Annotated in this window: 55 protein-coding genes, 1 tRNA gene and 1 pseudogene (2 of these 57 running past the window's edge); 31 read left to right on the top strand and 26 right to left on the bottom strand. The window is 61.2% G+C overall.

Translation table 11 applies throughout. The features are described from left to right. Nucleotides 1-931 carry the 3' portion of a putative bifunctional diguanylate cyclase/phosphodiesterase gene (locus OLZ32_RS07410; RefSeq protein ID WP_003542667.1) on the top strand. Its footprint begins 641 nt before the window's first position, so the window shows 931 of its 1572 coding nt (coding positions 642-1572); the start codon falls outside the window, past its left edge; its stop codon occupies nt 929-931. Nucleotides 932-1001: 70 nt separating this feature from the next. Here the strand turns inward: OLZ32_RS07410 and OLZ32_RS07405 are convergent. Further along, a pseudogene (locus OLZ32_RS07405) lies at nt 1002-1453 on the bottom strand (inorganic phosphate transporter); the annotation flags it as partial. Nucleotides 1454-1635: 182 nt separating this feature from the next. Between OLZ32_RS07405 and OLZ32_RS07400 the strand changes: the two are divergent. The 3 genes from OLZ32_RS07400 (at nt 1636) to OLZ32_RS07390 (ending at nt 5628) form a co-directional block, all read left to right on the top strand. Then, nucleotides 1636-2814, top strand: a complete 1179-nt coding sequence (locus OLZ32_RS07400; RefSeq protein ID WP_017989328.1) for an acetate/propionate family kinase — start codon at nt 1636-1638, stop codon at nt 2812-2814. Nucleotides 2815-2885: 71 nt separating this feature from the next. After that, nucleotides 2886-5270, top strand: a complete 2385-nt coding sequence (locus tag OLZ32_RS07395; RefSeq protein ID WP_017989329.1) for a phosphoketolase family protein — start codon at nt 2886-2888, stop codon at nt 5268-5270. Between the two features lie 49 nt (nt 5271-5319). Next, on the top strand, nt 5320-5628 hold the full coding sequence (locus OLZ32_RS07390; RefSeq protein ID WP_017989330.1) for a hypothetical protein: 309 nt from the start codon (nt 5320-5322) through the stop codon (nt 5626-5628). 22 nt (nt 5629-5650) lie between these two features. Here OLZ32_RS07390 and OLZ32_RS07385 read toward each other — a convergent pair whose 3' ends face one another. Further along, nucleotides 5651-6541: a helix-turn-helix domain-containing protein gene (locus OLZ32_RS07385; RefSeq protein ID WP_264420381.1), complete on the bottom strand. Its 891-nt coding sequence runs from the start codon at nt 6539-6541 to the stop codon at nt 5651-5653. Between the two features lie 117 nt (nt 6542-6658). On the opposite strand from OLZ32_RS07385, the gene pobA reads away from it, so the two are divergent. The 7 genes from pobA to OLZ32_RS07350 all read left to right on the top strand — a co-directional run bounded on the left by pobA (nt 6659) and on the right by OLZ32_RS07350 (nt 13855). Next, nucleotides 6659-7831, top strand: coding sequence for a 4-hydroxybenzoate 3-monooxygenase (gene pobA, locus OLZ32_RS07380; RefSeq protein ID WP_264420379.1), 1173 nt, complete (start codon nt 6659-6661; stop codon nt 7829-7831). A 209-nt stretch (nt 7832-8040) separates the two neighbouring features. Continuing rightward, nucleotides 8041-9213 (top strand): ABC transporter substrate-binding protein, encoded by a 1173-nt coding sequence (locus OLZ32_RS07375; RefSeq protein ID WP_003542677.1) that lies wholly within the window; start codon nt 8041-8043, stop codon nt 9211-9213. Between the two features lie 75 nt (nt 9214-9288). After that, on the top strand, nt 9289-10152 hold the full coding sequence (locus OLZ32_RS07370) for a branched-chain amino acid ABC transporter permease (protein WP_264420377.1): 864 nt from the start codon (nt 9289-9291) through the stop codon (nt 10150-10152). Between the two features lies 1 nt (nt 10153). Next, entirely contained in the window at nt 10154-11155 is a 1002-nt protein-coding gene (locus OLZ32_RS07365; protein WP_264420375.1) for a branched-chain amino acid ABC transporter permease, read from the top strand. Then, the gene (locus OLZ32_RS07360) at nt 11155-11919 is read left to right on the top strand and encodes an ABC transporter ATP-binding protein (RefSeq protein ID WP_017989336.1); all 765 of its coding nucleotides are present in this window, start codon (nt 11155-11157) and stop codon (nt 11917-11919) included. The genes OLZ32_RS07365 and OLZ32_RS07360 overlap by 1 nt, the downstream gene beginning before the upstream one ends. After that, nucleotides 11900-12616 carry an ABC transporter ATP-binding protein gene (locus tag OLZ32_RS07355; RefSeq protein WP_264398391.1) on the top strand — a complete coding sequence of 239 codons (717 nt, stop codon included), beginning with the start codon at nt 11900-11902 and terminating at the stop codon, nt 12614-12616. Before OLZ32_RS07360 ends, OLZ32_RS07355 begins: the two co-directional genes overlap by 20 nt. Before the next feature lie 408 nt (nt 12617-13024). Beyond that, a complete protein-coding gene (locus tag OLZ32_RS07350) occupies nt 13025-13855 on the top strand; it encodes a VCBS domain-containing protein (RefSeq protein WP_406647668.1) in 831 nt (276 codons plus the stop codon). A 447-nt stretch (nt 13856-14302) separates the two neighbouring features. Here the strand turns inward: OLZ32_RS07350 and OLZ32_RS07345 are convergent. The 3 genes from OLZ32_RS07345 to OLZ32_RS07335 form a co-directional block, all read right to left on the bottom strand. After that, nucleotides 14303-14379: transfer RNA gene (locus OLZ32_RS07345), tRNA-Met, on the bottom strand. 135 nt (nt 14380-14514) lie between these two features. Beyond that, nucleotides 14515-15714, bottom strand: a complete 1200-nt coding sequence (mnmA, locus tag OLZ32_RS07340) for a tRNA 2-thiouridine(34) synthase MnmA (protein ID WP_003542692.1) — start codon at nt 15712-15714, stop codon at nt 14515-14517. A gap of 446 nt (nt 15715-16160) precedes the next feature. Beyond that, complete coding sequence (locus tag OLZ32_RS07335) at nt 16161-18314, bottom strand: putative bifunctional diguanylate cyclase/phosphodiesterase (protein WP_264420369.1); 2154 nt, start codon at nt 18312-18314, stop codon at nt 16161-16163. A gap of 163 nt (nt 18315-18477) precedes the next feature. Here OLZ32_RS07335 and OLZ32_RS07330 point away from each other — a divergent pair, with 163 nt between their 5' ends. After that, a complete protein-coding gene (locus tag OLZ32_RS07330) occupies nt 18478-18744 on the top strand; it encodes a hypothetical protein (RefSeq protein ID WP_011653392.1) in 267 nt (88 codons plus the stop codon). 157 nt (nt 18745-18901) lie between these two features. Here the strand turns inward: OLZ32_RS07330 and serA are convergent, their stop codons facing one another. The 15 genes from serA to ybgC form a co-directional block, all read right to left on the bottom strand. Then, nucleotides 18902-20497 (bottom strand): phosphoglycerate dehydrogenase, encoded by a 1596-nt coding sequence (serA, locus tag OLZ32_RS07325; protein ID WP_003542699.1) that lies wholly within the window; start codon nt 20495-20497, stop codon nt 18902-18904. A gap of 81 nt (nt 20498-20578) precedes the next feature. Further along, a complete protein-coding gene (locus OLZ32_RS07320) occupies nt 20579-21757 on the bottom strand; it encodes a phosphoserine transaminase (RefSeq protein WP_264420367.1) in 1179 nt (392 codons plus the stop codon). A gap of 188 nt (nt 21758-21945) precedes the next feature. Beyond that, complete coding sequence (locus OLZ32_RS07315) at nt 21946-22782, bottom strand: outer membrane protein (RefSeq protein ID WP_003542702.1); 837 nt, start codon at nt 22780-22782, stop codon at nt 21946-21948. Nucleotides 22783-23077: 295 nt separating this feature from the next. Beyond that, complete coding sequence (locus OLZ32_RS07310; protein ID WP_062945198.1) at nt 23078-23317, bottom strand: hypothetical protein; 240 nt, start codon at nt 23315-23317, stop codon at nt 23078-23080. A gap of 307 nt (nt 23318-23624) precedes the next feature. Continuing rightward, nucleotides 23625-24977 carry a phosphoglucosamine mutase gene (glmM, locus tag OLZ32_RS07305; RefSeq protein WP_003542705.1) on the bottom strand — a complete coding sequence of 451 codons (1353 nt, stop codon included), beginning with the start codon at nt 24975-24977 and terminating at the stop codon, nt 23625-23627. Between the two features lie 241 nt (nt 24978-25218). Then, complete coding sequence (ftsH, locus tag OLZ32_RS07300; protein WP_017989342.1) at nt 25219-27150, bottom strand: ATP-dependent zinc metalloprotease FtsH; 1932 nt, start codon at nt 27148-27150, stop codon at nt 25219-25221. A 96-nt stretch (nt 27151-27246) separates the two neighbouring features. Beyond that, on the bottom strand, nt 27247-28698 hold the full coding sequence (gene tilS, locus OLZ32_RS07295) for a tRNA lysidine(34) synthetase TilS (protein ID WP_264420364.1): 1452 nt from the start codon (nt 28696-28698) through the stop codon (nt 27247-27249). An 11-nt stretch (nt 28699-28709) separates the two neighbouring features. Further along, a complete protein-coding gene (gene ybgF / locus OLZ32_RS07290) occupies nt 28710-29696 on the bottom strand; it encodes a tol-pal system protein YbgF (RefSeq protein ID WP_003542712.1) in 987 nt (328 codons plus the stop codon). A gap of 161 nt (nt 29697-29857) precedes the next feature. Next, nucleotides 29858-30391, bottom strand: a complete 534-nt coding sequence (gene pal / locus OLZ32_RS07285; protein ID WP_003542713.1) for a peptidoglycan-associated lipoprotein Pal — start codon at nt 30389-30391, stop codon at nt 29858-29860. A gap of 149 nt (nt 30392-30540) precedes the next feature. Continuing rightward, nucleotides 30541-31851, bottom strand: a complete 1311-nt coding sequence (gene tolB, locus OLZ32_RS07280) for a Tol-Pal system beta propeller repeat protein TolB (RefSeq protein WP_264420362.1) — start codon at nt 31849-31851, stop codon at nt 30541-30543. Between the two features lie 22 nt (nt 31852-31873). Beyond that, nucleotides 31874-32320, bottom strand: a complete 447-nt coding sequence (locus OLZ32_RS07275; protein ID WP_264420360.1) for a TonB C-terminal domain-containing protein — start codon at nt 32318-32320, stop codon at nt 31874-31876. Then, complete coding sequence (locus OLZ32_RS07270; protein WP_264420358.1) at nt 32321-33463, bottom strand: hypothetical protein; 1143 nt, start codon at nt 33461-33463, stop codon at nt 32321-32323. A gap of 8 nt (nt 33464-33471) precedes the next feature. Then, complete coding sequence (tolR, locus tag OLZ32_RS07265) at nt 33472-33927, bottom strand: protein TolR (RefSeq protein ID WP_003542730.1); 456 nt, start codon at nt 33925-33927, stop codon at nt 33472-33474. Between the two features lie 18 nt (nt 33928-33945). Beyond that, nucleotides 33946-34665: a protein TolQ gene (tolQ, locus tag OLZ32_RS07260; RefSeq protein ID WP_003542733.1), complete on the bottom strand. Its 720-nt coding sequence runs from the start codon at nt 34663-34665 to the stop codon at nt 33946-33948. Between the two features lie 375 nt (nt 34666-35040). Further along, nucleotides 35041-35496: a tol-pal system-associated acyl-CoA thioesterase gene (gene ybgC, locus OLZ32_RS07255; RefSeq protein WP_028742193.1), complete on the bottom strand. Its 456-nt coding sequence runs from the start codon at nt 35494-35496 to the stop codon at nt 35041-35043. Nucleotides 35497-35615: 119 nt separating this feature from the next. On the opposite strand from ybgC, the gene OLZ32_RS07250 reads away from it, so the two are divergent. The 7 genes from OLZ32_RS07250 to OLZ32_RS07220 all read left to right on the top strand — a co-directional run bounded on the left by OLZ32_RS07250 (nt 35616) and on the right by OLZ32_RS07220 (nt 41897). Next, nucleotides 35616-36836, top strand: coding sequence for an NAD-dependent epimerase/dehydratase family protein (locus OLZ32_RS07250; RefSeq protein WP_264420355.1), 1221 nt, complete (start codon nt 35616-35618; stop codon nt 36834-36836). 10 nt (nt 36837-36846) lie between these two features. After that, complete coding sequence (locus tag OLZ32_RS07245) at nt 36847-37683, top strand: glycosyltransferase (protein WP_264420353.1); 837 nt, start codon at nt 36847-36849, stop codon at nt 37681-37683. Continuing rightward, on the top strand, nt 37680-38597 hold the full coding sequence (locus OLZ32_RS07240) for an NAD-dependent epimerase/dehydratase family protein (protein ID WP_264420351.1): 918 nt from the start codon (nt 37680-37682) through the stop codon (nt 38595-38597). Before OLZ32_RS07245 ends, OLZ32_RS07240 begins: the two co-directional genes overlap by 4 nt. A 60-nt stretch (nt 38598-38657) precedes the next feature. Next, a complete protein-coding gene (locus OLZ32_RS07235; protein WP_264420349.1) occupies nt 38658-39353 on the top strand; it encodes a hypothetical protein in 696 nt (231 codons plus the stop codon). Between the two features lie 117 nt (nt 39354-39470). Further along, on the top strand, nt 39471-40058 hold the full coding sequence (locus OLZ32_RS07230) for a 5-formyltetrahydrofolate cyclo-ligase (RefSeq protein ID WP_003542741.1): 588 nt from the start codon (nt 39471-39473) through the stop codon (nt 40056-40058). A gap of 3 nt (nt 40059-40061) precedes the next feature. Continuing rightward, entirely contained in the window at nt 40062-40886 is an 825-nt protein-coding gene (locus OLZ32_RS07225) for a TIGR00282 family metallophosphoesterase (RefSeq protein ID WP_003542742.1), read from the top strand. 165 nt (nt 40887-41051) lie between these two features. After that, a complete protein-coding gene (locus OLZ32_RS07220) occupies nt 41052-41897 on the top strand; it encodes an MBL fold metallo-hydrolase (protein ID WP_003542743.1) in 846 nt (281 codons plus the stop codon). A gap of 138 nt (nt 41898-42035) precedes the next feature. Here the strand turns inward: OLZ32_RS07220 and OLZ32_RS07215 are convergent, their stop codons facing one another. Continuing rightward, entirely contained in the window at nt 42036-42539 is a 504-nt protein-coding gene (locus tag OLZ32_RS07215; RefSeq protein ID WP_003542744.1) for a pyridoxamine 5'-phosphate oxidase family protein, read from the bottom strand. A gap of 141 nt (nt 42540-42680) precedes the next feature. Here OLZ32_RS07215 and OLZ32_RS07210 point away from each other — a divergent pair, with 141 nt between their 5' ends. Beyond that, the gene (locus tag OLZ32_RS07210) at nt 42681-43427 is read left to right on the top strand and encodes a YebC/PmpR family DNA-binding transcriptional regulator (protein ID WP_003542745.1); all 747 of its coding nucleotides are present in this window, start codon (nt 42681-42683) and stop codon (nt 43425-43427) included. Between the two features lie 95 nt (nt 43428-43522). On the opposite strand, the gene OLZ32_RS07205 is transcribed toward OLZ32_RS07210, so the two are convergent. Both OLZ32_RS07205 and OLZ32_RS07200 read right to left on the bottom strand, forming a co-directional pair. Beyond that, nucleotides 43523-44524, bottom strand: a complete 1002-nt coding sequence (locus tag OLZ32_RS07205; RefSeq protein ID WP_003542746.1) for an LLM class flavin-dependent oxidoreductase — start codon at nt 44522-44524, stop codon at nt 43523-43525. Between the two features lie 125 nt (nt 44525-44649). After that, entirely contained in the window at nt 44650-46965 is a 2316-nt protein-coding gene (locus OLZ32_RS07200) for a methyl-accepting chemotaxis protein (protein WP_264420346.1), read from the bottom strand. Nucleotides 46966-47209: 244 nt separating this feature from the next. On the opposite strand from OLZ32_RS07200, the gene ruvC reads away from it, so the two are divergent. The 10 genes from ruvC to OLZ32_RS07150 are packed head-to-tail and all read left to right on the top strand — an operon-like array spanning nt 47210 to nt 52836. Continuing rightward, a complete protein-coding gene (ruvC, locus tag OLZ32_RS07195) occupies nt 47210-47719 on the top strand; it encodes a crossover junction endodeoxyribonuclease RuvC (protein ID WP_003542749.1) in 510 nt (169 codons plus the stop codon). A gap of 54 nt (nt 47720-47773) precedes the next feature. Continuing rightward, nucleotides 47774-48037, top strand: coding sequence for an AbrB/MazE/SpoVT family DNA-binding domain-containing protein (locus OLZ32_RS07190; RefSeq protein ID WP_003542750.1), 264 nt, complete (start codon nt 47774-47776; stop codon nt 48035-48037). Beyond that, nucleotides 48015-48434, top strand: coding sequence for a type II toxin-antitoxin system VapC family toxin (locus OLZ32_RS07185; RefSeq protein WP_003542752.1), 420 nt, complete (start codon nt 48015-48017; stop codon nt 48432-48434). The genes OLZ32_RS07190 and OLZ32_RS07185 overlap by 23 nt, the downstream gene beginning before the upstream one ends. 13 nt (nt 48435-48447) lie before the next feature. Beyond that, entirely contained in the window at nt 48448-49062 is a 615-nt protein-coding gene (gene ruvA / locus OLZ32_RS07180; RefSeq protein WP_003542753.1) for a Holliday junction branch migration protein RuvA, read from the top strand. 54 nt (nt 49063-49116) lie between these two features. Then, nucleotides 49117-49377, top strand: coding sequence for an AbrB/MazE/SpoVT family DNA-binding domain-containing protein (locus tag OLZ32_RS07175; RefSeq protein ID WP_003542754.1), 261 nt, complete (start codon nt 49117-49119; stop codon nt 49375-49377). Then, the gene (locus OLZ32_RS07170; protein ID WP_264398402.1) at nt 49374-49772 is read left to right on the top strand and encodes a PIN domain-containing protein; all 399 of its coding nucleotides are present in this window, start codon (nt 49374-49376) and stop codon (nt 49770-49772) included. Before OLZ32_RS07175 ends, OLZ32_RS07170 begins: the two co-directional genes overlap by 4 nt. Beyond that, nucleotides 49769-50809: a Holliday junction branch migration DNA helicase RuvB gene (gene ruvB, locus OLZ32_RS07165; RefSeq protein ID WP_017968121.1), complete on the top strand. Its 1041-nt coding sequence runs from the start codon at nt 49769-49771 to the stop codon at nt 50807-50809. The genes OLZ32_RS07170 and ruvB overlap by 4 nt, the downstream gene beginning before the upstream one ends. Continuing rightward, nucleotides 50810-51712, top strand: coding sequence for a metallophosphoesterase (locus OLZ32_RS07160; protein ID WP_264398403.1), 903 nt, complete (start codon nt 50810-50812; stop codon nt 51710-51712). Nucleotides 51713-51719: 7 nt separating this feature from the next. Beyond that, nucleotides 51720-52232: an NUDIX hydrolase gene (locus OLZ32_RS07155; protein WP_003542759.1), complete on the top strand. Its 513-nt coding sequence runs from the start codon at nt 51720-51722 to the stop codon at nt 52230-52232. Between the two features lie 40 nt (nt 52233-52272). Further along, nucleotides 52273-52836 (top strand): DinB family protein, encoded by a 564-nt coding sequence (locus OLZ32_RS07150; RefSeq protein WP_264398404.1) that lies wholly within the window; start codon nt 52273-52275, stop codon nt 52834-52836. A gap of 25 nt (nt 52837-52861) precedes the next feature. Here the strand turns inward: OLZ32_RS07150 and OLZ32_RS07145 are convergent, their stop codons facing one another. Together OLZ32_RS07145 and mprF are read right to left on the bottom strand one after the other, a co-directional pair. Continuing rightward, on the bottom strand, nt 52862-54244 hold the full coding sequence (locus OLZ32_RS07145) for a virulence factor family protein (protein ID WP_264420344.1): 1383 nt from the start codon (nt 54242-54244) through the stop codon (nt 52862-52864). Further along, on the bottom strand, nt 54241-56844 hold the full coding sequence (gene mprF / locus OLZ32_RS07140) for a bifunctional lysylphosphatidylglycerol flippase/synthetase MprF (RefSeq protein WP_003542766.1): 2604 nt from the start codon (nt 56842-56844) through the stop codon (nt 54241-54243). Before mprF ends, OLZ32_RS07145 begins: the two co-directional genes overlap by 4 nt. 237 nt (nt 56845-57081) lie before the next feature. Here mprF and OLZ32_RS07135 point away from each other — a divergent pair, with 237 nt between their 5' ends. Beyond that, the gene (locus OLZ32_RS07135; protein ID WP_003542769.1) at nt 57082-57459 is read left to right on the top strand and encodes a DoxX family protein; all 378 of its coding nucleotides are present in this window, start codon (nt 57082-57084) and stop codon (nt 57457-57459) included. Between the two features lie 6 nt (nt 57460-57465). On the opposite strand, the gene OLZ32_RS07130 is transcribed toward OLZ32_RS07135, so the two are convergent. Further along, nucleotides 57466-57472, bottom strand: partial view of a mechanosensitive ion channel family protein gene (locus tag OLZ32_RS07130; protein ID WP_264420342.1) — the 3' portion only. Its footprint extends 2105 nt past the window's final position; 7 of the gene's 2112 nt are visible here — the last part of the coding sequence; its start codon lies beyond the right edge, outside the window; its stop codon occupies nt 57466-57468.

Raw genomic sequence — 57472 nt, 5'->3', positions numbered from 1 at the left:
CGGCGCCAGCGTCGGCTATGACCGCTGGGCCGAGGGAGCCGAGCCGCTGGAAGATGCCGCCCACCGTGCCGACCTCGCCATGTACGAGGCGAAATCGCGCGGACCCAACCACTATTTCGTCTTCGAACCTTCGATGCAGAATAAGGTAACGGAACGCGCCGCGCTGGAAACCAGGCTGCGCGCCGCGATCTCCAACAAGGCGATCAAGCCCTTCTATCAGCCGCTCATCGACCTGAAGACCGGCCAGCTCTGCGGATTCGAGGCGCTGGCGCGTTGGATCGGCGACGACGGCGTCAATATTCCGCCGCCGGTCTTCATCGATATCGCCGAGGAAACCGGCATGATCACCGCATTGTTCGAGGACCTTCTCACCCAGGCCTGCAGCGACGCCCTCACATGGCCGGAGCATGTGATGTTGTCCTTCAACGTTTCGCCGGTGCAGATGGAAGACAAATTGTTGACGTCGCGCATTCTCAAGGTCCTTTCGGCAAGCCGGCTGCCGCCGCAGCGCCTGGAAGTGGAGATCACCGAAAACGCGCTGATTCAGGATCCCGCTGTCGCAGCAGCCATTCTCGACGAGCTGCACGCCGCCGGCATCCAGATCGCGCTCGATGATTTCGGCACAGGCTATTCGAGCCTCGCCCAGCTCGCCCGCTATCGTTTCGATAAGATCAAGATCGACAAAAGCTTCATCGCCACCTATCGCGACGACGAGCGCCAAGAAAAGATCGTCCGCGCCATGCTCGGCCTCGGCAGGAGCCTCAACATCAAGACGACGGCCGAAGGCATCGAGGAGCACGGCCAGCTCGCCTTCCTGCTGCAGCTTGGCTGCGACATCGGCCAGGGCTATCTCTTCGGCAAGGCGATGCCCGCCGCCGAGGCGGGCATCTTCATCAGCGATCGCAATGCCAGTCTGGCCTCCACGGCCTGACGGAATGCACTAACCTTTTGTTTTGACGCAATTCCAGGACAACCGCTTCGCGCTTTGCCGGGAGTTTTCTCTAAAAAACCTGGCGCATGATCACGAACAGCACGAAGGCGATCGCAATCGAGGCCGGCAGCGTAAGCACCCAGGCCATCAGCATGTTGCGCACGGTCGACCATTGCAGGCCGCAACCGTTCGCCGCCATGGTGCCGGCAACGCCTGATGACAGCACATGCGTGGTCGAGACCGACAGACCGAGATGATCTGCCGAAGCGATGGTGACCATCGCCACGACTTCGGCTGCCGCGCCCGGACCATAGATCAGATGCTATAGAGCGCCTTGTAGCGCACCAGGAGCTTCATGACCAGCAGGGGAACAACGGACAGGCCGAAGCCGATCAGCGGAGAGATCAAAAGCGACAGGCCGATATTGGTCGCCTGCGACCAGTCGACGCCGCTGGTCGCAGTGCCTGCCGGCGCCAGGAACTGATTGGCGAGGCCGACGCCGATGGTCGAGCCGACCAAAGATATTAACCGTTGCAAGCTGCCCGTCTCGGCATATTCATGAAGGACGCTGTGTCACAATGCCGGCCGGACAAGATGATAGGCTGGGCAGTGACAAAACGCACGGGCGGGTGAATAAATGCCTTTCCGTCAGGAGCCGCGGCACTAAGTTCGGCTATCGTCACGCGCGCGGAGTCTTAGAAAACATGGCATCGACCGACCTGCTACTGACCTTCAATGCCGGCTCCTCCACGGTCAAGATCGGCATCTTCGCGACTGAAGGAACCGAGGCGAGGCGTATCGGCAAGGGCGTCATCGATTTCCGCGCCGAACCACTGTCGCTCAACCTGACGAAAGGACCGCAGATAATCGAGATGCCGTTGAAGGCCGAGGTGACGGAAGATCTGCACGGCGTCATCGATGAGACCTTAGCGCTTCTTGCCGATCATTTCGACATGACCGCCACGCGCGCTGCCGGCCACCGTGTCGTCCATGGCGGCGACCGCTTCACGAGAGCGATCACCCTCGACGCCGCCGCTACCGATGCCGTCGATGCGCTGACCCCGCTTGCGCCCCTGCACCAGCCGCAGGCGCTGCGTTTCATCCGCGCGCTCAAGCATCTGAAGCCGCATCTTGCCCAGACGGCCTCCTTCGACACCGCCTTCCATGCCACGCAGGACGATCTCGTTCGCCGCTTCGCCATTCCCCGCATGCTGCATGACGAAGGCATCAAGCGCTACGGCTTCCACGGCCTGTCCTATAAATTCATCGCCGGCGAGCTTCGCCGCAAGGCGTCGCGCGCGGCAAAAGTGGTTGTCGCCCATCTCGGCAGCGGTGCCAGCCTCTGTGCACTGGATGAGGGCATCAGCCGCGACTGCAGCATGGGCTTTTCGACGCTCGACGGAATCCCGATGGCGACGCGCCCGGGCTGGCTCGATCCAGGCGTCATCCTGCATCTGGCCGGTGAGAGGAAACAGTCCTTCGAGGAGATCGAGGACCTGCTCTATCATCGCTGCGGCCTGCTCGGCGTCTCCGGCATCAGCGCCGATACACGCGACCTGTTGAAGGATGGACGGCTGGAGGCGCGCCAGGCGATCAACCTCTTCACACTGCGCATTGCCGGCGAAATCAGCCGCATGGCGGCGACGTTGAATGGCCTTGACGCCATCGTCTTCACCGCCGGCATCGGCGAGCATCAGCCGGAGATCCGCGCAGGCGTGGCCAGGCGACTGTCCTGGCTTGGCCTCGAAATCGACGAAAAGGCCAATGCCGCCAATGATTTCACGATCAGCATGCGGGAAAGCCGCATCCTCGTTCATGTCGTTGCGACCGATGAAGAGCAGGTTATCGCCGAGGAGGCGCTGTCCCTTCTTGGCAGTGGCTGATCCAGATCAACAACAGGCCGACGCCGTCCGGTAGAATTGACGTTGAACAAGTTTTCGAACGGGAGAAATCCATGGAAAAGCATGTCTCGACCGCCGCCCTGACCGATGCCGAACTCACCCTCATCGACCGCTATTGGCGCGCCGCCAACTATCTCTCCATCGGCCAGATCTATCTGCTGGCCAATCCACTGCTGCGCGAGCCACTGAAACCAGAGCACATCAAGCCTCGCCTGCTCGGCCATTGGGGCACGACACCCGGCCTCAACTTCATTTATGCGCATCTGAACCGTCTCATTCGCGCCCGCGACCTCGATATCATCTACATGTGCGGCCCCGGCCATGGCGGGCCGGGCATGGTCGCCAACACCTATCTCGAAGGCATCTACAGCGAGATCTATCCCGATATTTCCGAGGACGCAGAGGGCATGCGCAAGCTCTTCCGGCAGTTCTCCTTCCCCGGCGGCATTCCGAGCCACGCGGCACCCGAAACGCCCGGCTCGATCCATGAGGGCGGCGAACTCGGTTACGCCCTCGTCCATGCCTATGGCGCCGCCTTCGATAATCCCGATCTGATCGTTGCCTGCGTCATCGGCGACGGGGAAGCCGAAACCGGGCCGCTGGCTGCGAGCTGGCATTCCAACAAATTCCTCAATCCCGCCCGTGACGGTGCCGTGCTGCCGATCCTGCATCTGAACGGCTACAAGATCGCCAATCCGACCATTCTTGGCCGCGCCAGTCATGAGGATTTGCAGAGCCTCTTCGAAGGCTACGGCTACGAACCTTTCTTCGTCGAGGGCCACGAGCCGCGCGACATGCACCAGCAGATGGCCACGACCTTCGACAGGGTCTTCGACCGCATTCGCGAAATCCAAGACGAAGGCCGCAATGGCAAGGCGCCCGATATCTGCCCACGCTGGCCGATGATCGTGCTGCGCAGCCCGAAAGGCTGGACAGGACCGAAGGAAGTCGACGGCAAGAAGGTCGAAGGTTTCTGGCGCGCCCATCAGGTGCCGGTCTCCAATTGCCGCGAGAACGAAGGGCATCGCAGGATCCTCGAGGACTGGATGCGGGGCTATGATCCGGAGGACCTGTTCAGTGCCGACGGCCGGCTGAAACCCGAACTGCGGGCGCTAGCCCCAGTCGGCGAGCGCCGCATGGGCGCCAATCCGCATGCCAATGGCGGCTTGCTGCGCAGGGAACTCGATGTTCCCGATATCCGCGATTATGCGGTCGATATCGGCAAGCGCGGCAGCGCCATGGTGCAGTCGACGGAAATCCTCGGCCATTACCTCCGTGACACGATGAAGCGCAACGCGAAGGCCGCCAATTTCCGTATCTTCGGCCCCGACGAGACGGAATCGAACCGCCTCGGCAGCGTCTTCGAAGTCACCGACCGTGTCTGGATGGAGGGTATCGAGCCTTACGATGTCCACCTCTCCCGCGACGGCCGTGTCATGGAGGTGCTGAGCGAACATCTCTGCCAGGGCTGGCTGGAAGGCTATCTGCTGACCGGCCGGCACGGCCTGTTCTCCTGCTACGAGGCCTTCATCCACATCATCGATTCCATGTTCAACCAGCACGCCAAGTGGCTGAAGGTGACGCGGGAACTCGAGTGGAGAAAGCCGATCTCGTCGTTGAACTACCTGTTGACCTCGCATGTCTGGCGTCAGGACCACAACGGCTTCAGCCATCAGGATCCCGGCTTCGTCGACCTCGTCGCCAACAAGAAGGCCGATATCGTCCGCATCTACCTGCCGCCGGATGCCAATACCCTGCTCTGGGTCGGCGACCATTGCCTGCGCACCTATGACCGCATCAACGTCATCGTCGCCGGCAAGCAGCCGGAGCCGCAATGGCTGTCGATGGACGAGGCAGTGAAACATTGCGAGGCCGGCATCGGCATCTGGCACTGGGCGAGCAACGAGGACGACACCATCCAGCCCGATCTCGTCATGGCCTGCGCCGGCGACGTGCCGACCATGGAGACGCTTGCCGCCGTCGGTCTGCTGCGCAAGGCCATTCCGGAACTGAAGATCCGCACCGTCAACGTCGTCGATCTCCTGGCACTGCAATCCAGGGATCAGCATCCGCACGGCCTGACCGACCAGGCCTTCGACGCGATCTTCACCACCGACAAGCCTGTCATTTTCGCCTATCACGGCTATCCCTATCTCATTCACCGCCTGACCTATAAACGCACCAACCACCGCAACATCCACGTCCGCGGCTTCATCGAGGAAGGCACGACGACGACCCCCTTCGACATGACCGTCCTCAACGAACTCGACCGTTTCCACCTCGCCATCGAAGCGATCGAGCGTGTGCCGGGCCTGAAGGAAAAAGCTGGCGAAGCGCTCGCCGCCTTCCGCGGCAAGCTTGCGGAGCATCACGACTATGTGCGTGAATATGGCGAGGACATGCCGGAGGTGCGAAACTGGAAATGGCCGACGGCGTGAAGCGAAAACCAAACGGAATCGCACGGAACTGGTCGGCGGAGATCATCCGGTGGAAACAATCGTCAAGCAAAGTCTAAAGTTGGTGAAAACCATCGGCGCACTGTTCCTGGAAGACCGCATCGTAGGCTATGTGTCTCAAGCAAGCTTCAAGGCCGTCGACCGAGGAAACGACATGAAAAGTTTCGCTGCCACGCTTACCGCCGCCCGGCTGGAAAAGGCGCTCGCCTTCTACATGACGCCCGAAGCCCAGCGCGATGGCTCAGACGATACCGTCAAGTCAGCTGAGCAACGAGATGCATACGAGACCCGCGCCGGCGAACGCGCCCGCAACACGGAAGAGGGCGTCGAAGCCTGGTAAACCGGGCAACCTTGCGGATGACCTATACACCTTCAAGTCGAACCTTCTCGTTCATGCGCCAGACCCGCGGCGTTTCTCCGGTGTATTTAACGAAGAAGCGCGAGAAATAGGCGGGATCGGCAAAGCCGAGCCGAAATCCGATCTCCTGAACGCTGCCCAGCGTAAAAACCAGCTGGCGTTTCGCCTCTTCGACGAGTTTGCCGGCGATCAATTCATGCGGCGTGTTGCCGGTCATCGACCGGACGATACGGGTGAGATGTGTCGGGGAAAGCCCAAGCTCCCTGGCGTAGAAGGACGCGGGTTTGTGTGATCGGAAATGTTGCTGGATAAGCTCGCTCAGCATTTCCATCCGCCGCTCGTTCTCGTTTGACGCAAGCTCGTGCGCATTCCCCTCATGGGAGATCCTCGCCGTCAGCCGCAGCGCCAAGGCGACATAGGCGGCCAAGGCCTCGTTGCGGCCGCTGCGGCGGTTTTCGAATTCGTCGCCCAGCCGCTTCAACGTCTGCATGACATAGGCTGCCTCGGCATTATCGGGATCGAGCGGCGTCAGATGCGGCGTAGCAAACCATTCGCCGAGGTGGCTTCGCTCGCCGGGCGGATGGCTGAGGTGCGATCTCAACAGGGTGATCACCAGGCCGTCGATATCGCGTGAAAAACGAAAGCCGTGATTGAGCCCAGGCGGCACAGTGATGATAGCCGGCGGACGGATGGCATGGCTCTTTTCGCCGAAGATCGCGTCGCCCGAACCGCCTTCAATGTATAATATCTGAAAGAAACTCTCGTGACGGTGCGGGCGAATCTCCCATTGATGCAAGCTGCTGCGGGAGCGAATTGTTTCGCAATGCAACCAAAAATCGGGCTTTCGCCCGGTATTCTCACCGTAGAGTTCGTAGGTAGGGACATGTCTGCTCATAGGGCTCCTCCCGCACCAATGTTCGATTAGTGCAATTTTTCGGTCGGGATGTCCATTGCTGCGGCAAGCGCGACACGGCAGAATCTGGCAAAACGCAAAAATGCAGGGAGGAAGCATTTGCGAACTCAGATCGCCATCATCGGTTCGGGACCCTCCGGCCTGCTGCTCGGCCAGCTTCTGACCGAAGCCGGCATCGACAATGTCATTATCGATCGTGTGAACAAGGATTACATCCTCGGCCGGGTTCGTGCCGGCGTTCTGGAGGAAGGCACCGTCGGGCTGCTGGATCAGGCAAAAGCCGGGACGCGGCTGCATGCCGAGGGCCTGCCGCATGACGGTTTCTCATTGGCCTTCGACGGACGCGACCATCGCATCGACCTCCACGAATTGACCGGCGGCAGACGCGTGACGGTTTATGGACAGACCGAAGTGACGCGCGATCTCATGGAGCGGCGTGAAGCGAGCGGCTCCCTGTCGATCTACGATGCCGTCGATGTCGCGCCGCATGATTTCGACGGCCACTCTCCCTTCGTCACCTATGTGAAAGATGGTGTTGCCAAGCGCATCGATTGCGACTTCATCGCCGGCTGCGACGGGTTTCACGGCGTCAGCCGCAAGGCCGTCGCGGAACGGGCGATCAGGAGTTTCGAGAAGGTCTATCCCTTCGGCTGGCTGGGGGTCCTTGCCGACGTGGCGCCTGTCAGTCATGAACTGATCTACGCCAACCATCCAAGGGGCTTTGCGCTCTGTTCGATGCGCTCGACGACCCGCAGCCGCTACTACATCCAATGCGCGCTCGACGAGAAGATCGAGGAGTGGAGCGACGATCGCTTCTGGGACGAGTTGAGACGGCGTCTGCCGGTGCATCACGCCGAGGCCTTGGCGACCGCGCCGTCCTTCGAGAAATCGATCGCGCCGCTGCGCTCCTTCGTCGCCGAACCGATGCGTTTCGGCCGGCTTTTCCTGGTCGGCGACGCCGCCCATATCGTCCCGCCGACCGGCGCCAAGGGACTGAACCTTGCCGCCAGCGACGTTCATTATCTTTTCTCCGGGCTGATCGAGCATTACCGCGAGGGATCGGATGGCGGCATCGACGCCTATTCGCAAAAAGCGCTCGCCCGCGTATGGAAAGCCGTGCGGTTTTCCTGGTGGATGACGACGATGATGCATCGTTTTCCGGATAGCGGGGATTTCGACCAGAAGATCCAGGAAGCAGAACTCGACTATCTCACCCATTCCCGCGCCGCCTCGACGGCGCTTGCGGAGAACTATGTGGGACTGCCATTCTGATAGGAGTGTCTGAGGTGGGCCATCGACCAGAATTCGACCGTAGAACCGGCCGCCGATAGTTCCGCTCTTCGAGCCAAAATCATAATTGTACAGTTATGGATTACGGTATTTATTTCATTTTACATCACCATTTCGCATGAGAGGTTAGCGCTAAATTTCCAGCGGCTAGCGAATACGGCGCCGGAGTGCGCCAAAAAGGGAGAGAGAGAATGAAGAAACTATTTCTGGCCGCCATTGCGGCAGTCGCCATGGGCACGAGCGCCTATGCCGACACCATCAAAGTCGGGGTCATCGGGCCGTTCTCCGGTCCGTTCGCGCTGCAGGGCAAGAACTTCAAGGCCGGCATCGATGCCTATATGGCGGTCAACGGCAACACGGTCGGCAGCGATACGGTCGAGATCGTCTATCGCGACGTGCCGCAGGCCGATCCCGCCCAATCCAAGGCGCTGGCGCAGGAACTGATCGTCAAGGAGAAGGTCCAGTATCTGGCCGGCTTCTACTTTACGCCCGATGCCATGGCGGTGACGCCGATCCTGAAGCAGGGCAATGTGCCGATGGTCATCATGAACGCCGCCACCTCGGCGATCGTCACCAAGAGCCCGCTCGTCGTCCGCACCTCGTTTACCACCTGGCAGACCTCGACGCCGATCGCCAAGGTCGCCTTCGACGCCGGCGTCAAGAAGGTGATTTCCGTTGTCAGCGATTACGGCCCCGGCATCGACGCCGAGAACGCTTTCAAGGCCGGCTTCGAAAAGGCCGGCGGCCAGGTGGTCGAGGCGATCCGCATGCCGCTTGCGACCAACGATTTCAGCCCGATCATGCAGCGCATCAAGGATTCCGGCGCTGAGGGCGTGTTCGCCTTCCTGCCGTCCGGTCCGACGACGCTCGGCTTCGTCAAGGCTTACAACGACAATGGCCTGAAGGCTGCCGGCATCAAGTTCTTCGCGCCGGGTGACCTCACGCAGGAATCCGATCTGCCGGCGCTCGGCGATGCCGCACTCGGCATTCAGACGACCTTCCACTACGCCGTGTCGCACGATTCTCCCGAGAACAAGGCTTTTGTCGAGGCGGCAACCAAAGCGATCGGCAACAAGGCCGAACTCTCCTTCCCCTCAGTCAGCGCCTATGACGGCATGCATGTCATCTACAAGATGATCGAGGCGACGGGCGGCAAGCAGGATGCTGAGAAGGCCGTCGATGCGGTCAAGGGCCTTGCCTGGACGAGCCCGCGCGGCCCGGTTTCGATCGATCCGGAAAGTCGTCACATCACGCAGAACATCTATCTGCGCGAAGTGACGAAAGCCGATGACGGGACCTACATCAACAAGGAGGTCCAGACTTTCGAGAAGCAGGGCGATCCGGGTCTGGCCGCCGTCAAGTAACATCGAGCGTCAAGACAGGTGACGGGCTTGGCCTGCGATCAGGCCGAGCCCGTCGCTTGGAAGCAAGGTATTCCCATGCAGACAGTCTTCAGCATAGCCGTCGACGCCCTTGCCTATGGCATGGTGCTGTTCGTGATATCGATCGGCCTTTCGGTGACCATGGGGCTGATGCGTGTCGTCAACCTGGCCCATGGCGCCTTCGCAATGATCGGCGGCTATATCGCCTCCTATGTCGCACGCGATCTCGGCCTTGGTTATGCCGCGGCGGTCATCGCCGCCGTTGCCATCACGATCATCGTCGCCATTCCGATCGAGCGTTTTCTCTACCGCCGGATCTATGGCGCCCCGGAACTGACCCAGGTGCTGATGACCATCGGCATCACCTTCTGCGTCATCGGCATCGCCAATTATGTCATGGGGCCGACGCTGAAGACCATACCGCTTGCCGGTGCGCTGCAGGGGTCAGCCGATCTCGGCTTCCGAACCATTCCCGTTCACCGGCTTTTCGTCATCCTCTGCGGCCTCGCCGTGGCGCTCGCCCTCTGGTTTACGATCGACAGGACGAGCTTCGGCGTCAAGCTGCGCGCCTCCGTCGATGATGCGGCAATGGCTGCGGCACTCGGCGTGCGCACCGAGATCATCTATGCGGTGAGCTTTGCCGTTGCCGTCGGACTTGCCGCCTTCGGCGGCGTGGTCGGCGCCGAACTCCTGCCCGTCGAACCCTATTACGCGCTACGCTACATGGTGACCTTCCTGGTCGTCGTCTCCGTCGGCGGCGCGGGCTCCATTCCGGGTGCACTGATCGCCTGCCTGCTGCTGGGTGCGATCGATACGACAGGGCGGTATCTGATGCCGGAATTCGGCGAATTCTTCTTCTATCTCGCCGTGATCACAATCATCTGCGTCTTCCCGCGCGGCCTTGCCGGAAGGGCAAAATAAGATGGCGCTTGTCATGAACGACGAAACCGAAGGTCTCCAGCATCGTCGCGGCTTTATCGGCCGCGATCTTATCGGACTAGCGGTCATCATAGCCATTGCCGCGATCGGCTATTTCGCCTTCCCCGATAATCTCGCCCTTCTTACCCGGATGATCACGATCGCGTTGCTCGTCCTGTCGCTCGATCTCGTGACCGGTTATTGCGGCGTCGCAACGCTCGGCCATGCAGCACTTTTCGGCTCCGGCGCCTATGCCGCCGGGATCCTGTCGGCGCATTACGGCATCAATGACCCGCTGCTGATGATGCTGGCCGGCGTTGCCGGCGGCGCGGTTGCCGGGCTGCTCTGCGGCGCCATCATCCTGCGTGCGCATGGGCTGCCGCAGCTGGTGCTGTCGATTGCGCTGATCAACCTCTTCCATGAATTCGCCAACAAGGCCTCGTCCTGGACAGGCGGCAGCGACGGACTTTCCGGCATTGCGCCGGACCCGGTCTTCGGCCTCTTCGAATTCGATCTCTACGGTCACACCGCCTTCTTCTTCGGAATGGCGCTGCTGCTGATCGTCTTCGTGCTGCTGAGGGTTCTGGTCCGCTCGCCCTTCGGCATGCTCTGCCGCGCCATCAAGCAGGACCCGCTGCGCATCCGCGCCATGGGCGCTTCGCCGAAGGCAGCTCTCATCAGGATGTACGCGATCTCCGGCGCCGTTGCCGGTGTCGGCGGCGCCTTGAACGCGATTTCGACACAGGTCGTCGGCCTCGACAGTCTGTCTTTCACGCAGTCGGCCGAAGCGCTGGTCATGCTGGTCCTCGGCGGCACCGGTTCTCTCTTCGGAGCGCTTTCCGGCACTGTCATCTTCATGCTCTTCGAGGACTATGTCTCCGCCGCCAATCCCTTCCATTGGCTGACCATGGTCGGTGCGCTGCTGATAGCCGTCGTACTCTTTGCGCCGAAAGGTCTCTATGGCACGGCCGCAGCCTTCGTTAGCCGCCGCAGGGAGCAGCGCTGATGAGCCGGGTCTTCGAAGTCGCCAATCTCAAGAAAGCCTTCGGCGGCCTGGCCGTCACCAATAATGTCTCGCTCACCATGTCGCCTGGCGATCGGATCGCGCTGATCGGCCCGAACGGCGCCGGCAAGACCACCTTCGTCAACCTCGTGACCGGCAATCTATCGCCCGATTCCGGCGAGGTTCGTCTCGGCGGCGAGGTGGTGACGAAGGTCGATGCGATCGGCAGGGTCAGACGCGGTCTTGTCCGCTCCTTTCAGGTGACGCGGCTCTTCCAGGACATGACGCCGGCCGAACATGTGGGACTTGCCGTCCTTCAGCGCGATGGAAAGACCGGGCACATGTTCGGCAATTTCCTGCGTATGCCCGATGTCATGGCGGAGGTCGAGGATCTCCTTGGAAAACTCGGACTGGCTTTCCTGATGCATCGCAAGGTCAGCGAAATCGCCTATGGCCAGCAGCGGCTTCTCGAGATCGCCGTGGCGCTGGCGCTGAAGCCGAAAGTGCTGCTGCTCGACGAGCCGGCAGCCGGGGTGCCGCAGAGCGATACCGGCCGCATCGAGCAGGCGCTGGCCGATCTGCCCGCCGATCTCGCCGTGCTGATGATCGAACACGACATGGATCTCGTCTTCCGTTTTGCCAGACGCGTCATCGTTCTTGCCGCCGGCGCGATCATCTTCGATGGCCTGCCGGAAGACGTCACCAAGGATGCGCGCGTGCGCGAGGCCTATCTCGGGAGCTATGCCAATGCCAGCCCTGTCGCTTGAGGTCGAGAACCTGTCGGCCGGATATGGGCCGACGAGAGTGCTCGAAGGCATTTCCTTCTCCGTGCCGGCAGGCGCCCGGCTTGCCGTGCTCGGCCGCAATGGCATGGGCAAGACCACGCTGCTCGCGACGCTTGCCGGGCAGACCAGGCGATACGAGGGCAGCATCCGCCTCGGCGGTTCGGATGTCACGACGGCACCGAGCGCTGCACGCGCGCACAAGGGCCTCGGATATGTGCCGCAGGCACGCTGCGTCTTCCCGACGCTGACGGTCGAAGAAAACCTCTTCGTCGGCTTGAAGGCGCGACCGAAGACGGCGCTGGAGGAAGCCTATGCGATGTTCCCGCGCCTAAAGGAGCGCCGCCTCAACCTCGGCAGCCAGCTTTCCGGCGGCGAGCAGCAGATGCTCTCCACCGCCCGCACCATTCTCGGCCGCCCCTCCGTCCTGCTGCTCGACGAACCGCTGGAGGGCCTTGCGCCCGTTATCTGCGAGGAACTGATGGCCGCCTTTACCGACCTCGCCAAGACGGGAGACATGACCATTCTGCTGGTCGAACAGCGCATCCAGAGCGCGCTCGATTTTGCCGATCAGGTCGTCATTCTCGAACGAGGACGACTGGCCTGGACCGGAACGCCGGAAAATCTCACCAGGGATCACGAGGCTGTCGAAAGCCTGCTCGGGGTTGGCGGCCTGCATTGATTGATGGTCGGCAGACGTTTGGGCTCTGCCGATCGGCCCCATTCCGCCTTCAAGGTTGCTCCTGGCACGCCGAGCGATTCATGCAGTATATCGTCATGACGACGTCATCATTGGCCTGTCATTATTATCCTGCTTGAAAGTTTTCCGCTGGACGAGCTGATGGATCGCCTGAAAACGCGAGAAACACCATGATCGATGAAGCGGCAGCAGCGTAAGACAAGACGTAAAATCCTGGCTTCATAAACAGGATCGGCATTCGAGCCGCTCTCTTTACTTGAATGCCTGAGGTGTAACCGATCGAAATCTGTTGGATTGACGGGTGGAATTGCTCTGGCGCTCCATCAATTGCGGTTGCCAGATACCCGATAAGGTTGCACAGTCGAATTGAACATCACACGGGAGGCAGAAATGGCAAACCACAAGCCGGTCGCAGGTGACGTATACTTGCCTGTTTTCGATATCAACGACCCGATCAGCGGCGACATTCTCGAAAATACCAGTTCCACCGATGTCGACGGAGATGCGGTACGCCTCAATTTCGTGAATGGACAACGCATTCCGCAGCCGGCCAATGGATCCCCGGCCACAAGCACGACGATCGAAGGAGAGTATGGTACGCTCACCGTTTACTCCGACGGCAGCTACACCTATGCGGTCGATCACTCCAACCCGGTGGTCGTAGCGCTCGGACCGGGAGATGAGCTGGTCGAAAAATTCACCTTCAAGATATCAGACGGCAAAGGCGCCACCGATGTCGGCGCGTTCAGTATTGCAATAGATCTGCCGGAACGCGGCGATGTGTTCGCCAACTTCGAGGATGTTGGCCAAAGTGACTTCCCAACTGGCTACAAAGGCTTCGATTGGGGCGCCTGGCGGGACGGAGACGATGCAACGGTGCAGGAGGGCGCCGACGGCAATCACCATCTTTCGGGCGGCGTATTTTGGACGCCGATCTATTCGGCCGATGGCGGACCCTTTCAGATCGAGCAATTCGAGGTTGCCAACGGCACGTCCGACTATGACAACGTTCTGACGATCGAAGGCCAGTTGAACGGCAATATCGTCTTCTCGACCACGGTCACCGTGACCGCCGACAGCATGGAAGCCCCCCAACTGATCGATCTCAGCGCCTATGGCGACATCGACTATCTCCTGCTCGACACCAACCCGATCATCACGGAAACGAGCGGACCGGATTATTATGGTGCGAAATACGACAACTTTCATTTCCTCGTTTGACGGGGAATGAAAGGGCGTCGCATCGCCGAAATCTTGCAGTTTTCCGAGCGCGCTCTGCAGTGCCGATCTCATAGCAATTTCTTGCGATAGCTGACGGGCCTGCGTCTTGCTAGCATGAAATTCGTCTGAGGAGGCACCGTGATGCTGGGATGGAGGAAATGATGCAGCCAGTCGGGATGAGGTTAGCGGCGGTCATGTTTTCGCTTGCCGTATGGGCTATTATTATCGCCGTCGCATCCCACCTTTGGGCGACGAAGATGCCTGTATTGCTTTTGACGCTCTACAGATAGGCCTGTCCTCGGCATTGGTGGAAATGATGCAGATCAGGGGCCAAATTGGTTTTGCCCCCTCGCCGCCACGTTTGGCGCTGCTACCAATCTGCTAGCAGAGACTTCGGAACCGGCTCAAAATCGAGCCGCAAAAATCGCTAATTCTGCAATAACGAGATGGTAGCGGAGGAGGGATTTGAACCCCCGACACAAGGATTATGATTCCTCTGCTCTGACCTACTGAGCTACTCCGCCACTGGTCAACGATACCCGCTCGCGAAGCGATGCCGGTTCGTGGGATGAGCGGCTTATAAGGTGCGCTTCGGCTTTGTGTCAAGCGCATGATCGAGAAAAACGGTGGGCTTTGCCGCCTCCCGTTTCCGATGGGTTTCAGGCGGCGACGGGGCTGGCCAGAAGGGCCTTCAGGCAGGCTTCCGCCGAAGGTTCGCGCTCGGAGCGCTCGATGAAGCCGCCACCGAAGACGCGGGCGTTGTCGCCGGGCGCCGAATAAAGCGCGCAGGCCTGGCCGGGCGCGATGCCCGCCTCGCCGACCGTCAGGTCGACATAGGTACCGGTTGCATCGACATGCAGCACGGCGGGCGCCGGCGCCCTCGTCGAGCGGACCTTGGCGTAGCAGGCAAAGCCCTTGCCGGCGGCTGCTTCCGAAAGTGTCTCGTCGCCCAGCCAGTTGACGTCGCGCAGGTAGACGCGGTGCGTTTCCAGCGCCTCTTTCGGCCCGACGATGACGCGGCGCGAGCGGGCGTCGAGAAAGACGACGTAGAGCGGCTCGCCGGTGGCGATGCCGATGCCGCGGCGCTGGCCGATCGTGAAGTGCAGGATGCCCTCATGGCTGCCGAGCACGCGGCCATCGAGATGGACGATTTCGCCGGCGAGCGCCGCATTCGGCTTCAGCTTGGTGATGACGTCGGAATATTTGCCCTGCGGCACGAAGCAGATGTCCTGGCTGTCGGCCTTCTTGGCAACGACGAGGCCCATCTCTTCGGCGAGCCTGCGGGTTTCGGCCTTCGGCAGGCCGCCTAGGGGGAAGCGGAGATAATCGATCTGTTCCTGCGTCGTCGCGAAGAGGAAATAGCTCTGGTCGCGGTCGGCATCGGCCGGGCGGAAAAGCGCGCGGCGGCCCGGATTCTCCGGCGAAGGGTTCAATCCCGAGCGGATATAGTGACCGGTCGCCAGCGCATCGGCGCCAAGCTCCTTGGCGGTCGCCAGAAGATCGGCGAATTTGACGGTCTGGTTGCAGGAAACGCAAGGGATCGGCGTTTCGCCCGCCACATAGCTTTCGGCGAAGGGGTTGATCACCGTCTCACGAAAGCGCTTTTCGTAATCGAGCACGTAATGCGGAATGCCGAGCGTTTCGCAGACGCGACGCGCATCGTCGATATCCTGGCCGGCGCAGCAAGAGCCGGCCCGGTGAACGGCGGCGCCATGATCGTAAAGCTGCAGCGTGATGCCGAGCACATCGTAACCCTGCTGTTTGAGAAGGCCGGCGACGACGGATGAATCGACGCCGCCCGACATGGCGACGACGACGCGGGTCTCTTCCGGCTTCTTGTCAAAATCCAGTGTGTTCAACGATGGTGCCAATTCTGCGCGGTCACGATCCGCCCTTGCGCTGCAATTGCGGCGGATTGCTGATCTCCGGCGGGATCGGCCGCCGTCTCTCGATGAGGCACCGATATAGAAAGGATTGTCCTTGGGCGCAAGGGGCAGCCTTCAGGCACCGATATTTCGCATTCCCCGTGAAGAGAAGGCGCAGCCGAAGCCGCGCCCTCGAGTGGGGGTGCGGCTCAGGTGCCGATCAGCTTGTTGCAGGCGAATGCGATGCCCGGATTGGCGATGATGGCGGTTACGAGCGCCAGTCCGATCGTCGAGAATGAAAAGCGTTTCATAGACATTCTCCTTTCTAGCCCGCGACGATTATGCCGCTTCTGCCGCCCTTCTCAAAATGACGAATGCTTGATGGCATCAAGCGGCATGCCTCTGCCGGACGGCTGATCCCAGCTGCCGCGCAAGCACGTCTATCTGCGAGATGAAGCGGCCTTCAGCGCGCGGCCGTGGATCAGCGCCTCCGCCTCGTGCTGCGGCATCGGCCGGCCGAGCAGATAGCCCTGCACCTCGCTGAAGCCTTCTGCGCGCAGCTTCTGCAACTGCTCTTCCGTCTCGATCCCTTCGGCCAGCGTCGTCGCGTTAAAGCCGGAGCCTATGCCGACGACGGCGCGCACGATGGCGAGATTGCCCGCATCCGTCTCGATGCCCGAAACGAAGCTGCGGTCGAGCTTGATCTTGTCGAAGGGGAAGGACCGGAGATAGCTCAGCGACGAATAGCCGGTGCCGAAATCGTCGATGGCGATGCGGAGGCCGAGTTCCTTCAATGCGCGTAGCCGCGGCAGGCTTTGGTCGGCATCGGTCAGGAATACGGACTCGGTAATTTCGATTTCAAGCCGGTCGGCACTGAGGCCGGTCTCGTCGAGCGCCGCGACCACTGTCGAAAGCAGGCTCGCATGCCGAAACTGGCTGACGGAGAGATTGACGGCGATCCTCAGATGGGCGGGCCAGCCGGCGGCCGTACGGCAGGCTTCCCGGATCACCCAGTCGCCGATCGGCACGATGAGCCCGGTTTCCTCGGCGAGCGGAATGAATTCCATCGGCGCCACCAGCCCGCGCTTGGGATGGCGCCAGCGGATCAGCGCCTCGAAGCCGCCGATGCCGTCATTGTCGAGCTGCACGATCGGCTGGTAGTGCAGCTCGAACTGGCGCTTCTCCAGCGCCTCCCACAGCTCGGCGGTCATCACGTGGCGGCGCTCGGCGGCAAGCCGCATCTCCGTCTCGTAGAAACGATAGGTCGAGCGTCCGCTCTCCTTTGCGGCATAGAGCGCCAGATCCGCCTGCCGCATCAGCACATCCGCGTCGCCGGCATGATCGGGCGCCAAGGCGATGCCGATACTGCAGGTGACATGCTCCCGGGCGCCGTCGAGATCGAAGGCATGGCTCAGCGCCGTGAGCAGCCGCTGCGCAAAACGCCCGGCCCGCTTCGGTTCGTCGAGCTCCAGGACGACGGCGAATTCGTCGCCGCCGAGACGGGCGACGAGATCGTCCTCCTCCGCCAGCTGCAGCAGCCGCTCCGACACTTGGCAAAGCAGCGCGTCGCCGGCGGCATGTCCCTTGCTGTCGTTGATATGCTTGAAGTGATCGACGTCGATATAAAGCAGCGCGATCGCGCTGTCGGCGGTCGCTTCGACCGCCCGCTGGTTGATATGGTTTGAAAATGCCGCCCGGTTCGGCAGGCCGGTGAGCGAATCGTGCATGGCGAGATGGGCAAGCTTTGCCTCGACGGTGCGCTCCTCCGTCACGTCCTGCGAGATGCCGAGCAGATAACGCGGTGCATGGCCCTCCGGCGTCGGCAGCGCGCGTTTGACGGTGCGCAGGATGCGCGGCATGCCATCGGCGCGCAGCATCGTCTCCTCGAAGCTGATTGCCATATTGGCTTCGAAGGCCCGGCGATCCTGCTCGCGAAAGGCGTCTGTCTGACTGGGAGGAAACAGCGCCCGGTCGGTTTGGCCGACCACGTGCTCCGCCTTCATGCCGACGATATCGCCGCAGGCCTCGTTGAAGAGAACGTAGAGCCCGTCCGCTTCCATGTCCTTGACGAAGACGCCGACCGGCAGGTTGTCGACGATGCTATCGAGAAGCGAGCGCGTATCGCTCATCTGGCGTCTGGCGGCGTTGACCTCGCTGCGGTCCTGCACGATCGCCAGGATTGCGGCCCGGCCCTCGAAACGCACTTCTCGGCCATAGGTCAGCACTTCGAAGGTCTCGCCACTCGCCTTGAGGTGAACCCAGCGTTCCGCCTTTTCCATGTCGGTACGGCCGCTGACGGCGTCGCTCATCCGTTCCCGCTCATGCTCAGGGCGGATATCCAGAACCGTCATGCGCCGGTACTCGTCCGCCCCATAGCCGTAAAGTGCTGCCGCCGCCTCGTTGACGATGAGAAAGCGCAGCGATATCGGATCATAGACCCACATCGGCGACGGATGCGTTGCAAACAATGACCGGAAGTCGTCATTCGGTGCTTCGGTCTGCTCGGTCTTCTGCAAGGGGGCCATGGAAATTCGCGTGCGGTTGATGCCGATGACAGGGATATACTGGGAAAAGTTAAATAAAATCAGAATCATACTCAGGGTTAAACTTTAGGCTTTCGCCTTCAGAATGTGCAAAAGCGGCGGTTTGCCATCGCGATCTCGGTCCTCGATAAATATTTGAGGCACCACGGAACAATTCCCTCGATCGTCCGTTCTTGGGCATCGAAGTCGCAATCGAATTGCTGAGGAGGGTTTCATGGGCAGGTTCGGCACGACGACGGATTACAGCAGGATCAGACACTGGATCGAGGAGCGCGGCGGCCATCCCGCCCGGATCAAGAACGCACCGGACAGCGAAACCGTCCGCGTCGATTTTTCCTCTGAAACGCAGGAAGAGATTTCCTGGGACGAATTCTTCCAGGGTCTCGACGGTAGCAGGCTCGCCTTCCTTCACCGCACGAAGGCTGAAGACGATGTCGCCCGTTTCGGCAAAATCCTCCGCCGGAAACGACGGCACCACTAATGCATGTCGCCCAAAAGTGTGCAGCGGTTTTGGGACCACGACATGCATGAAATAAAGACTTAAAGCGCGACGCGCTGTGAGATTCACTTGCTCCTGACGCAGCAAAACCCGGCGCCGTTTCCAGCGCCGGGTTTTTCATTTCCTCGGGAGGAAAAACTCAGTCGATATTGAAGGTCAGCGGCTTTGCCTGGCGAACCGCCTGGTGGGCCGTCAACTCAGCCAGCACGGCGTCATCAACCTTGCCGTCGACATAGAGCAGCGCGATAGCGTCGCCGCCCTGTTTGTCACGGCCGAGCTGGAAGTTGGCGATGTTGACGCCGGCAGCACCAAGCGTCGTGCCGATGAAGCCGATCATGCCAGGGACGTCGGTGTTGGTGATATAGATCATGTGCGAGCCGACATCGGCATCGAGGTTGATGCCCTTGATCTGGATGAAGCGCGGCTTGCCGTCCGAAAACACCGTGCCGGCGACCGAGCGTGTCATGCTTTCGGTGGTCACCGTCAGCTTGATATAGCCGTCGAAGACGCCTGTCTTGTCGCGCTTGACCTCGGAAAGCACGATGCCCTTTTCCTTGATCATGATCGGCGCCGAAACCATGTTGACGTCGGCGACCTGCGGGCGGATGAGGCCGGCGAGCACTGCGCTCGTCAGTGCCCGCGTGTTCATGTTGGCGGTGATGCCGTCATAGAGGATTTCGATTTCCTTGATCGGCTCTTCGGTGACCTGGCCGACGAAGGCGCCGAGAACGTCGGCAAGGCGAATGAAGGGCTTCAGGATCGGCGCTTCCTCAGCCGTGATCGACGGCATGTTGATGGCGTTGGAGACCGCACCATTGACGAGGTAATCCGCCATCTGTTCGGCCACCTGCAAAGCGACGTTCTCCTGCGCCTCGGTCGTCGAGGCGCCGAGATGCGGCGTGCAGACGACGTTCGGCAGGCCGAAGAGCGGGCTTTCCTTGGCGGGCTCGACCTCGAACACGTCGAAGGCGGCACCCGCGACATGGCCCGACTTGATCGCTTCGGCAAGCGCTGCTTCATCGACCAGGCCGCCGCGGGCGCAGTTGATGATGCGCACGCCTGGCTTGGTCTTTGCCAGCGCTTCCTTGTTGAGGATGCCGCGCGTCTTGTCGGTCATCGGCACATGCAGCGTGATGAAATCGGCCCGGGCGAAAAGCTCTTCGAGTTCGACCTTGGTGACGCCCATCTCCTCGGCGCGCTCCTTGGAGAGGAACGGATCGTAGGCGACGACGTGCATTTTGAGGCCGATGGCCCGGGCGCAGACGATCGAGCCGATATTGCCGGCGCCGATGACGCCGAGCGTCTTGCCGGTGATCTCGACGCCCATGAACTTCGACTTCTCCCACTTGCCGGCCTGCGTCGAGGTATCGGCTGCCGGAAGCTGGCGGGCGACGGCGAACATCAGCGCGATCGCGTGTTCGGCCGTCGTGATCGAGTTGCCGAAGGGCGTGTTCATCACGATGATGCCGCGGCGCGAGGCGGCCGGGATATCGACATTGTCGACGCCGATGCCGGCACGGCCGACGACCTTGAGGTTCGTCGCCCCCTCGATGATCTTTTCCGTCACCTTGGTGGCGGAGCGGATGGCCAGGCCATCATACTTGCCGATGACTTCGAGCAGACGGTCTTTATCCTTGCCGAGCTGCGGTTCGAAATCGACTTCGACGCCGCGGTCGCGAAAAATCTGGACGGCGGTTTCCGACAATTCGTCGGATACGAGAACGCGAGGTGCCATGAGGGCCTCCTTCAAAAGTGTTCGGCGATGAATGAATCAGGAATGCTGCTCCGCTCTATGGCGGAGCCGAATGCGATCATCTCAGGCGGCGGCCTGATTAAGCTGCGCCTTCTGTGTTTCGAAGGCCCAGGAAAGCCAGGGCATCAGCTTCTGCATGTCGGATGCCTCGATCGTGGCGCCGGCCCAGATGCGCAGGCCCGACGGCGCGTCGCGGTAGTGGCCGACGTCATAGGCGACACCTTCCTTTTCCAAGAGACCGACCAGGCCCTTGGCGAAATTCGCCTGGCCGTCGTCGTCAAGCGCTGCGATGTCCTTGTCGACGATCTTCAGGCAGACCGAGGTGTTGGAGGCCGTTTCCGCCTTGACGGCGAGATTGGCGATCCAGTCGTTTGCCGCGACGAAATCGTGGATGACCTTGGCATTGGCATCGGCACGCGCAATCAGCCCCTTGAGGCCGCCGAGGCCCTTGGCCCAGACAAGCGCATCGATATAGTCCTCGACGCAGAGCATCGACGGCGTGTTGATCGTCTCGCCCTGGAAGATACCTTCCGTCAGCTTGCCGCCCGAGGTCATGCGGAAGATCTTCGGCAGCGGCCAGGCCGGCGTGTAGGTGACCAGACGCTCGACGGCGCGCGGCGAGAGAATGATGACGCCGTGGGCGCCCTCGCCGCCCAGAACCTTCTGCCAGGAGAAGGTGACGACGTCGAGCTTGGCGAAATCGAGAGCCTGCGCGAAAGCGGCCGAGGTGGCGTCGCAGATCGTCAGGCCCTTGCGGTTATCAGGGATGAAATCGGCATTCGGCACGCGCACGCCCGAGGTGGTACCGTTCCAGGTGAAGACGACGTCGCGGTCGAAATCGACGGCGGAGAGATCGGGAAGCTCGCCGTAACCGGCCTCGAGCTTGCGCACATCCTTGAGCTTCAGCTGCTTGACGACATCGGTGACCCAGCCGGCGCCGAAGCTTTCCCAGGCGAGCATATCGACGCCGCGTTCGCCGAGCAGCGACCAGAGCGCCATTTCGACGGCGCCGGTGTCGGACGCCGGAACGATGCCGATGCGGTAATCCGCCGGCACTTCGAGAATTTCACGGGTAAGGTCGATGGCCTGCTTGAGCTTGGCCTTGCCGACCTTCGCGCGGTGCGAACGGCCAAGGGCCGCGTCGGAAAGGGCTTCGAGCGACCAACCGGGGCGCTTCGAGCAGGGGCCAGAAGAAAAATGGGTATTGTGCGGACGGATGTCCGGCTTTGCGGTCTTCGCCATGATGCTATCCTCTCAGATAGAAAGCCCTTCGTTGGGGAAGGGTGTCCCGCCGCCGTGTGTATGGATCCGGCGCGTCATAGTCAAGATCGAAGTGTCGCGGGCGGAACATATTTTGGCGCAGGGCGGTAGGGCCGCAATACGAAAAGCCGCCCGGTTGGGGGCGGCTTTCAAATGTCTGGGAAATGGACTTACTTGTAGACAGGCTGCTGCAGCGGGATTTCCGGCGGCGGTTCGTAGCTCGCCTGGGCGCAGCCGCCGAAGAGATAGCGGGCACCGACGCGGGCTTCGTGAACGCTGAGACCCTTGTCGCGGCCCGGGCCGCCATTGTCGGCATAGCCGAACATGTTGCCGCCGTCGATATGCAGGTAGCGATAGCCGACATCGGCCTTGACGTTGCAGGTCACGTCGATCGAGGCGCCGGCCATGAGGGCGTAGGTAAAGCGCCAGTTGCCCTTGCCGCCATGGGTGACCTGGTCGTCGCAGAAGCTGCCGTCATCGGCGCAGGCGACGTTGCGCAGGTTCTTCCACTTCACGTAAGAACCACCGATACCGGCGCCGACATAAGGCGTGACGTAGCCGTAGGTGCCGAGATCGACATAGGCGTTGGCGAGCAGCGTATAGGCTGTCAGCGAAGAGCGGTCGCTCGAAGTGCAGTCCACCAGCGGAAAGCCGCACTGCCCAACCGTCGAGCCCTTGAAATCCGCCTGGGTGAGATAGTCGAAGGTCAGATCGGTGCGCAGATAGCTGTTGATCTGATAACCGACACCGCCGCCGATCGTCCATGCGTCATCGAGATCAGCGTCGTCGAAATCGACTTCCGTCGCGTTGCTGCCCTGAAAATAGCGGGCGCCGCGCAGATCGGTAAAGGCATAACCGACGTCGCCGCGCAGGTACCAGCCGGTCGCTTCGGTGACCGTTACCTCCGGCGGCTGCTCCGGGATAGGCTCGGCAGGAGCGAAATCCGCGGAATAGGCATTTGTCGCGATCAACAATGCGGCGAAGATGCCGGACAAGCTTCTTTTCATGGATCCCACTCCAAAATCCCGTTGCGTCGGCAGGCTGAATCGCCGCCAATCTGGTACGCTTCGTATGGATAATGAATTGGAAACGTTAAAAGCTGCTTAACTATAAATGGGAAGAAACGTTAAGAGAGAGATTGGCGGGCAAGTTCCTCGATATGGTGAAACTCGGCCAAAGGCTGGCAGCCCCGGACTTGCCGAATATCGCCAGCCGCAATGCCAAGAACCCCCACCCCGTCAAATCGCTAAGTTGGTTTCCTTCGCCATCAAGTCGGTCGGCTCCAATCGGCGAACCCTGTCGTTACTTCCACTGCGTCGCGTTTTCGGCGGCGCAGCCGTACGGGGGCAGGGAGGTGCCAAAGGTCGTTTTGAGCTTGGCACAGCCCCAGGCATTGATCGGGCCTGGCATGGCATTGTTGAGCGTGATGCCGATTTCATCGTAGGGGCTGTCGGTGTTGGTGATGTAGCGGTACCAGCGGAAACCGGTAAAGACGACGAATGCGAGAGCAATCGTCAGCAGCAGGCGCACCAATTTTTTCATGATATTTCCTTTGAATGCAAACGCCGCCGTGTAGCATCCGCGTGTGGAGGTTGACAGCGCTGTCACCAAGGCATCGGCAAATTTCCGTGGATGCCGCCTCAGTTCTCACTGCGCCCCGACATGCTGCGGCTGCCGAGGTTTGCTCCCCCTCGGAAGCCAAGCTGGCAAGTCACTGAAATGCTGTCTTCGGAACGGCGGAAACGGTTCCGGCGGGAAGTCGATCCGGAGTGGATCTTCGAACCGAGGCGCCAATAACCAAAAAGCCGGCACTTGCGTACCGGCTTTTGAAATTTCGCCTCAAAAAAAATCAGGCGGCGGTGCGGACGTTCGAGATCGTGCCGATCAGCTCGTTGACGATGCGTTCGATCTGGGCGCGGTCGTCACCCTCGGCCATGACGCGGATCAGCGGCTCGGTGCCCGAGGGGCGGATGACCAGGCGACCGTTCCTGGCAAGCTCGGCTTCGGCATCGGCGATCGCCTTCTGCACTTGGATATCCTCCAGCGGCTTGCCGCCGCTGATGCGGACATTGCGCAGGAGCTGCGGCACCGGCTCGAAGCGGCGGCAGACCTCGCTGACAGTCCTTCCGGTACGCTTGACCGCGGCCAGGATCTGCAGCGCGGCGACGAGACCATCGCCGGTCGTGCCGTAATCCGAAAGCACGATGTGGCCGGACTGCTCGCCGCCGACATTGTAATTATGCTGGCGCATATGCTCGACGACATAGCGGTCGCCGACCTTCGTCCGGGCAAGGCCGAGGCCCTTGTCATCGAGGAAACGCTCGAGGCCGAGATTGGACATGACGGTCGCCACGATACCGTTGCCGCGCAGCTGCTGGCTCTCGGCCCAGCTCTCGGCGATGACGGCCATCAGCTGGTCGCCGTCGACAATCGAGCCGTTCTCGTCGACGATGATGACGCGATCCGCATCGCCATCGAGCGCGATGCCGATATCGGCACGCACCTCGTCGACCTTCTTCTGCAACGCGACGGGGCTGGTGGAGCCGCAATTGAGATTGATGTTGGTGCCGTTCGGCTCATTGCCGATGGTGACGACCTCGGCTCCGAGCTCCCAGAGCACGGCCGGCGCCACCTTGTAGGCAGCGCCATTGGCGCAGTCGATGGCGATCCTCAGGCCCTGCAGCGTCACGTCGCGCGGCAGGGTGCGCTTGGCATGTTCGATATAGCGGTCATGCACCCCGTCGACACGCTTGGCGCGGCCGATATCGTCGGACTTGGCAAGCTGCGCATTCAGGTCCTTTTCCAGCAGATCCTCGATCTCGGCCTCGATGTCATCCGACAGCTTGTAGCCGTCAGGGCCGAAGAGTTTGATGCCATTATCCTCGTAAGGATTGTGCGAAGCCGAGATCATCACGCCGAGATCGGCACGCAGCGAGCGTGTCAGCATGGCAACAGCTGGCGTCGGGATCGGGCCGAGAATAAAGGCGTCAAGACCGGCGGCCGTGAAGCCCGCGACCATGGCGTTCTCCAGCATATAACCGGAAAGGCGCGTATCCTTGCCGATGACGACGCGGTGGCGGTGATTGCCGCGGCGGAAGATCGTTCCGGCGGCAATGCCGACCCGCATGGCGAGATCCGGCGTCATCGGGAAGACGTTGGATTGGCCACGAATGCCGTCGGTACCGAAATAGCGTCTTTTCATCTGCACTCCTGCGCTTTCCGCGCGCCATTCAAGGCAGCGCATCGTTCCAAGCGAATCCGGCTTCAGTGGAATGTCGTCAATCCAGGAGCGTGATTCATGCTTGCCTCAATTCAGCGGAATGCCACAAAATGCGGCGATCAGCACGTAAATTAGCGAGAAAAATGATTATATCCCGTTACCAATAGAAAAGGCCGGATCTCCCACTTCGGAAATCCGGCCTTGTTCGGGTTGGTGCCGCTGTTCAATGCGGCTGCGGTTCGAGGCCGCCTTCGGGCTCGTCGCCCTTGGTGGCAGGCCGTGCGCCGGCCTTCGGAACGGCCGAGCCACGGCTCGGCGGCGAATCATCACCGAGATCGCGGGAAGGCTTTTCGCCGCGGATCAGCGCCTTGATCTCTTCGCCGGTCAGAGTCTCGTATTCGAGCAGACCTTCGGCAAGGGCGACGAACTCGTCGTGCTTTTCCGTAAGGATCGTGCGGGCCTGCGTATAGGCTTCGTCGATCAGGCGGCGCACTTCATTGTCGATCTTCTGCGCGGTTGCTTCCGAAACATTCTTCGACTGCGAAACCGAGTGGCCGAGGAAGACTTCCTGCTGGTTCTCGCCATAGGCGACCTGACCGAGCTGATCGGAAAAGCCCCACTGCGTGACCATGGCGCGGGCAAGCTTGGTCGCCTGCTCGATGTCGGAAGAAGCACCCGAAGTGATGTTCTCCTTGCCGAAGGTGAGCTCTTCGGCGACGCGGCCGCCCATCATGATGCAGAGGCGCGAGACCATCCACTTGTAGCTCATCGAGTAGCGGTCGCCCTCGGGAAGCTGCATGACCATGCCGAGCGCACGGCCGCGCGGAATGATCGTCGCCTTGTGCAGCGGATCGGCGACGGCGACATTGAGCGCGGTGATGGCGTGTCCGGCCTCATGGTAAGCGGTGAGCTTCTTTTCCGCCTCGGTCATCGCCGAGGAACGGCGCTCGGCGCCCATCATGATCTTGTCCTTGGCGTCCTCGAACTCCTGCATGGTGACGACGCGCTTGTTGCGGCGGGCGGCCATGAGGGCGGCTTCGTTGACGAGGTTCATCAGGTCGGCGCCGGAAAAACCGGGCGTACCGCGGGCGAGGATCTTGAGATCGACATTCGGCGCCAGCGGAACGTTGCGCGCATGCACCTTGAGGATACGCTCACGGCCAACGATGTCGGGGTTCGGCACCACGACCTGACGGTCGAAACGGCCGGGACGCAGCAGCGCCGGGTCAAGAACGTCGGGACGGTTGGTAGCGGCGATCAGGATCACGCCTTCATTCGCCTCGAAGCCGTCCATTTCGACCAGCAGCTGGTTGAGCGTCTGCTCGCGTTCGTCATTACCGCCGCCGAGACCGGCGCCGCGATGACGGCCGACGGCATCGATTTCGTCGATGAAGATGATGCAGGGCGCATTCTTCTTCGCCTGCTCGAACATATCGCGCACACGGCTTGCACCGACGCCGACGAACATTTCGACGAAGTCGGAACCTGAAATGGTGAAGAAGGGCACATTGGCTTCGCCGGCAACCGAGCGGGCGAGCAGCGTCTTGCCGGTGCCCGGAGGACCGACGAGCAGCACGCCGCGCGGGATCTTACCGCCGAGACGCTGGAACTTCTGCGGATCACGCAGGAATTCGACGATTTCTTCGAGATCCTGCTTGGCCTCGTCGACACCAGCAACGTCTTCGAAAGTCACGCGGCCATGCGCTTCGGTGAGCAGCTTGGCCTTGGACTTGCCGAAGCCCATCGCGCCGCGTGAGCCGCCTTGCATCTGCCGCATGAAAAACAGCCAGACGCCGAGAATCAGAAGCATCGGCAAAAGCGTGCCGAGATAGCTGAGGAAACCCGAAGAGCCGTCCGTTTCAGGACGGGCGGAAACCAGGACATTCTTCGACTGCAGGCGATCGAGCAGACTGTCGTCGATCACAGGCGAATAGGTCTGGAAGGTGGTGCCATTTTCAACATAGCTTCCGGAGAGACGGTTGCCCGTGACCACGACGTCCTTCACGCGGCCCGCATCGACCTCACGCAGAAACTGCGAATAAGGGATTTCGCGGGAGCCCGTCTGTGCCGGCGCCGTCTGAAACATACTGAAAAGGGCGATCAGCAGAAGCGCTATGATCGCCCACAAGGCGAAATTTCGTAAGTTAGGGTTCATTGAACTCCCCAGCATGGAACAGCCGCCTCATGGCGACCGTCTTATTCGTTTCTAACATAGGGTTGCGCCGTGCGATTGCCAAGGCGATCCCCTAAGTCAGATGGTTTTTCCGTCAATACTTCTTAAAGGCAGCCTCGCATAGGGCGCCGTCGCGAAAACCGCCGAAAGCCTATTGGCAAAGATGAAGTCAAATCGTGTCAAAAAGCGGTCGAAGGGTGCGAAATAGGGTGCCAGTTCGACCATGCGGGCGGATTCCGGAGATAAAAAGTCCGCTTTGGCAAATATAACTGGCGCCGAAGCGACAGCGCGCTTCCATGCCGCCTTGGGAAGGTGCTGCATACGCCCCCTCATTCCTGTGCTTGCCACAGGAATCCAGCCACCGCGCGTCTGCGTCGTGCTTGACTCAATAACGCGTGAAGTGTCTTCCGCGCCCCAGGACTCGCTGGTTTCTTGTGACAAGCACAGGAATGAGGGGGCGTTTGCGGCAGCGACCTCAACCACTATCGATGTGGACAAACCATTGCGCGCATAATACCTTCCATCCCAAACCCCGGCCTCTCCCGGCTGCAACACCAGCGGCAATATCCCCCGGCTCTCGCGCGCCAGATAAAGCCCGTCACGCCTGAGATCGAACACCACCCTACCAGCGGTCATCCGTCCCGGCTCACCGCCGGTGACAAATGCAAGGATACGCTCCATGTGCGCCCTCCCCGGCGCAAACGGCAGCCCACCGAAAATGGCTGTCAGACGGCCGAGTGTATAATCGAGGACCGCCCGATCCTGCCGCAACCCGTCAGGCGTCACCTGCCCGAGCAGACCGCCGTGAAGCGTGAAATGACGATCCAGCCATTCTGCTCCCCTAGCCGCAAGTGCCAGTCGCGCTTCCCAGGCCGCGCGGATATTCCTCTCGGCACCTGCATCCGTCGAAAGCTTCCGGCGTGTTCGCACGCGCTCGTACGTCATATCTTCGTTGCTCGGATCATCGATCCACGGCACGCCGTGCTCTTTGAGGAAAGAGCGGATATCTGCCCGGCTGGAAAAGAGAAGCGGCCGTAAAATCCAAAAGCGTCGGTTGAAGAGCACCGCATCCGCAATGCCGGTCGAAATCTGCTCCGTTCGCATCCCACGCATCTGCAGTGTTTCGCGCTGGTCGTCGAAGGTATGGCCAGTGACGATGAGATCGGCTTCGAAACTTTCGGCGGCGGTTTCCAGCAGGCCATAGCGTGCCTCGCGGGCCGCCGCCATGATGCCGGTTTTCGGCTTGTCGCCCTCCCAGATCATGGTGGTGTGGGGAATGCCGAGCGATGTGCAAAGGGCTGCGACCTCACGCGCCTCGTCTGCCGAGCCGGCGCGCAGCGCATGATCGACGGTCGCAGCGCAAAGGGAAATCTTGAGATGGGGTGCGGCCTTCACGGCTTCATCGAGAAGAAGAAGCAGGCCGGTGGAATCGCTGCCGCCTGATATCGCGACGAGAATGCGCGCGGGGCTTTGAAGCGACAAAAGAAACTGGAGGATCGCCTGTAGAGGCGATGCGGTTTCCGGAGACATTCCGGAAGGCCTTAGCAGGCGAGGCGCTTCTGTTCGCTCGCAACCTTGCTTATGACGGCACGCGAGGCCTTCGGATAACGCTTCGACACTTCGCGCAGCGTCGCACAGGCCGTCTCGGTATTGTCGAGGGCGGCAAGCGACATGCCGAGCTTCAGCAGCATTTCCGGCGCCTTTTCCGAAGTGCCGTATTTCTGATGTGCATTGAGGAAGGTCTTGGCCGCCTCATTGTACTTGCCCTGCGAATAGAGCGCTTCGCCGAGCCAGAAATTGGCGTCCGCCGCCCGCGCGCTGCTCGGGTAGCGGGTGATATACTGCGTGAATTCCTGTTCGGCCGTGTTGTAATCGCCGGATAGCACGTGGCCATAGGCGGCCTTGTACTGGTCGGCCTCGCTGCCGAGCGAGGCGGTCTGCTGCGGCGTTTTGGGGCTGGCATCGGGAATCGGCCCGGAACCGATCGTGGCATTTTCGTCGACGCTTCCGCCGATCGGATTTCCGTTCTGATCGAAATCGATCGAGCCGAGCTCCTTCGGCGGCTGGCCGAGGCCGCTATTCTCAGGCACACTGGTGGAGGGAGCCGTTTCGGCTCCCTGCGGTGCTTGGATCACCTTGGCAATGTCGTCGCCGCCGGAGGCGGCAGGAGCGGCATCGGTCTCGCTCTTCTTGACAGGCGCCTTGACGGCACCGCCGGCACCCGTCTTTTCGAGCTGCTGGAAGCGGAATTCATTGTCTTCCTGCTGCTTGCGGATCGTCTCCTGCATCTGCAGAAGCTGAAAGCTCATCTCCTCGATCCGGCCGTTCAGCTGCCGCAACTGCTCTTCGAGCTGCTGCACGCGGACCTCCGCATCGCCGCTCTGCACCTTGACAACAGGCGGCGCCGCTTGATTTTCCGCGGATCGGCCGCCGAGATGTAGCCCGAAGAACGAGGCCGAATAGGCCGCCCGTTCGCTTCCGGTCACAGCCGCGAGGCACAGCATGCCTGCCACGACAAGTTTCTTCATATGTATCGTCCTGTCCCAGTGATTCTTCGCACCTCGATGGCACGAACAGGAGATTTTTCCAATTGCTTTCAAAAAGCAACGGAGTCTGGCCAAAGTGTGGTCAAAAAGAAAAGGCGGCCCCTGATGGGACCGCCTTCCAAAAGCGAGTTGTTGCTCGGCAATCACATGCCGGCGCCGCCAAGCACGGTAACCGCGCGGCGGTTCTGCGACCAGCAGGAAATATCGTCGCAGACGGCAACCGGACGTTCCTTGCCGTAGGAAATCGTCTTCAGCCGCTGCGCTGGGACGCCGCGCGAAGCGAGATAGTCCTTGGCGGCCGCCGCACGGCGGGCGCCGAGCGCGAGGTTATATTCGCGCGTGCCGCGTTCGTCGGCATGGCCTTCGACGGTGACCTGATAGTTCGGGTAGCGGGCGAGCCACTGGGCCTGACGGTCGAGAGTCTGCGAGGCATCGGCGCGGATCGATGAGGAGTCGGTATCGAAGAAGATGCGGTCGCCGACATTGACCGTGAAGTCCTGGGCAGAGCCCGGCGTTGCAGCCCCACCAGCACCGCTGCCGAGGCCGAGGTCGCCGGCGCTGTTCGGCGGCTTCTTGGCGCAGCTTGCGAGCGCGAGGCCGGCGATAAGCGCGATCATGACGGGGTTGCGGGCGAAATTCTGCATGCGGCTCATTGCCGGGGTATGAATTCGGCTCATGGCCGGTCTCCTTGCGATTTCATCAGGGTTTCCGGACAGTAACCGCACTCGGTTAACCGCCCCTCAAAGATTATGGTTAACGATTTGCTACCTTGTCCCTTGGCCGCTCGGTTCCATGACTTTGGGGCGACAAGAAGGCAGCACATCGCCTACTCCAGAAGCGGCGACCAGGCCGGGTCGGAAGCATAAGTCGGTGTCTTCACAAGCTGTTCGTTGTAGCCGGTCAGATCGATCGAATAGAGCTGGGGACCGCCCGACCCCGCCGCCTGGCGGAAGAACATCAGCACGCGGCCGTTCGGCGCCCAGGTCGGGCCCTCATTGTGGAAGCCCGTCGTCAGGATGCGCTCGCCGGAACCATCCGGCTTCATCACGCCGATCGAGAATTTGCCGCCGGCCTGTTTGGTGAAGGCGATGAGATCGCCGCGCGGCGACCAGACCGGCGTCGAATAGGAGCCGTCGCCGAAGGAAATACGGGTCTGGCCCGAGCCATCGGCGTTCATCACGTAGATCTGCGGCTTTCCGCCGCGGTCGCTTTCGAAGCTGACGCGTGCGCCGTCAGGCGAATAGGAGGGCGACGTGTCGATCGCCGCCGTCGAGGTCAACCGCGTCGTCGTGCGCGAGCGCAGGTCCATCGTATAGATGTTGGAATTGGCATCCTGCTGCAGGCTCATGATTACCTTCTGACCATCAGGCGAAAAGCGCGGCGAGAAGGTCATGCCGGGAAAATTGCCGACGACCTCGCGCTGCCCGGTTTCGAGCTGCAGCAGGTAGACCCGCGGCTGCTGGTTGGCAAAGGACATGTAGGTCACTTCCTGCCGGCTCGGCGAGAAGCGCGGCGTCAGCACGAGATCGCTGCCATCCGTCAGCATCCGCACGTTGAAGCCATCCTGATCCATGATCGCCAGCTGCCGCTTGCGCTGCTGTTTGGTGCCGGATTCGGAGACGAAGACGACGCGGGTGTCGAAATAACCTTCCTCACCGGTGATCTGCTTGTAGATCGCATCGGCGATGATGTGAGCCACACGGCGCCAGTTCTCCGGCTGGGTATAGAACTGCTGGCCGGTCATCTGCTGTCCGGCAAAAGTATCCCACAGGCGGAATTCGGCGCGAAGGCGGCCATCCGCTTCCTTGGTAACCCGGCCGGTGACCAACGCCTGGGCATTGATGACCTTCCAGTCCTCGAAGCGCGGCGAAGCGTCCGGGTTGGAAATTTTCTCGATGAAAGCGGACTTGTTAATAGGCGCAAACAATCCGGAACGCTGCAGGTCGGCGGCAATCACCTGTGAGACCTGCGCGCCCATATCGCCCTGCAGGAAATCCGTCACGGCAATCGGTAGCGGCTGAATATTGCCCTTGTTGATGTTGATTTCAACGCGCGCATTCGCCGGAGAGGAGGTAAGAGCGGCGGCAGTCATGCCCACGGCGACCACGAGCGCGCGGATGAGGGAACACTTGACCATATCAAACAAGCCTTTCAGCATCTTATTGGGTAAGAGCGCTGGTGTCGAAGTTGAAAATAACTTCCTTCCAGACATCGTATTTCTCTTTCGGAAGCATTGTAAAAGGAGCTGCGCGACGAACTGCGCGAAGGGCAGCATCGGCAATACTTTTCCGCGTACGCTCACTGCCACCGCTGACCTCGACGTCAGGGACGCCTACGATCTGGCCATCCCTATCAAGCTTTACGTGAACCTTCATATGTACGCTGCCGAGGTCTTTCTGCCTGGTATCGACGATGAAGTGACTTTCGATCGCATCTCGCATCGCATTAAATTCGGACGCACTGATAGCCGTCGCTTTTGCGCTGCGGTTCCCGCGATCAACCGTCTCCGCATCCGCATTGAGTGGAAAGGTGAAGCCAACGACGAACCCTGTCAGCACCGCGTATATCCCGAAAGCCTTCGCGAAATGGAACAGGTTCTTCGACACTTAAATCCCCAGATCGCTGGCATCGAAGTTGAGATCCATCTCGTTCCAGCCGTTTTCTCCCTCATATTTGTCTGCAGGCAAATTTTTGAGAGGAGATGATTTCATAACTGCGCGGTAGACACTGCTCTTGAGCGCTTGACGTGTTGAATCCGGCCCGCCTGAAGCAATGACCTCAGGATCGCCAACGACATTGCCGGCCGGATCAAGTTGAACACGAACCTTAAGATGAACCTCGTTAGCGCCGGCCAACCCGGAAACAACCGTCCAGTTGCCAGAGATTTGGCCGCGCACGGCATCAATCTCGCTCTGGCTAAGGGAAGCACCACCATTGCTTTTCTTAGCACCAAGCGATGCTTCTTGAGTCGAGCGCTTCGCACCCCCAGCGGAAGGGTCGGTCTTATTCAGCAGCGCAGCAACCTCGTCGGCATTGAAGTCGCTCTTCATCGATGAGGCGGATTTCGCCGTTTCCTGCTTCTTGTCCGCCTTCTTCTTGTCGGTCGGTGTGTCGGCGGTCTTCGGCTGATCCGCAGTCTTTTCCGGCGGCTTTTCGACGGGATTCTGTGGTTCCGGCGGCTTCACCTGCGGCTTGGCGACGGGGGTCGGCACGTTGTCCGGCAGCGCCTCGGCATCGGGCTTCGGCGGCTCCTCCGGCTTGGCCTGCTCTTCCGGCGGTTTTTCCTCAGGCTTCGGCGGCGTCACCTCGACCGGCTTCGGCGGCGGAATTGAAGCGACCTGCTTCGGCTGCTCGACTTCCGTTTCCTCCTTGACGATCTCCTTCACGTCATTCGGCTTAGGATCGATCTTCGGCATCGGCTTGTCGCTCGAATTCGCCGCGGCAGCCTCCGTATTGCTGGGTTTGGCGTTCGGCACCGGCGGTGTCTTCAGATCGACATTGTTGTCGCCGGCATTCTCGGCCGGTTGCGCAATCGGCGGCCGCGTCGTCGGCACGGGCGCGGAAGTCTCCTTCTTCGGAGCCTTCTTGTCGCCCTGCTGCATCTGGGTAATGGATTCCACCGGCACCAGATCGACCGGCATCGCCTCGAAATCCTCTACCTTAAAGGATTCCGGAGCGCCGAGCGATACCATCGCCCAGGTGAGCACCAGGCCGTGCAAAACAGCAGATGTGATGACACTGGCCTTCATTTTGCGCGCTATTGGTCCTTCTTCTGCTGCGTCACGAGGCCGATATTCTTGAAGCCCGCGCCCTGAATACGCGCCATGACATCGGCGATGACGCCGTAAGGCGCTGTCGCGTCGCCGCGCACGAAGATACGTTCATTATAACCGGTGGTGGCGATCGCCTCGAGCTTGGCGGCGATCTCCGCGGCCGGGATCGGCGTTTCCTGCAGGAACACCTCGCCGTCATTCTTGACGGATATGGTGATCGGCTGCGTCTCGGAATTCAGCGCCTTGGCCTGCGTTTCCGGCAGGTCGATCGGCACGCCGACGGTCATCATCGGTGCCGCGACCATGAAGATGATCAAAAGCACCAGCATGACGTCGACAAGCGGCGTCACGTTAATTTCAGAAATCACGGCCCTGTTCCGACCGCCGCGACGGCGTCGTCCGCCGCCCCCGCCGCCATTGCCTCCAACAGCCATACCCATGTGAGAATACTCCGTTGGTTACTGAGCGGCAGCGCGCGGCTGCAGTTTCTCGTCGATCTGGCGCGAAAGTATGGCGGAGAATTCATCCGCGAAACCTTCCATGCGGCCCGAGAGCTTGCCGGCATCGGCAGAGAACTTGTTATAGGCGATAACTGCCGGGATAGCGGCGACGAGGCCGATCGCGGTGGCCAGCAGCGCTTCGGCGATACCGGGCGCAACCACCGCAAGGTTGGTCGACTTCGAACCGGCGATCGCCTGAAACGAGGTCATGATGCCGACGACCGTACCGAACAGACCGATGAACGGACCGGCCGAGCCGATGGTCGCGAGCGATCCAAGGCGAGCGCCGAGAAATTCGGTTTCACGGGCGAGCGTCACATCCATCGCGCGGTCGATACGCATCTGCAGGCCGATCGGCGATCGAGCGCCACGTTCGAAGGATTTCTTCCATTCGCGCATGGCGGCCACGAAGATCGCCGCGAGCCCTGTATTGTTACGCTCCGACAGCGAGCGATAGAGTTCTTCCAGCGACTGGCCCGACCAGAACACCTGTTCGAACTTGTCGAACTGGCGCCGTGCGCGGCCATAGGCCAGGTATTTGTCGATGACGATCGCCCACGTCCACACCGAGGCCGCGATGAGCCCGAGCATGACGAGCTTGACGACGATGCCGGCCTGCATGAAAAGCGACCAGAGGCTGACGTCCGTCGTTGCTGCTGCCAATCCTACTTGTTCCATTGGTCCAAAATCCCCGAATCCAAACGCCCGGTGCTGGACCGGGCGGCACAAACTGATCTCGCAAGAAGTGTCCGGCGGCCGCCGCCCAAAGCCCTGGTCAAACTTCCAAGCTCATCTTCCGCCTTCTTGCCGTCAAATTTGGTCAAAGGAAGGCGTGCACCGCACAAACTCCGACTTTCCCAGTAAGACACTATTATGGTTAATAGATCGTTAGTGCCGGACTGTGACAGTAAGCCTGTGTTTGGAAGATTTCGTTCCATGGATTACTTGACCGGAGCAAGGTCCGGCTGCCGAAAGAGCGCTCATCCTGCGGCGCGGGAATTCCTTCACATAAAACTCAAGTTCTGACAAGACCTGAATTTCAAGCGATTTTGACTACAACGGCTGGCTGCCTTCCAGGAATTTCACCGCCAGCGTTTCCGGCAGCCGCCTCGGCCGCCCCCGGGCGTTGATGACGGCGATAATCACCTTGGCGGCGATCAGCAGCGTCTCGCCCGAGCGGATCTGCTGATTGAGTACCATCTTGGCGCCGCCGGCTTTTTCCGTATGCGTCAGGATCGTCAGCACATCGTCCATGCGCGCCGGGCTCTTGAAGTCGATCTCCATGCGGTGGACAACGAAAACCAGCCCCTCCTCGTCGGCACTGACGAGTTCGCGCTGCTCGACGCCGAGGCAGCGCAGATAATCGGTGCGGCCGCGCTCCAGGAAATGCAGATAGCGGGCGTGATAGACCAGGCCGGAGAAGTCCGTATCTTCATAATAGACCCGTTGGACGAGGCTGTGTCCGGCCTCCGTCAGCTCTCCCGAAATGGAAAAAGGGCGTTCCGTCATAATTTTCTCCAAACTCAGGTGCCCTGTTTGGCGCAACGCTTCCGGACAGGCAAGCATTGAATGATTGTCACAATTCCTAACTATTCCCGATAATGAGCGACCAATCAGGAGACGATGCGATGAAGATTGCGGTTATGGGCGGAGACGGTTTCATTGGTTGGCCAACGTCGCTGCATCTCTCCGATGCCGGGCACGACATCCATATCCTCGACAATCTCTCGCGCCGCTGGATCGACACCGAACTTGGCGTTCAGTCGCTGACCCCGATGGATTCGATCCAGGAGCGCACCCGAATCTGGCATGCAGAAACCGGACGCCGCATCCACTTCAATCTGATCGATCTCGCCAAGGATTACGAACTCCTGAAAAACTGGCTTTCCGAACACCGCCCGGATGCCGTCATCCATTTTGCCGAGCAGCGGGCCGCGCCCTATTCGATGAAGAGCGACCGTCACAAAAACTACACCGTCAACAACAATGTCAGCGCCACGCACAACCTGTTGAACGCGCTGACGGAGCTCAATCTCGATACCCATCTCATCCATCTCGGCACCATGGGCGTCTACGGCTATTCGACAGTCGGGGCGGCGATCCCCGAGGGTTACCTGCCGGTCGACATCGAGACTGCAGGCGGCGAGACGGTCAGCCAGGAGATCCTCTATCCCTCCAATCCCGGCTCGATCTATCACATGACCAAGTGCCTGGATCAGCTTCTCTTCCAGTTCTACGCGCGGAATGACGGCCTGAGGATCACCGATCTGCACCAGGGCATCGTCTGGGGTACGCATACCGAGCAGACGCGCCGCCACGCGCAGCTGATCAACCGTTTCGACTATGACGGCGATTATGGCACGGTGCTGAACCGCTTCCTCATCCAGGCGGCGATCGGCTATCCGCTGACGGTGCACGGCACCGGCGGCCAGACCCGCGCCTTCATCCATATCCAGGATTCGGTCCGCTGCATCGAGCTGGCGCTGAAAAACCCGCCGGCTCGCGGCGCCCGCGTCGAGATCTTCAACCAGATGACAGAAACCCACCGGGTGCGCGACCTTGCCGAGATGATCGCCAGGATGAGCGGCGCCAAGATTGCCTGGCTGCCCAACCCGCGCAAGGAAGCCGCAGAGAACGAGCTGATCGTCCGCAACGAAAAATTCCGCGATCTCGGCCTCGAACCGATCACGCTGGAAGCCGGCCTGCTCGGCGAGATCGTCGACGTCGCGAAGAAGTTCGCCTATCGCGTCGACCGCTCGCGCGTGCCGGCCGTCTCCGCCTGGACCAAGGACATCGCCGCGACAATCAATCACGATCCGGAAGGCAAGCGGCTGAAGTCGGTTTCATGAGCACCGCAATATGACGAACACCAGCGGGATGCCCGCCCGCTTCGCCTATGTCACACTGGTCACCAATGCCGATTACGCCATGGGCGCGACCGCGCTTGCCCGCTCCCTGCGCCAAACCGGCACTAGGGCCGATATCGTCATTCTCCACACCGGCGGCGTCGATGCGGCCGCCCTTTTGCCCCTGAAAGCGCTCGACTGCCGCCTGATCGAGGTCGAGCACCTGCCGCTCTCTGCCGCCTTCAACGAACGCCATGCGCGTGGCCAGCTCCATTCGACAGCCCCTTTCACCAAGGGCCGCAAGCCGGATTTCCATTCGCCGCTCGACAATTTCTGCAAGCTCAGGCTCTGGCAGCTCGTCGAATACCAGCGCTGCGTCTTCATCGACGCCGACGCCCTCGTGCTGAAGAACGTCGACAGGCTCTTCCTCTATCCGGAGTTTTCCGCCGCCCCGAATGTCTACGAAAACCTCGCCGACTTCCGCCGGATGAATTCCGGCGTCTTCGTCGCCACGCCCTCGCATGACACGTTCCGGCACATGCTCGAAAGGCTCGACAGGCCAGACACGTTTTGGCGGCGCACCGATCAGACCTTTCTCGAGACGTTCTTCCCGGATTGGCACGGCCTGCCGGTTTATTTCAACATGCTGCAATATGTATGGTTCACCATGCCGGACCTTTGGGACTGGAAGAGCATTTCGATCCTGCATTACCAGTATGAAAAACCGTGGGAAAAGGATCATCCCAAGGCAGCGCGACTACAACCTTTGATCGATCTGTGGCACCGTTTCCACGATGGCGGCGACGTGCCTGAGATCACGGCGCTGGACAATCCGGAAGGGGCAGCATGAAGGTACTGGTATCGGGTGGAACGGGTCTCGTCGGCCGGTATGTCGTCGAGGAACTGCTGGCCGCCGGATATCAGGTGATCGTCGGCGGGCGCCGCGCGCCGCTGCCCCGCCTCTTCTCCCGCCCGGTCGAGTTCGCAGCGCTTTCGCTCGATCCCGACAAGGATCAGATCGATGTCTTCGATGACGCCTATTTCTTCGTCCACGCCGCTTTCAGTCATGTTCCGGGCAAATATCGCGGCGGCGAGGGCGACGATCCGAAGACCTTCCACAGGTTGAACCTCGACGGCACCGTCCGGCTTTTCGAAGCCGCCAAACGCGCCGGCACGCGCCGCTGCGTCTTCCTGTCCAGCCGCGCCGCCTACGGCGAACATCCCGAGGCAACCGAACTGACGGAGACGATGCTGGCCAAGCCCGAAACACTCTACGGCCAGGTCAAGCTCGATGCCGAACGCGCGCTTGCCCATCTCTCCACGCCGGGCTTTGCCGGCGTAAGCCTGAGGGCGACCGGTGTCTATGGCGATCTCTCGCCGAACAAATGGGACGGCCTCATCGCCGATTACCTCGCCGGCCGGTCGGTTGCTGCCCGGCTGGGAACGGAAGTTCACGGCCGCGACCTCGGTCGGGCGGTAAGACTGATGCTGGAGACAGAAAGCACCCGGATCTCCGGCGAGGTCTTCAACGTCTCGGACATGTCAGTCGACACACGCGATATCCTTTCATCCATCCGCCGCGAGACGGGCTGTCGGCACGCGCTGCCGGCCCCTGCCGATAGCGCCGCGCTCAATCCCATGAGCACTGCGAAAATCCGCGCGCTCGGCTGGGCGCCCGGCGGAGCCCCTCTATTCGACGAGACGATGCAGCGGCTGGCCGCTGCGCTGCCTAAATCCCCAAGACACAGGTCCACGCAAGTCTGACGTTGCAGAATGCGCCCGAATCGCAATCGGGGCCTCGAATTAAAAATCGGGGAATTGTTCATGCAGGTCGCAACCACGTCTGCCTCCATCATCTTGCGCGGCGCGTCTTCGACGGCAGCCATTACAGCCGCCGGAAGCGAGACCGATCAGGGCGTGCTGAAGCTGCAGCGCGCCACCCAGGCGCTGCAGCAGATGCGCCAGACCTTGGCGAACTCGGGAGACGAGGCCAAGGCGAAGGCACAACGCAAGCTCGAAGAGGCAAAACAGGAGTTGGAGATGCTGCGCAGCTCCAACATGGCACCTGAGGTGGTCGCCCGGCTGGCCGCCGAACTGGCGCGCAAGGTCGGCACCGCCGCCTCCGGATTCGCATCATCAGTCGCGACCGGCAGCCCGGCAACGGCTGTTCCGGTGGATGCCACCACGGGTGCAACAGCAGTCGCAACGAGCGGGGCCGCTGCTGCGTTGACGGATACTTCAGGAGAAACTGCGGCCGGCGAGACCGGCTCGCAGGAACCGGACGCTACCGCCAACACCCGCAAGGCCTATGCGAGCGTCGCCGAGGATGCCCCGAAATTCTCAGGAATCTCGGCCGATGATCGCGAAACGATGGAAGAGTTCAAGGCGGTCGTGCGCGAACTCAAGCAAGTGCTCGAAAAGGCGATGCGCGAGTTGCGGCAGCAGGACCGGCAGGCCGGGGCCAATATGGCAGGCTTCTCCATAGCCACGGCGACAATACCGACAAGCATCGTCGTCTGACGATCGCTGCTGCCGGCGGCCGAGGCGTGAAACGAGCGCGATGCTGTCGCATCCGGCATTTGCATCGGACATCCCGCCGTCTATGCTCGGGTAAATCTCTCAGAACCGGCAGATCCAATGACCTCTAGAGAATTGAAAGCGCAGCTGCGCAACGAACGGCTGTCCGCCCGCGACGCCATCCCCGCCGAGAAACGTGCCGCCAAAAGCCTAGCAATGGCCGACCATGCCGGCGAGGCCGTCGGTTTTGCGCTGGATACGATCGTCTCCGGCTTCCTGCCGATCCGTTCTGAAGTCGATCTCAGGCCGCTGATGGCGCGCTTTGCCGTACGCGGGGCGCGGCTCTGCGTGCCGGCGATCCTCGATCGGCAGACGATCGTCTTTCGCGAGCTGGCGGAGGGTGCACCGCTCGTCGATACCGGTTTCGGCACGGTCGGCCCGAGCTCGGATGCCGCCATTCTCGATCCCGATATCATGCTGGTGCCGCTTTCGGCCTTCGATGCCCGCGGCCACCGCATCGGCTACGGCGCCGGCCACTACGACCGCGCCATCAGCCGGCTAAGGCAAAAAGGCCTGCATCCGAAGCTGATCGGCATTGCATTCGACTGCCAGGAAGTGGCACATGTGCCCGACGAGCCGCACGACATAAGCCTGGATGCCATCCTGACAGAAAGCGGCCTTCGCTTTTTTGCCTCTTGGATTGGATAGGGAATGCGGCTGCTTTTTCTGGGTGACATGGTCGGCAAGACGGGACGCACGGCGGTCTGGGATCGCCTTCCGGGTCTGGTCTCCGACCTCAAGCTCGATTTCGTCGTCGTCAACGGCGAGAACGCCGCTGGCGGCTTCGGCATCACCGAGGACATTTTTCTGGAAACGATCAATGCCGGCGCCGATGTGGTGACGACCGGCAATCACGTCTGGGACCAGAAGGAAGCCGTCGCTTTTGCCGGCCGCCACGATCAATTCCTGCGTCCCGCCAACTATCCGCAGGGCACGCCCGGCCGAGGCTCCGGCCTCTTCTATGCCAGGAACGGCGCGCGTGTGCTCGTTGCCAACGTCATGGGCCGGGTCTTCATGCATCCCGAACTCGACGACCCCTTCAAATCGGCTGAGGTCATCCTCGACGCCTGCCCGCTGAAGGAACAGGCCGATGCGATCATCTTCGATTTCCATGCGGAGGCGACCAGCGAGAAGCAGTGCTTCGGCCATTTCGTCGACGGCCGCGCCAGTTTCGTCGTCGGCACCCACACACATGTGCCGACCGCCGACGCACAGATCCTGAACGGCGGCACGGCCTATCTGTCGGATGCCGGCATGTGCGGCGACTACGACTCCTCCCTCGGCATGGACAAGGAGGAGCCGCTCAATCGCTTCATCTCCAAGATGCCGAAGGGCCGCATGGAGGCAGCCAACGGCCCCGCGACGATCTGCGGCGTCGGCGTGGAGATCTCGGATACCACAGGACTTGCCGAAAAGATTGCGCCGCTCCGACTCGGGCCGCGGCTGGCCGAAACGGTGCCGGAGTTCTGGCGGTAAGGGGCGACGGGCGGCCATCCAACACGCAATTGTGAGCATCCGCCGTCTGGACCCCTGCGGCCTCATGCCGCATCCTCCCCGCCACTCGCGCATAACCCCGAAAATCGGAATCGATTTTCGGGGTTATGCGCCGATCGAAGGGTGATAGAGCGCCGGAGGGGTGGCATGAAGCCGCGATATCTTGTCCTCGCTATCGCATGCCTTACGGCCTTCGCCGTGCCGAATCTTGCCGGGGCGCAAGAGCAGCGGCCGCCGGTCAGCCAGTGCCAGGCGATCGCGCAAACCATCCCCAAGGTGACCTTCGCAAGCTTTTCCGGCGCCCCGCCGCTGGTGCCTGCCGTCTCCGAGGGCGAGGACGTCAAACTGACCTTCCTCGGCCATTCGACCTTCGAGATCGATACGCCCGGCGGTATCGTTATCGCGACCGACTATAATGGCTGGTACAGGCCGGCAACACCGCCCGATGTCGTGACCATGAACAAGGCGCACACGACCCACTATACCCTGACCCCCGATCCCGGCATCAAACATGTGCTGCATGGGTGGAGCGACATTCCGGGCGAGAAGGCCGATATCAATCTCGTCGTCGGCGACGCTTATATACGCAACGTCCCCACGGATATCCGCTTCAGCTACGGCCTCGGCGGCGCGCATGAGAACGGCAATTCCATCTTCATCTTCGAGATCGCCGGCCTCTGCATCGGCCATCTCGGCCACCTTCACTATGAGCTGACGGATGCCCATTATACCGAGATCGGCCGGCTCGACATCGTCATGGTCCCCGTCGATGGCGGCCTGACCATGGGCGCCGACAGCATGAGCCGCGTCATCAAGCGGCTACGCTCGTCGCTGATCCTGCCGATGCACCGGCGCGGCCCGCCGGTCGAAGCCTTCGTCTCGATGTTCGGCAAGGATTTCGACGTCGCCAATGCGCCCGATGACAGCATCACCGTCTCGATGCGCACGCTGCCGAAAAAGCCGCTGATCTATGTGTTGAAGGGCGTGCAGTAAAAAGGCCCGGCGGTTTTCCTTCTGCAGCGCCGCGCGTCTTTTCAGACGCGCAAAGGACGCTGTAGCACTTTGAATTGCTGCATAATTTTATCCTTAAATCGATTCCGATTTAAGGAATTATTGCAGGAGCCTCGCGCATCAAGCGAACTGCAGATGGCGCTTAATGCCGACATCCGGCATCTTGTCGTCGTCGAGATTGGCCTTGGCGATCTCCCAGCCGAATTTCAGCTTGTTGCCCGTGGAAACCCAGATCTCGGCATCGTCGACATGGAGGGACAGCATGGTGAGCTTGGCGTCCTTCTTGCCGCCGTCATACCAGGCCGCGACGATCGAGCTCCAATATTCCTCGATCTTGGAGGGGTCAGGATGCACCTCGATCACACCGGCGAGGCAGGCGTGATAGTCGTGATCCTTGCCGATGACGCAGAAATGCGCGCGGCTGCCGGGCTTGATGGCGCGCACGATGTCGGCGTCGGTCTTGGTGTAGAACCAGATGGTGTTGGTGGTGGGATCGGCATGCGGCGCCATCGGCTGCATGTGCATGTCCAGTCCGGAAATTCCGAGCATGCCGGCATGAACACCGTTGACCTGATCCCAGAGCTGACGTGCTGGATGTTCCTGCGCCTCACTGAGACTTGCCATGATCGTTCCTTTCCGTTGGATGGAGTTCGGTTGAAACGTCACCCCCTCGCCTTTGTTCCCGACTGCTTTTTCCTTGAACGGGTGCCGTTTCGCTCTTATAAGGCGGCCCATTCCGAACAATGAGACGTGAACAGGGGTGCCATGGCTGGCCATTCACAGTTTAAAAACATCATGCACCGCAAAGGCCGTCAGGATGCCGTGCGGTCGAAAATGTTCTCCAAGCTTGCGCGCGAAATCACCGTTGCCGCCAAGGCCGGCCTGCCCGACCCGACGATGAACGCCCGCCTTCGCCTGGCAATCCAGAACGCCAAGGCCCAGTCCATGCCGAAGGACAATATCGACCGCGCCATCAAGAAGGCAGCCGGTGCCGACGGCGAAAACTACGATGAAGTCCGCTATGAGGGCTACGGCCCCGGCGGCACGGCGATCATCGTCGAGGCCCTGACCGACAATCGCAACCGCACCGCCTCCAACGTCCGCTCGAGCTTCACCAAGGCCGGCGGCGCTCTTGGCGAAACCGGCTCCGTTTCCTTCTCCTTCGACCATGTCGGCGAAATCACCTACAAGCTTTCCGTCGGCGATGGCGACAAGGTGATGGAAGCCGCGATCGAAGCCGGCGCTGACGACGTCGAGTCCGACGAAGACGGCCACTACATCACCTGCGCTTTCGAAGCCCTCGGCGAAGTGGCGAAAGCGCTGGAATCGAGCCTCGGCGAAGCCGAAACCGTCAAGGCCATATGGCGCGCCCAGAACAACGTCCCGGTAGACGAGGAAAAAGCTCAGTCGCTGCTGAAACTCATCGACAGCCTGGAAGACGATGACGACGTGCAGAACGTCTATTCCAACTTCGAAGTCTCGGAAGAAGTGCTGGCGAAGCTCTCGGCCTGATCTCCGCAGGCAGGGGTCAAATAAAAACCCGGCCGCAACGCCGGGTTTTTTCTTGCCGGGAAGATGGCGCCGTCGGAGTGCGCCTTGCGTAGATCCTAAGCGGCGGCTCGCATGAAATTTCCCAGCCCCGCAAAAAGCTCCACCGACCTCAGCCGCGCCTCGATGTCGTGGATCGGCATCGAGATGATCACCTCGTCGGCCTGCGTTTCCTGTAGAAACTCCGTCAGTTTCGCCTCCGCCGTCTTCGGCGAGCCGACCACGGCATAACGCAGCGTGTGTTCGACATTCATCTTTTCCATCGGCGACCAGAAGTCCGCCATATCGGCCACCGGACGCGGGAACGGGCCGCGGACATTGCGGCGCAGATTGACGAACTGCTGCTCTGCGGAGGTGAAATGGTAGCGTGCCTCCTCGTCCGTCGCCGCCACCGCGCCCATCACGCCGACCATCACATGGGGCTTGTCGAGCGTCGCCGAGGGCTGGAAGCGGTCGCGGTAGATCGCGATCGCATCGAGCAGCATGTCGGGCGCGAAATGCGAGGCGAAGGCATAGGGAAGGCCCAGCATGCCGGCAAGCTGGGCACTGTAGAGGCTGGAGCCGAGCAGCCAGATCGGGATATGTGAACCATTGCCGGGAACTGCGAGGATCGCCTGGTTCTCGACCGGCGTATCGAGGAGTTGCTGCAGTTCCACCACGTCGTTCGGGAAGCTGTTTGCGCCGGCCTCGAGGTTACGCCGCAGCGCCTGTGCCGTGCGCATGTCCGTTCCCGGTGCGCGCCCGAGGCCGAGATCGATGCGGCCGGGGAAGAGCGCCTCCAGCGTGCCGAACTGCTCGGCGATGACCAGCGGCGAATGATTGGGCAGCATGATGCCGCCGGAGCCGATGCGGATGCGCTTTGTCGCAGCTCCGACATGGCCGATAACGACTGATGTGGCAGCACTGGCGATCCCCGGCATGCCGTGATGTTCGGCAAGCCAGAAGCGCTTGTAACCGAATTCCTCGGCCTTCACAGCCATCCGCGCCGAGCCCTCGAGGGACTGGCGCACGGTGCTGCCTTCGGCAACGGGGGAAAGGTCGAGTATGGAGAAGGGAACCATGGGAAACCTGCCGGGCAGTTGAACGATGCCGTCTATGTAGGTTCGCGCCCGCACCATTCCAAACCATGCGCGCAAACAAAAAGGCCGCGCGAGCGCGACCCTTCTGCAATGTCACAAGCGATCGTTTATCGGTGACGGCGCAGCACATGTACCTCGGCGATCGGCTGGCGGTGGCCGGGCGGCAGCGTGAAATTGCCGAGCTGGCGGTCCATTTCCAGGGCTTCCGTCGCCAGCCGGTGGATCGCCGCCGTCGTCTCTTCGACCATCGAGGCGTTCTGCTGCGTCATCGCGTCGAGTTCGGCGACGGCGCTATTGATCTCGCGCAGCGTATTGGCCTCCTCGCGGGTCGCACTCATGATCTCGTTGATCTGCCCGTTGATCGCCTCGACATGGGCACCGATACCCGTCAGGGCGACGCCCGCTTTTTCCACAAGGGTAACGCCGCTTTCGACCTCATGCGTCGATTTCTGCAGCAGGCTGGAGATCTCCTTGGCCGCACTCGACGAACGCTGGGCCAACTCACGCACTTCCATCGCGACGACGGCGAAGCCCTTGCCGGATTCACCGGCGCGCGCCGCCTCGACGCCGGCATTGAGCGCCAGGAGGTTAGTCTGGAAGGCGATGTCGTCGATGACGGAGATGATCGTGTTGATCTGGCGCGAGGAGGCCTGGATTGCCTCCATCGCCGCGATCGTCTCGCGCATGATCTGGCCTGAGCCGGTCGTCTCCTTCTTGGCGTCGCGGGCGATGCGCTCGGCCTGCTCGGCTCGCTCGATCTGCCGGCGGACCGACTGTGTGATGGCGCTGATCGCATTCGCCGTCTCGGTGATCGAGCCGGCCTGGCGCTCGGTGCGCCCGGCAAGTTCGTCGGCGCCGGTGCGCATCTCCTCGGAGCCGGCGCGCACCGCCATCGAGTTGCCGCCGATGGCCGTCATGGTTTCGCTGAGCGTCGCCAGCGCCTCGTTGAAATTGACGCGCAGGCTTTCAAGCTCGTTCGGGAAGCGGGTATCGATCTGATAGGCGAGATCGCCGCTCGCCAGATGATGCAGGCCCTCGTCAATCGCCTCGACCACCTGCTGCAGCGTTTTCGCTTCGGCCTCACGCTCGGCCAGATTCTGCTGGCGGTCCTGCTCGGCCTGCAGGCGGGTCTCTTCGCTGGCGGCTTCGAGCTCGCGGCTTTCGATCAGCGAGTGGCGAAAGCGGTCGAGCGCGTTGGCCATCGTGCCGATCTCGTCCTTGCGGTTCAGGCTGCCGATCTCGCTGTCGAGCTTGCCGTCGGCGACATCGCGGGTGACGCCGGCAAGCCGCGCGAGCGGCGAAAACAGCAAGTTGGTGACGAGCCCGGTCGTGATCGCCATGACGACGAGCACGCCGATGCCGATCATCGTCAGCAGGGTGGCGATCTCGATCGAGCCGGCATTGAGCTCGCTCAAGAGCACACTCTCGACCACGAGGAAGCGGTCGCCGCGATAGTCGATGCCGCGGACATAGGCACGAGCCGCACCATCCGCCCGGTCGAAATCGGCAACTGTCATCGCCGAACTGGCAAGCGCGCTCTTGATGAAGGTGAATGGCGTCGCATCGAGCGTCGCAAGCTTGCCGCTTCCGTCGAGCCCGACGGCGGAGCCATCGCCGGAGACGATCGCCGCCCGCGCCGTGCTGCCCTGGACGATGCCCTTGGCGAGGATGCCGGTGACGATCTCGTCGCGCACCTTGAAGAGGATGATGCCCTTGGCCGCCCCAAGCTTGACGATCGGCACGGCATAGAAGATCGCCGACTTGCCGCTGCCGGCATCGACGCGAAGGCCGGAAAAGCCTGTCGGCGCGGCGTCATCGGTCGCTTTGGCGGTATTCTCGATCGCCTTTGCGAAAGCGATGCCGGCGCCGGTCGCCTTCCAGGCGTCCGACTTCAGGTTCTCGGCGAAATCATCTTCCTTCTTGTAGGAATAGAGCACGGTACCCTCGAGATCGACGATCAGCAGATCGCTGAAGGCGGTGTCCTCGAGGTCCCGGGCGACTTCGCCCTGCGTCTTCTCGTGGCTCGAATAATAAAAGCCGCTCGGCCCTTCCGGCTTGATGAGCTTCTCGCGCTGGTCGGCGGGGTTGGGATTGCCTGCTATGAAAACCTTCTTCAGCTCGGCACGGGCATCGCCCGCAGTCTTCTCGATGGTCTTCCAGCCGCTCTTCAGATTGGTGATCGACATCTGCAGCGCCTCGATGCGCGCGATGGAGTTGGCCTGGTTTTCAAGCTGCGTCAGCTGGTCCTGCAGCATGTCGCCGCGAAAGATCAGCACGCTTTCCTTGGCCTTCAGCGCCTGCTCGTCGGAAATGCGGCTGCTGGCGAAATAGGCAAGCACATCGATGACCGCGATCGACAGCACGGTCAGCAGAATGAATGTGGCGATGACCTTAAAGGACAGGGATTGAAATCTCCGAGCCATGTACAACGAACCCCTTCTGAACGCGCCTGCCAAGCGCGGGCACGCAGCGCATGCCTGATCAACTGACCTATAAACACAACATCGGGGGCTTAAATCTTCGCGAAAAGAAGCCCTCTCGTATTCGATGACTAGAATTCGGGCATCTGTTTTAATTCGCGGTAAATGGCAGGGCCGAAATCCGGGAATGTTTTTGTTTTGTTCACATATCAATGGCAGTTATTTCGCAATCGCTATAGGTTGAACCATGCAAAATACGATTCGCATCGTCGGCATCGATCCCGGGCTTCGCCGCACCGGCTGGGGAATCATCGAGACATCAGGCAATTCCCTGCGGTTTGTGGCATCCGGAACCGTGACCTCTGATGGCGATATGGACCTTGCCTCCCGCCTTTGCCAATTGCATGACGGCCTGGCGGAGATCGTCCACAGCTATAAGCCGGATGAGGCCGCCGTCGAACAGACCTTCGTCAACAAGGATGCGGTGGCGACCCTGAAGCTTGGCCAGGCCCGCGGCATTGCCATGCTGGTGCCGGCACGCGCCGGGCTGCCGGTCTCCGAATATGCCCCGAACGCCGTGAAGAAGGCCGTCATCGGCGTCGGCCATGGCGAAAAACAGCAGATCCACATGATGTTGAAGATCCTGATGCCGAAGGTCGAATTCAAGGGCAACGACGCCGCCGACGCCCTGGCGATCGCCATCTGCCATGCGCATAATCGCGGCAGCAACCGGATGCGGCAGGCGCTGGCCGGCTAATCTGTTCTTGACTTGTTCCCATTCGATGATAAGTAATACCTCGGAGGTATTACCATGCGCGTGACGGAAAAAGGCCAGGTGACCATTCCCAAGGACATCCGAGACCGTTTGAAGATCGGCCCCGGATCCGAAGTGGATTTCGTTGCCGATGAAAAGGGTGCCCGCCTCGTTGTCCTATCCAGCAGGATAGAGCCATCACAGGACGATTTTGAATCCTGGCTCGGCAGTATGAGCGGAACCTTCGACACCAGCGGCATGACGACCGATGAATTCATGGAATGGTTGAGGGGACCACGTGACGACCTCAGTCCTCGTTGATACGAACATCTTCATCGATATTTTCGGGCCGGATAATCCTTTCAGGGAATGGTCCGCGCGGGCGTTGAGCGTATTGCGTCCGGATTCGCAATTCATCATGACACCGGTCGTCTGGGCGGAGCTGGCAAGCATGACCCCGCGCGAGGAAACCCTTGCATTTCTCCTGTCGCGGCTAAACCTGATCCGCGAGGCCCTGCCGTTTCCCGCCGCTTACCGGGCCGGCATGGCACATGCGCAGTACCGGAGAAGCGGCGGCCTGCGCGAGCGCACCCTGCCGGATTTTTTCATCGGGGCGCACGCCCTCGTTCGATCGCACCGCCTTCTGACGCGCGATGGCGCGCGCTACCGCTCCTATTTCCCTGAGTTGGACATCATTTCTCCCGAAACGCATCCTTGAGAGACCGCGACCCATGATCGGCAAGCTGAAAGGCACCATAGACGAGATCGGCGAAGACTATGTGCTCGTCGACGTGCACGGCGTCTGCTACGTCGCCCATTGTTCGGCCCGCACCCTATCCAAGCTAGGCTCGACTGGTGAGGCCTGCGTGCTGTTCATCGAGACCTATGTGCGCGAGGATCAGCTGAAGCTCTTCGGTTTCATGACCGCGCTGGAGCGGGAATGGTTCAACCTGCTCCAGAGCGTTCAGGGCGTCGGCGCCAAAGTAGCGCTCGCCGTGCTCTCGACGCTGACCCCAGGCGAACTCGCCAATGCGATCGCCCTGCAGGATCGCACCGCCGTCTCCCGTGCCCCGGGCGTCGGTCCCAAGGTGGCCATGCGCCTCGTCACCGAACTCAAGAACCGGGCGCCGGCCTTTGCCGGGGAAGCGATCAATATCGCCCTCAAGCAGGAACTCGGCGAAGGGGTCGCGGCCGCGCCTGTCGCCGACGCGGTATCCGCGCTGACCAACCTCGGTTACTCCCGCGACCAGGCGGCAAATGCGGTTGCCGCGGCCATGAAGACGGCGGGCGATGGCGCCGACAGCGCCAAGCTGATCAGGTTGGGGCTGAAGGAACTGGCGCGGTGAGCTCCTTGAATATATCGCAATTCCTTACTAAACTCGAATGGTAAGGAGATCCGCATGAATATCTACTACGGTACGATGACATCGAAGGGCCAGACAACAATTCCGGCTGAAGTTCGTGAATTGCTAAATCTGAAGTCCGGCGACAGGATCCGCTACATCAATCGCGATGGCGAAATCATCATGAAAGCCAAAAACAAGCGCGCCATCGACCTTGCAGGCAAATTTCACGATCCGAACCGACCGACGATCACTTTGACACAAATGGACGAGGCGATTGGGGAAGCCATCGCCGATCACGTGATTAGTGCAAGATGATTGCCCTCGACACCAATATTATGCTGCGCTTCCTCCTGAAAGACGATGTCGTCCAGACGGAGAAGGTTACAACGCTCTTCGCGAGCCTGTCCGACACGGCACCCGGCTATATCAGTTGCATCACGCTGATGGAATGCGCGTGGTTCTTGAGGCAACGGATCAAGCTGAAGAGAGAACAGATCATGGAGGCGATTTCGGACTTGTTGGACTCGGCCGACCTGATCCTTGAAGATGAAAGAGTAGTCGAGGAGACGCTCGCAATCATGGTGCGGACGAATGCAGAATTTGCAGATATCTTCATCGCCCTTCGTAATCGTGATGCGGGCTGCGTGACAACCAGGACATTCGATGCCCAAGCCGCAAAAACCATACCTGGAATGGAACTTTTGACATGAGCGAATCCGCCCGCCTAATATCGCCGGAAAAGCGGGGCGAAGACCTTGATATCACGTTGCGCCCGCAATCGCTGGACGAGTTCACCGGCCAGGCGGAAGCGCGCGCCAATCTTAAGGTCTTCATCGAGGCGGCGAAAAACCGCGGCGAAGCGCTGGACCATGTGCTCTTCGTCGGTCCGCCCGGCCTCGGCAAGACGACGCTGGCGCAGATCATGGCCAAAGAGCTCGGCGTCAACTTTCGCTCGACGTCGGGCCCTGTTATTGCCAAGGCTGGCGATCTCGCTGCCCTGCTCACCAATCTCGAGGAGCGCGACGTGCTCTTCATCGACGAGATCCATCGCCTCAATCCGGCCGTCGAGGAAATCCTCTATCCGGCCATGGAAGATTTCCAGCTCGACCTCATCATCGGGGAAGGGCCTGCCGCTCGCTCGGTGAAGATCGACCTGTCGAAATTCACCCTGGTGGCGGCCACCACCCGCCTCGGCCTGTTGACGACGCCGCTGCGCGACCGTTTTGGCATTCCGGTGCGCCTGAGCTTCTATACCGTCGAGGAGCTTGAACTGATCGTGCGCCGCGGCGCGCGGCTGATGAACCTGCCGATCACCGAGGAGGGCGCCCGCGAGATCGCAAGACGCGCCCGCGGCACCCCGCGCATCGCCGGCCGGCTGCTGCGGCGCGTGCGTGACTTCGCCGAGGTGGCAAGGGCGGAAGCCGTCACCCGCGAGATCGCCGACGAGGCACTAACCCGCCTGCTGGTCGACAATGTCGGCTTCGACCAGCTCGACAAACGTTACCTCAACATGATCGCCGTCAATTTCGGCGGCGGCCCGGTCGGCATCGAAACCATTGCCGCCGGCCTGTCCGAGCCGCGTGACGCGATCGAGGACATCATCGAGCCCTATATGATCCAACAGGGTTTCATCCAGCGCACGCCACGCGGCCGTGTTCTGACCGCAATCGCGTGGAAACATCTGGGAATGCAACCACCCAAGGATATGGAGGCTGCGCAGTTCCGGCTGTTCCAGGAGGACAACTGAGTGATCACCCGCCGCGGATTTTTCAAGGTTCTGGGCGGCGGTGTCGCAGGCGTCATGTCGCTCGGTGGTTATGCCTTCGCCTATGAACCGCTCGCGCGGCTCGCCATCACCCGCTATCAGCTGACGCCGCCGGGATGGACCCCGGGGCTCAAACTGCGCGTCGTTGCGCTCGCCGATCTCCACGCCTGCGAACCCTGGATGTCGGCAAGCCGCATTGCCGCGATCTGCCGCACGGCAAATGAACTCGAAGGCGATGTCACCGTCCTGCTCGGCGATTATGCCGCCGGCATGAACATGGTGACGCAGTACGTGCATTCGAGCCAATGGTCGAAGGCGCTCGCCACCTTGCAGGCCCCTCTCGGCGTCCATGCGGTCATGGGCAACCACGATTGGTGGGAGGACAGGACCGCTCAGAAGAACGGCGGAATGGAAACATTTGGACACCGAGCCCTCGCCGACGTCGGCATCCCGGTCTATGGCAACCGCGCCGTTCGACTCGAAAAGGATGGCCGCGGCTTCTGGCTCGCAGGCCTCGAAGATCAACTGGCGCTGCTGCCCGGCCGGAAGTGGGGCCGCACGCAGATGCTCGGCCTCGACGATCTCGATGGAACGATGGCTCAGGTGACGGACGATGCGCCCGTCATTCTGCTCGCCCATGAGCCCGATATCTTTCCCCGCGTGCCGGAGCGCGTGTCGCTGACGCTATCGGGCCACACGCATGGCGGACAGATCCGCCTCCTCGGCCGTTCGCCGGTCGTCCCCTCGCGTTACGGCAACCGCTACGCCTATGGCCATATGATCGAGGAGGGGCGTAATATCATCGTTTCCGGTGGCCTCGGCTGCTCCATCGCACCGGTGCGCTTCGGCGTGCCGCCGGAAATTGTCGTTATCGATCTTGGATAAGTACGGCATGGCCAAGCGTACTCACATCCGCCTGAAGGCGGGCGGTCTGCGTTTCAACTACCGCATCGCCGGCCTCGGCTTTCGTGACGGGCACGTGCTCGTTCATCGCGCCGTGCATGAACCCTTTTGGACTTTTCCGGGCGGTCGGGCAGAAATCGGCGAAACGTCGGAAGAGACGCTGAAGCGCGAAATGGTGGAGGAACTGGGCGTTGAGGTGATCGTCCACCGCCTGCTGTGGATGGTCGAGAATTTCTTCCACTATGAAAAGCGCGACTGGCATGAACTCGGCTTCTATTACCTGATGGAAATCCCGCCGGAATTCCCCTTCAAACCGGGCGAGATCATCCATCGGGTCGAGGACGGCGACAATCATCTCGAATTCAAATGGGTGCCGGCGACGCGCAAGGCCTTGATCGAACTCGACATCCCACCCTATTTCATCGCCGATGAAATCGAGGTACTGCCCGTTGCAGCACGTCATCTCGTCTGGCGCGACGGCAATCTCGATAAAAAGAACTGACGGAAACCCCTTCCAAAAGAGCTTGATGAGGAGAAGCCCGATGCCGACCTTCGATCCCACGAGGGCGTTTCGCAAACTCGCCTATAACAACGCCCTTGCCAACCATCGTCTGCTTCAGGGCTGCGCGACTTTGAAGGCCGGCGAATTCGAAGCGCCGCGCACGAGCTTCTTCCCCTCGATCAAGGAAACCTTGAACCACATCATCACCGTCGACTGGTTCTATGTCGACGGTCTGGAAGGCGGCACTCTCGGGCTCAAGGCCTTCGAGGTCGACGAGCCGTTCGACGATCTCGCATCGCTGGCCGCAGCGCAGGCGAGGGTCGATCAGCGGCTGACGACGCTTTGCGAGGCTCTGACGCCGGAAAGGCTGGTCTCCACCGTCAGCCTCCACCGCGGCGCCCGCATCCAGCAGGAGCGGATGGAAGACGTGCTTAGCCATCTCTTCCAGCATCAGACCCATCATCGCGGCCAGGTGCATGCGATGCTCTCCGGCACCAGTGTCGCCCCGCCGCAGCTCGACGAATTCATCGTCGCTGACGATGCGAGGTTTCGCAGCCGGGAACTTACAGATCTCGGTTGGAACGAAGAGACGATGATGCGCTAGCGCGTCCTATCGGGCGCACGGCGCTTTAGTCCTGCAGCCGTCTCTTCAGCCCGTCGATGATCGTCTTGGTGAGAAGGTCATAATTCTCGTCGAAATGATGGTCGCCGGGCAGTTCGATGACCTCGGCGCCGCTATCCTTCAGCGCCGGACAGGCGACATCGTCATCGTCGTCCTTGCCGTAGATGCATTGCACGAGCTTCGGATCGATGTTCTTCAGATCGCCGACAGGATCGCCTCCCGCCCCTTCCGTCTTCCGGCCGAGCCAGCCGAGAACAGAGATGACGTAGTCGACTTGGTGCGAAAGCGACAGCAGCGACAATTGCGCCACCGCCGACTTTTCGGCTGGCTTGAGGAGCTGGTAGGTGGCGGGCACGACATCGGCGCCGAAGGAATAACCGACGAGCAGCACGTGCTTCACCTTCCACTGCTTGCGATAGAAATCGATGATCTTCGAAAGATCGGCGGCGGTCTCCTCCGGCTTGCGCTCCGACCAGAAATAATGGAGCGAATCGACGCCGACGACCGGAATACCTTCCTTCTGCAGCGTGCCGCCGACTTCCTTGTCGATGTCGCGCCAGCCGCCGTCGCCGGAATAAATTACCGCCATCGTGTCGAGGGCGGGCGTCGCCTCGAGCACCGCCAGCGGCAGGCCAAGCGGGTTGCCGAAGGCGCCGGAGGCGGTGACGAGATCGTCGAGCGTATCGGCAAACGCCGTCTGCGCATCGTCGGTGGAATCGCGGATCTCGATCTCGTCATGGGCCTTCTTCAGCGCCTCGGTATGCGCCCGGCCATCCTTGTTGGCATCAGGCGTGAAGACTGTAATGATCGGGTCCGGCAGGACGCCGTCGCTGAGGCCATAGATGGTGCGTTCGCCAACCACCTGCTTGGACGCCGGCGTGCAAAGCTCCTTGGCAAGCGGAATGCCGGCGACAGGATTAACGGCAAGTGTCTGGCCGATCGTCGCATCCGGCGTTTGCGCGGCGATCGCCAGCGCCAAGGCCCCGCCCTCGCCGATGCCGGCGACGATCGGCAGGTGATAGGCGTTGTTGCCGGTCGCGCGCTGCACCTGCTGGCTCAGCGATTCGATGTCCGAGACCATATAGACGCAGCCGTCGTTAAGGCTGACGTCATACTGGTTGAGCGCCTGGATATAGGATGGAAAGTCAACGCCGATGACGACGGCACCTTCGGCGACCAACCTGTCGGCTTCGCCCTTCTCATAGTCGCCCCAGCCGGCCGCATCCGAGATCAGCATCACAGTGCCCTTCACCTCCCCTTCCGGCAGGAAGATGTGCGGCGACGGAATGAGCCCGGTTTCGAAGCTCTGCGTGGTCTCCTCGGCAGCGGTCGCCGGTGCGGCCGCGAGCATGCAGGCGCATGCCGTGGCAAGAAGGATTGTCCTGATCATTTTCTCACTACCCCTTTCAATCCGCCCCCAATCAGAAATGTCGCGTCCATCAACGCGATCATCGGATTGCCCCCTCCTGAGATCGCAAGATAGCGCGGTTGCCAGTGCGGATGAAACTTGGATTTGAATGCCCGAAGGCCTTTGAAGTTATAGAAGCGCTCGCCGTGTTCGAAGACGGTGCTGCCGATGCGGTCCCAGACGGGTGCCGCCTCGCGTTTCGACATGCCGGAGAGAGGTGCCATGCCGAGATTGAAGTGGGTGAAACCCTGCCCGCGCAGATATTCCATGATCTGCACGAAGAGAAAGTCCATCGAGCCCTTGGGCGCGTCCGGCGAGAAGCGCATGAGATCGATCGTGCCCTCCTGCCTGGATTCGGTCACGAGGATATTGGCGAAGGCGACGATCCGGCCGTCCTTTTTCAGGATGCCGACCGGCTGCGACGAAACGTAATCGGAATCGAAGGCGCCGAGCGAGAAGCCCTTTTCCTTGGCATTGTGATGCTCGAGCCAGGCCGTCGAAACCGCGGCTAAATCATCGATGACCGAAGACACGTCCTGCGGTTCGACGACGGCGAATTCCAGCCCGTCGCGCTGGGCGCGGCTTGCCGTCTGGCGAAGGTTCGCCCATTTGCCGCCCTTCATCTCGAAGGCCCTGAGATCGGCCACCGCCAGTTCGCCGAGCTTGAAGGCGCGCAGGCCGGCATCGGCGCAATGGGACAGCAGCGCCGGTGAGATCTGGTAGAACACGGCCCGGCAGCCGGCGGCGCGCGCCGCTTCGACGAAACGCCAGACGAGTTCCTGCACGGCGCGATGATCGCCGACCGGATCGAACAGCGCGATCCAGGAGCGGCCCTGCCGGCCATACATGATGAATGCATCGCCGTTTTCCGAGAACATGATGCTCTTGTCGCCCATGCGCACCAGATTGGCGTCGGCATTACCCTGCTTCATGACGATCTCGACGGCACGCGCCAGCGCCTCATCCGTCGCCTGCTCCGGCCGGAAGCTCGCCGGCCGGAGCAGGCTGAAAACGGCGATCGCCGACGAGATGATGGTGATGCCGAGCACGGCGCGCAGCCCGCGCGGCGCCTCGGCGGTGAATTCGAACTGCCACCAGAGCTGGTTGCTGTATTCGACGTCGCGATAGACGAAGAGCAGGATGACGACGGCGCCGACGACGATCACCGCGATCGCCATCAGCCAGGACGCCGTCAGCGCCTGATTGAGCAGCGAGGCCTGGCGGGTAAAGAGCCGGCGGCTGACGAAGAGCCCGAAGATGAGGAAGGCGAGAAAAGCGGCTTCGACGAGCGCGATCGCCTTCAGCAGCGACAAAGTCAAGGCGGCAAGCGCCGAGAACACGGCCACCCACCAGGCGCCGTCGAGCCGCTGGCCGAGACCGCGCGCAGCGACGACGAGTGCCAGCCCCAGCAGGCTGGAGAGGAAATGCGCTCCTTCGACCATCGGCAGCGGCAGATAGTTGGAGAGGAATTCGAGGTTCTGGTCCGGCGTCGGCGTGACGCTTGAAAACACCAGCATGACGCCGAGCAGCAGTGCGAGAGCCGACAACAGCTGCGGCATCAGCCGTCCGCCGATGCGCCGCATGCTGGAGGCGGCGGGATGATCGACGAAACGACGCAGCTCCGCCGCCGAGACCGCGAGCACGGCGATCAGCAGCGGCAACACATGGTAGACCAGCCGGTAGAGCACCAGTGATCCGAGCACGGCATCGATGTTTACCGCGCTGCCGAGCGACGCGATGATCACGGTCTCGAACACGCCGAGCCCGGCCGGAACGTGACTGAGCACGCCGAGACCGACGGCGATCGCATAGACGGCGAGGAAGACCGGCCAGCCGATGGCCGTCTGCGGCAGCAGCACATAGAGTACCGACGCCGAGGCGGCGATATCGAAGGCGGTGACGAGAAACTGCCGCGACCAGGTACGCGAATCCGGCAGGCGGATTGCCACGGGCCCAAGATCGAGCACGCGCCCGTCACGGCCGATAATCATCACCGCGCCCAGAATGGCGACGATCGAACCGGCGATCAGCCGCAGGAGGAAGGCGCTGACCCCGATCAGCGGGCCGATCTCGTCGGCGATGACGATGAGGGCGATTGCCGCAACGCCCGCAAGCCCCAATCCGAAGGACAGCGTGACGAAGGCGATGATGCGGCCGATATCCTCCGGCGAGAGCCCGAGGCGGGTATAGGCGCGATAGCGGATCGCACCACCCGAGAGCGCGCCGAAACCGGCTGTATTGCCGACGGCATAGGCACTGAACGCCGTCAGCGCCACATGCGGAAAGGGCAGCTTCTTGCCGATATATTCGATGGCGTTGAGATCGTAGAAGATCAGTGCGAGGAAGCTGAGCGCCGTGAAGAACAACGCAAGCAGGATCGCGCTCGGCCTGGTGGCGGCCAGCGCACCGACGACGTCGTCATAGCGCACCTCGTTGGTGAGCTGCATGATCGCGTAACCGACGAGGCAGAAGACCACCAGTGACGCGGCTGCCAACAGCGGCGTTCTGTACCGTCTGAATAGCCCACCAAAAGAAAACCCGCCCGTTTCTTCCATCTCTTCCAAATTGCCGTGCCCCGACATTCTCGTACCCTGCTGTAACTGCCAGCTTGGCGGGAATCATTTCAGATGACGTAACATGAGAGGCATATAAGCTCTATGAAGCCATGCCGCCGCTACCCCAGCCCCGCCGCCTGCGCCTCAATCATCCTCAATTGGGGCGAATTTGCGCAGCCGGGCGTCGCAGCACATTGCATTTTCGTAAGCTTCGGCAGAGCCTTGCGCTCGATCGAGAGTTGAGACGCGGGAGAAAGGTTCGATATGCAGGATGGTTCGGCCTTCGTGATGCTTGCCCTCGGCCGCCTGCTGCTCGGCGGCCTCTATGTCGCTGGCGGCATTCAACATTTTTTCGTCATCGTGCCGCTGACCGAGGCGATCGAAGCCCGCGGCGTTCCTTTTGCGAAATGGGTGCTGGTCTTGGGCAGCATGTTCCAGATCGTCGCCGGCATCCTGCTGATGCTCGGCCTGTTCGTCGCGGCAGCGGCATTCGGTCTCATCGTCTTCACGTTGGCCGCCACCGTCATGTTGCTGAATTTCTGGGACATGCAGGGAACGGCGCGCGACAGCGCTATCAATACATGGAAAACCAACATGGCGATCATCGGCGGCCTGCTGATCGCAGCCGCCAGCGCGATGTGAGGCGGTTCATGCC

Origin of the sequence: Rhizobium acaciae (assembly GCF_025941625.1) — a bacterium.
Taxonomy (GTDB): Bacteria; Pseudomonadota; Alphaproteobacteria; order Rhizobiales; family Rhizobiaceae; genus Rhizobium; species Rhizobium acaciae.
This window is presented reverse-complemented; position numbering and strand designations above follow the sequence as displayed.

Coding starts and splice junctions, on each gene's coding strand:
- OLZ32_RS07400 (WP_017989328.1), top strand. CDS start 1,636: ATGGCATCGACCGACCTGCTACTGACCTTCAATGCCGGCTCCTCCACG.
- OLZ32_RS07395 (WP_017989329.1), top strand. CDS start 2,886: ATGGAAAAGCATGTCTCGACCGCCGCCCTGACCGATGCCGAACTCACC.
- OLZ32_RS07385 (WP_264420381.1), bottom strand. CDS start 6,541: ATGAGCAGACATGTCCCTACCTACGAACTCTACGGTGAGAATACCGGG.
- OLZ32_RS07375 (WP_003542677.1), top strand. CDS start 8,041: ATGAAGAAACTATTTCTGGCCGCCATTGCGGCAGTCGCCATGGGCACG.
- OLZ32_RS07370 (WP_264420377.1), top strand. CDS start 9,289: ATGCAGACAGTCTTCAGCATAGCCGTCGACGCCCTTGCCTATGGCATG.
- OLZ32_RS07365 (WP_264420375.1), top strand. CDS start 10,154: ATGGCGCTTGTCATGAACGACGAAACCGAAGGTCTCCAGCATCGTCGC.
- OLZ32_RS07360 (WP_017989336.1), top strand. CDS start 11,155: ATGAGCCGGGTCTTCGAAGTCGCCAATCTCAAGAAAGCCTTCGGCGGC.
- OLZ32_RS07355 (WP_264398391.1), top strand. CDS start 11,900: ATGCCAGCCCTGTCGCTTGAGGTCGAGAACCTGTCGGCCGGATATGGG.
- OLZ32_RS07350 (WP_406647668.1), top strand. CDS start 13,025: ATGGCAAACCACAAGCCGGTCGCAGGTGACGTATACTTGCCTGTTTTC.
- OLZ32_RS07335 (WP_264420369.1), bottom strand. CDS start 18,314: ATGATTCTGATTTTATTTAACTTTTCCCAGTATATCCCTGTCATCGGC.
- OLZ32_RS07330 (WP_011653392.1), top strand. CDS start 18,478: ATGGGCAGGTTCGGCACGACGACGGATTACAGCAGGATCAGACACTGG.
- serA (WP_003542699.1), bottom strand. CDS start 20,497: ATGGCACCTCGCGTTCTCGTATCCGACGAATTGTCGGAAACCGCCGTC.
- OLZ32_RS07320 (WP_264420367.1), bottom strand. CDS start 21,757: ATGGCGAAGACCGCAAAGCCGGACATCCGTCCGCACAATACCCATTTT.
- OLZ32_RS07315 (WP_003542702.1), bottom strand. CDS start 22,782: ATGAAAAGAAGCTTGTCCGGCATCTTCGCCGCATTGTTGATCGCGACA.
- OLZ32_RS07310 (WP_062945198.1), bottom strand. CDS start 23,317: ATGAAAAAATTGGTGCGCCTGCTGCTGACGATTGCTCTCGCATTCGTC.
- glmM (WP_003542705.1), bottom strand. CDS start 24,977: ATGAAAAGACGCTATTTCGGTACCGACGGCATTCGTGGCCAATCCAAC.
- ftsH (WP_017989342.1), bottom strand. CDS start 27,150: ATGAACCCTAACTTACGAAATTTCGCCTTGTGGGCGATCATAGCGCTT.
- tilS (WP_264420364.1), bottom strand. CDS start 28,698: ATGTCTCCGGAAACCGCATCGCCTCTACAGGCGATCCTCCAGTTTCTT.
- ybgF (WP_003542712.1), bottom strand. CDS start 29,696: ATGAAGAAACTTGTCGTGGCAGGCATGCTGTGCCTCGCGGCTGTGACC.
- pal (WP_003542713.1), bottom strand. CDS start 30,391: ATGAGCCGAATTCATACCCCGGCAATGAGCCGCATGCAGAATTTCGCC.
- tolB (WP_264420362.1), bottom strand. CDS start 31,851: ATGGTCAAGTGTTCCCTCATCCGCGCGCTCGTGGTCGCCGTGGGCATG.
- OLZ32_RS07270 (WP_264420358.1), bottom strand. CDS start 33,463: ATGAAGGCCAGTGTCATCACATCTGCTGTTTTGCACGGCCTGGTGCTC.
- tolR (WP_003542730.1), bottom strand. CDS start 33,927: ATGGGTATGGCTGTTGGAGGCAATGGCGGCGGGGGCGGCGGACGACGC.
- tolQ (WP_003542733.1), bottom strand. CDS start 34,665: ATGGAACAAGTAGGATTGGCAGCAGCAACGACGGACGTCAGCCTCTGG.
- ybgC (WP_028742193.1), bottom strand. CDS start 35,496: ATGACGGAACGCCCTTTTTCCATTTCGGGAGAGCTGACGGAGGCCGGA.
- OLZ32_RS07250 (WP_264420355.1), top strand. CDS start 35,616: ATGAAGATTGCGGTTATGGGCGGAGACGGTTTCATTGGTTGGCCAACG.
- OLZ32_RS07245 (WP_264420353.1), top strand. CDS start 36,847: ATGACGAACACCAGCGGGATGCCCGCCCGCTTCGCCTATGTCACACTG.
- OLZ32_RS07240 (WP_264420351.1), top strand. CDS start 37,680: ATGAAGGTACTGGTATCGGGTGGAACGGGTCTCGTCGGCCGGTATGTC.
- OLZ32_RS07235 (WP_264420349.1), top strand. CDS start 38,658: ATGCAGGTCGCAACCACGTCTGCCTCCATCATCTTGCGCGGCGCGTCT.
- OLZ32_RS07230 (WP_003542741.1), top strand. CDS start 39,471: ATGACCTCTAGAGAATTGAAAGCGCAGCTGCGCAACGAACGGCTGTCC.
- OLZ32_RS07225 (WP_003542742.1), top strand. CDS start 40,062: ATGCGGCTGCTTTTTCTGGGTGACATGGTCGGCAAGACGGGACGCACG.
- OLZ32_RS07220 (WP_003542743.1), top strand. CDS start 41,052: ATGAAGCCGCGATATCTTGTCCTCGCTATCGCATGCCTTACGGCCTTC.
- OLZ32_RS07215 (WP_003542744.1), bottom strand. CDS start 42,539: ATGGCAAGTCTCAGTGAGGCGCAGGAACATCCAGCACGTCAGCTCTGG.
- OLZ32_RS07210 (WP_003542745.1), top strand. CDS start 42,681: ATGGCTGGCCATTCACAGTTTAAAAACATCATGCACCGCAAAGGCCGT.
- OLZ32_RS07205 (WP_003542746.1), bottom strand. CDS start 44,524: ATGGTTCCCTTCTCCATACTCGACCTTTCCCCCGTTGCCGAAGGCAGC.
- OLZ32_RS07200 (WP_264420346.1), bottom strand. CDS start 46,965: ATGGCTCGGAGATTTCAATCCCTGTCCTTTAAGGTCATCGCCACATTC.
- ruvC (WP_003542749.1), top strand. CDS start 47,210: ATGCAAAATACGATTCGCATCGTCGGCATCGATCCCGGGCTTCGCCGC.
- OLZ32_RS07190 (WP_003542750.1), top strand. CDS start 47,774: ATGCGCGTGACGGAAAAAGGCCAGGTGACCATTCCCAAGGACATCCGA.
- ruvA (WP_003542753.1), top strand. CDS start 48,448: ATGATCGGCAAGCTGAAAGGCACCATAGACGAGATCGGCGAAGACTAT.
- OLZ32_RS07175 (WP_003542754.1), top strand. CDS start 49,117: ATGAATATCTACTACGGTACGATGACATCGAAGGGCCAGACAACAATT.
- OLZ32_RS07170 (WP_264398402.1), top strand. CDS start 49,374: ATGATTGCCCTCGACACCAATATTATGCTGCGCTTCCTCCTGAAAGAC.
- ruvB (WP_017968121.1), top strand. CDS start 49,769: ATGAGCGAATCCGCCCGCCTAATATCGCCGGAAAAGCGGGGCGAAGAC.
- OLZ32_RS07155 (WP_003542759.1), top strand. CDS start 51,720: ATGGCCAAGCGTACTCACATCCGCCTGAAGGCGGGCGGTCTGCGTTTC.
- OLZ32_RS07150 (WP_264398404.1), top strand. CDS start 52,273: ATGCCGACCTTCGATCCCACGAGGGCGTTTCGCAAACTCGCCTATAAC.
- OLZ32_RS07145 (WP_264420344.1), bottom strand. CDS start 54,244: ATGATCAGGACAATCCTTCTTGCCACGGCATGCGCCTGCATGCTCGCG.
- mprF (WP_003542766.1), bottom strand. CDS start 56,844: ATGTCGGGGCACGGCAATTTGGAAGAGATGGAAGAAACGGGCGGGTTT.
- OLZ32_RS07135 (WP_003542769.1), top strand. CDS start 57,082: ATGCAGGATGGTTCGGCCTTCGTGATGCTTGCCCTCGGCCGCCTGCTG.